The organism is Marinobacterium rhizophilum DSM 18822 (genome assembly GCF_000378045.1).
GTDB classification, from domain to species: domain Bacteria; phylum Pseudomonadota; class Gammaproteobacteria; order Pseudomonadales; family Balneatricaceae; genus Marinobacterium_A; species Marinobacterium_A rhizophilum.
This window is the reverse complement of record NZ_KB899092.1, coordinates 1-57493: the sequence shown is the minus strand read 5'-3', so window position 1 is coordinate 57493 and position 57493 is coordinate 1. Positions and strand designations below refer to the sequence as shown.

Sequence of the window (57493 nt, the reverse complement as noted above, 5' to 3'; positions counted from 1 at the left end):
GGTGCACATACTCCTCGCTATGGCGGGGCAAGTCGAAGTTGATGACCAGGGACACGTTAAGCAGATCGAGCCCGCGGGACGCCAGATCGGTCGTTACCAGCACCTGCTGCTGCCCTCGACTGAAAGCGTCCATGATGCGATTGCGCTCGCCCTGGGCCAGCTCGCCGCTGAGCGCCGCAGTTTTAAGGCCTTGTTCGCCAAGCCACTGCGCCAGTCTTTCTGTATCGCCGCGCGTGGCGGTGAAAATAATCACCTGCTGAAACTTTTCATGCTTGAGCAGGTGGGTCAGCAGTGCCTGCTTGTGATCCAGATGATCACACAGGAAAAAGCGCTGGCGGATATCTTCATGGGGCCGGGTCACGGCATCAATGGCGATACGCTTGGGGTTCTTCAGCAGGTCACTGGCCAGGGCCTCAACCTCGGCATGATCCAGCGTGGCGGAAAACAACAGCGTCTGGCGCAGGCGATGATTGGCGGCGGCATTGATCTGGCGCAACTGATCGGCAAAACCCAGATCCAGCATGCGGTCGGCTTCATCCAGCACCAGCATTTCAAGCCCGGCCAGCACCAGGGTGCGGGCGTCCAGGTGATTCGCCAAACGCCCCGGCGTTGCAACGACAAAGTCGGGGTCCCGGCGCAGCATCTTTTCCTGGTCGTTAAAGTTCTCGCCACCCTGAATGAGCACCCCCTTCAGATTGCTGCCGGCCAGCAAGGCACGCAGCTGGCCATACACCTGCCCGGCAAGTTCGCGCGTGGGCACCAGAATCAGTACGCGCGGGTCGCGTTTAGTCAGTGATTTGCGCTTGGTGACCCGCTGCAGGGCGGGCACCAGGTAGGCCAGCGTCTTGCCGGACCCCGTCTTGGAGGACGCAATCAGGTCACGATCGTGAAGCGCAAACGGAATCGCCTGTTGCTGAATTTCAGTCGCCTGACTGAAGTTCAGCTGCTCAAGCAGCTTGAGCAGGCGTTTATCCAGGGGCAGATCGGTGAATAGCAAAGTTTAACTCCAATCAGGGGTAAGAGCCGGCAACAGTGCCGGCCCAGGAGAGGTGCATGGGTGCTGCGCGATCATTCAACCACCGCGATACGCAGCGCATCGAGCTCAAGCTGCACCAGGTCAATCTGAGCCTGAACCTGCCCCAGCTGCTGCTCCAGCAGCTCGATTTCTTCAGCACGGATATTGGGATTGACCTGAGCCAGTGCCCGCATGCGGGTAATTTCGCCCCCCAACACCGCTTCGGCCCGGGCCCGGGCCTGTTCGCGTACCGGGTTGTCCTGGACGGCGGCCAGTTTTTCAGCCTTCTCCACCATCTCGGCGATCTGCGGCCTGGCATGACCCACCAGCGACTGAGCGGTGCGTCGCCCAACACGTGAGGCCAGTTTGTTAAGGTGGCTGTGCGTAATGATGCCGCTGAGGTCGTTGCCGTTGTTGTCGAGCACCAGACGCACCGAGTGCTGCCCCAGATAGCGCTGCATCTGCAACGCGCGCGGTGCCGTGCAGCGGAGGTTGAAGAAGGCCTCGAGCAACAGGGTACCCGGCGGCAACGGCGGCAGCTTGAGGCTGCACAGGGCAGTATTGCCGAATTCGCCATCGCTGATCAGCTCCATCGCACCGCTTACCAGCGGATGCTCCCAGGTCAGGAACTGCATGTCCTCACGGGACAACGCCAGCGCGCGCTGGAAGGTCGCGGTAATACCGTCCTCCGGCAGGCCCGGCAAGCTCGATACCGGCATGTGGTTACCCGGATGCAGCACCAGACTATCGGGACCATGGGTCTGCTGTTCAACACCGAAGAGATCGAAGACCCGCTCCATGTAACCGGCCAGCTCCAGTGAGCGCGATGCCTCGGCCACCTGTTCGATAATCTGTGCGGCGGGCTCAGGCTGGCAGGAATTCAGCTCCAGCAGACGATCGCGCCCGGCCTGCAACTGCTCCAGCAGTTCGTCGGCACGGTGACGGGTATCGTCCAGCAACTGTTCTAGCTCGGCTTCGTCATAGCACAGCAGCAACTCACGCAGTGCCGGCGCGAACTGCTGGAACAGGGCCTGCCCTGCCGGGTTGCAGCGCTTGAAGGCATTGATGCCCAGGTCAAACCAGTTCAGCAGTACCGCCTGCGGACTCTGTTCGAAATAAGGCACGTGAATCTGTACGTCATGGCGCTGGCCAATGCGGTCCAGACGGCCAATACGCTGCTCGAGCAGGTCAGGATTGAGCGGCAGATCAAACAGCACCAGGTGGTGAGCAAACTGGAAGTTACGCCCTTCACTGCCGATTTCCGAGCAGATCAGCACTTGGGCGCTGTCGTCTTCATCGGCAAAATAGGCCGCCGCGCGATCACGCTCCAGCAGACTCATGCCCTCGTGGAACACCGCCGCCTTGACACCCTCGAACAGGCGCAGCTGTTTTTCCAGCGCCCGGGCGGTGTTCTTGCGCGCGCAGATCACCAGGGTCTTGTCGTCACGGTGCTCACGCAGCCAGTCGGACAGCCACTCGACCCGAGGATCCCAGTCGAGCCAGTCTTCATCAAAGCCCGCTTCGGGATGCAGCACGGCATCAAGATTGGTATCCACCAGCACGTCGGCATAGGCTTCGGGCTGCGGCAGCGGATAGCGGTACAGTTCGCGCTTGGGGAACCCCTGCACACCGTCGCGGGTGTTGCGGAACAGCACCCGGCCGGTACCATGGCGATCCAGCAGGCTGGCAACGGCATCGGCCACCAGGTGCTCGATATCACCGTCGGCCAGTTCCGCACGCAGCGGTTCCAGTGCAGCTTCACCCAGGTAATGTTCCAGCGATTCTATCAGTTCCGGTGCATCGCGCAGCTGCTCGCGCACGTCTTCGGCCTGGAGACGCTGAACCAGGTTACTGATGGTGCGGTATTCGGATTCTTCATCGCGGAAGGCCTGCAGATCGTGGTAGCGGTCGGGATCCAGCAGACGCAGGCGCGCGAAGTGGCCATCCTGACCCAGCTGCTCAGGCGTGGCGGTGAGCAACAGCAGGCCCGGAATGCTCTTGGCCAGGGATTCGATGGCGTTATAGCTGTGACTGGCGGCTTCTTCGCTCCAGCCCAGGTGGTGGGCTTCATCGACCACCAGCAGGTCCCAGTCCGCTTCCAGCGCCGCACGATGGCGATCGTCATCACCGGTCAGGAATGACAGGCTGCAAAGCACCAGCTGGGCACTCTCAAACGGATTGCCCTCGCCAGCGGCTTCCAGCGCCACGCAGCGCAACGGATCCAGAATGCTGAAACGCAGATTGAAGCGGCGCAGCATTTCCACCAGCCACTGGTGCACCAGGCTGTCGGGCACCACCACCAGCACACGCTGAGCGCGACCGCTGCACAGCAGCTGATGCATGATCAGGCCCGCTTCAACAGTCTTGCCAAGCCCCACTTCATCCGCCAGCAAAACGCGCTGCACCGGACGACGCGCCACCTGACTGGCGATAAAGTACTGGTGCGGCAGCAGCTGGACCCGGCCGCCGAGCAAGCCATAGGCCTCGGACTGCCGATGGCGGTGCAGGTGTTCCTGGGTTTCGACACGCAGCAGGTAGGCACTGTTCTTGTCGACCTGACCGGCAAACAGACGGTCCTGCGGCTTGCTGAAACGCACGCGGCTGTCGAGTTCAAGCTCTGCCAGCGTCAGGCTTTCACCGTGCTGATCAATACCGTGGTAAAAAAGACAGCCATTCAGCTCCTGTCGTTCGGTGATCTGCAGCTCAATGCCGGAGGTGCTGCGAACCTTGTCGCCCACCGGGTATTCGACACGGCTGAGCGGTGCATTCGTCACCGCGTAGGTGCGCTGCTCTTCGACTGCCGGGAAATTGAGGGTGACGCTACGCCCCGCCTGCTCGACAACAACACCGAGCCCAAGCTCCGATTCGGTGTTGCTGATCCAGCGCTGACCGGGGGAAAACTGCGGCCTTGACAATGTACTTTACTCGCTTTCACTGCTGAATGTTTTAGGCTGCGCATGATAGGGGCTGGGGCCTCTATGAACAAGTCGCAACGCGCCTGTGGCACTGACTTGCCTGATTTCACGCCCTGCATGACTCACTGCGGGCTGCCGGCTACCTGGCAGTCGGCGCCAAACCGGCCTGCCCTGTGCGCAAACCTATCCAAGACTGCGAAATTAATGCACGCCTGTGATGGCGCTTTTGCTGTATTCTATGCAGCCATTCAAAACAGTTTAGCTGGCGAACCCACGAACGATGTCCTTTCTCGACCTCGATTTAGATCTCGAACTGCAACAGCACCTGATCGAGTCCGGCTTTTCAAGCCCGACACCGATCCAGCAGCAATCCATTCCGCTGACCCTCGATGGCCAGGACATCCTTGCCACCGCGCCCACCGGCAGTGGCAAAACGCTCGCCTTCCTGTTGCCTGCGCTGCAGCACTTGCTGGATCAGCCACCGCGCACAGGCCTGTCACCGCGCGTGCTGATTCTGAGCCCCACCCGGGAGCTGGCCAGCCAGATTCTGCGGGTGGTGGAATCCTTTGCCGCCGAGCTGTCCATGGACTGCGCCCTGATCGTCGGCGGCGTGCCCTATGGCAACCAGAAACAGATTCTGGAAGCCGGCATGGACCTGCTGATCGCCACGCCGGGCCGCCTGCTTGAGTTGGACGAAAAGGGCTGGGTCGATCTCAGCGACGTCAACCTGCTGGTCATCGACGAAGCCGACCGCATGCTGGACCTGGGCTTTCAGGAGCCGCTAAACGAAGTCGCCAGCCTGGTGCCGGTCGATCACCAGACGCTGATGTTCTCCGCCACGCTGGAATCCGCCGCCATCCAGCTGCTGGCCGGCAAACTGCTCAAGCCCGAAGCCAGCCAGGTTGCTGTCAGCAACGCGCGCTCCGTCGCCGGCAATATCGAGCATGCCATCCTGCGGGCCGATAACGACGAACACAAGCTGGCGCTGTTCAAGGCACTGATCAGCGACGAAACCATCGATCAGGCAATGGTATTCGTCAACACGCGCAAGCAGGTTGAACAATGGGTTTCGATCGTGCGCGCCATGGGCATCATGTGTGACGGCCTGCACGGCGAAATGGACCAGGGCGAACGCACCCTGCACATGAAGCAACTTCGCCGTGGCCGGCTTAAGGTACTGGTGGCCACCGATGTTGCCTCCCGCGGCCTCGATCTGGCGAACATCACCCATGTCATCAACCTGAACCTGCCGCTCAAGGCCGATTCCTATATTCACCGCGCCGGACGTGCCGGGCGTGACGGCTCGCAGGGTATCGCGCTGTCTATCGTCGATTCGCTGGACTGGCCAAGAGTCGGGCGCATCGAGCGCTACCTGCAACAGCCGCTCAAACGCCGCAAGATAGCGGGCCTGGAACCCACCAAGCCTGAACCCCGGGCCGACAAGCAAGCCAAAAAAAGCAAGGCCAAGTCCAAGGCGAAGAAAAAGACCGAGCTGAAGACCGGCAAGTCACACAAGAAAAGCAAGGGCCCGCGCCCGGCCACACCACGCCAGCCCGACGCCGCCGGCGAGCAGCGCAGCAGCACGGCCAAACCCCGCAGCGCAGGCAACACGTCAGGAAACAGCGCGGGCAGCCCGGCGGCCAGCAAGCCACGCAGCCGCACAAGCGACGCGCGCCGTAACACGCGTGACAACGGGCAGAGCAGCACCCGCTCAAACAGCGGTCGTGACAGCCACAAGGCCCGCAGCTGATTTAGGCTCAACTCGAGCTTTAACCAACAATCGGATGGATTAAAAGGCTGTTGAAAAGCCCCACAGCTTTTACTCCGTCCGTTGATCGTTTGGGCTAAGCTAACTCTAACCGCCGCACGATAATAAGCTAGGACACTTTCGCAGGGAGCGCCGAACGCGGCCATGACAACTACATCCAGCAGCACCGCGCTCAATCCAACACCCCATGCAAGGCCCGATGCCGGTCGCTATCAGCGCCGCCACTGCCGCGCGACCCGTGGTGCTCTGGTGCTGCTCGCCGGCCTTTGCCTGGCACTGCTGCACGGCTGCTCCGGGCCCGTCGTTACGCTCCCCCCCGCCGATGTAGTCGTGCCAGCCGAAACGCCGTCACCGGCACAGAACATCGTCAGTCGGCTGTACGAGCTGCACCGCGAGTGGCGTGGCACACCTTACCTCTATGGGGGCACCGGCCGTAATGGCATCGACTGCTCCGCACTAATTCAGCATGGCTTTCGCACGTACTTTAACCAGGAGCTGCCACGCACCACCGAAGGTCTGCTCGCCGTGGGCGATACCATCACCGCCAAGCAACTGCGCGCGGGTGATTTGGTGTTTTTCAAGACCGGCACCTTTGGCCGGCACGCCGGTATCTATATTGAAAATGGCCGTTTCCTGCATGCCTCCACCAGCCAGGGCGTGATCATCTCCGATATGCGCAACCCCTACTGGAAGCGCCACTACTGGACGGCCCGCCGGATTGAAACGCCCACCAGTACCGATTCCTGATTGCATCAGGGCATCCGGATCATAATATTTTTCCAGCCCTGCGCGGCTATGCAATAATGGCCGCCCCATTACAGCAATCTGATTTTCAAGGTCGGTTATCGTGAGCAACAAGATCATCGCATTCCAGGGTTACAAAGGTGCCTATTCGCACCTGTCCTGCGTCCGTGTTCATCCGGAAATGGACGCCTTTGCCTGCGAGACCTTTGCCGACGCCATGTTTATGGTGGAACGCGAGGAAGCCGACCTTGCCATGATTCCGCTGGAGAACTCCACCGCGGGCCGGGTGGAGGAAATCTACCGCCTGATGCCCAAAACCGAGCTGCATATTATCGGCGAACACTTTGAGCCGGTGAATCACTGCCTGCTTGGCATTCCGGGCAGCCGCATCGAAGACATCACCGAAGCTGCGTCCCACCCCCAGGCGCTGGCCCAGTGCGATACCCACCTCAAGTCTCTGGGAATTGAACCCATCGCCAGCCTGGACACGGCAGGTGCCGCCGCGGAACTTGCAGCCGCACCCAAAAAGCATCAGGCCGCCATCGCATCAAGCCTGGCCGCCGAGCTCTACGGCCTGGATATCCTGCGGGACAACTTCCAGGACAAAACCGGCAACACCACGCGCTTCCTGATTTTATCCAAGACCAGCCAGATGCCGGCGTTCGATCCGGCGGTCACCTTCATGACCTCCATCATGTTTGCCGTGCGCAACATGCCGGCCGCGCTGTACAAGGCACTGGGCGGATTTGCCACCAACGGCGTCAACGCCATCAAGCTGGAAAGCTACATGGCCTCAGATACGATGCAGGCCACCAGCTTCCACCTGGATGTCGAAGGTCACCCGGATCAGCGCTCCATGCAGTACGCATTGCAGGAACTGGATTTCTTCGCCAAGGACGTGCGCATCATGGGTACCTACCCGGCACACCCGTTCCGCTACCGCAAAGATACCCTGGTGGAATAAACTGGCACAGCGCCCGGGCCGGCAGCGCTTGGCCCGGGCAGTCACAGCGTAATATCCGTATCAGGAAAGGCTGCATCGAAGTGCCGGCCCGGAATCACAAACCTAGCAGCCTGTCGGAGTTGGCCGATCGTAGCGAGGGAAAGACCGATTTGCGGCAGTTTTTGAGCTCTTTTGAGGCGAATAGTGGTTCTATTTAACACTTGGAACGAAGTGGAAAGAACCGCTTTAGCGGGGCCGCAGGCCGAGGAGCCTGCGACGAGTAAAAAAGAGTACATAAAATGACCCCTCTTTGCATAAGAGAAGCGGCTTTCCCGCACGACTGCATGGATGCAGGAGGTAGGGCGAAGCAGGATGCCCGAGCCGAGTAGATCAGTGGTAAGTCCGACAGGCTGCTACCTGTCCGCGTCGCTCTTGCTCGACAGCTGCCCCAGCACATAGCCCGCGATACCGCTGAGAATTGCGCCGGTAATATTGCCTTCAAGCCGCCCGGCCAGACTCAGCACCACCGTGGCCGCAATCACGCCCATCACCGTAACAGTTTTGAAAAATGACGGGCTGCGCAGTATATCCATGATATTTTCCTTGGAATGGGCCACTGCGCGCCAAAACAGCCCCCACATCACCACCAGCCCCACCGTGGCCAGCACTGACAGCCCCGCAATGTACTCCGCGCTCAGCGTCACCGCCGAATCTGCTAACTCTGCGTCCATGGCATGTTCCTTCGTTCATTCGCCGCTGCGTTTTTGACACTCCACGCTTCCCAGTCTGCGCCGCCGATGCCGGCACCGATTGCGCAAAGTCTGGCGCAGATTGGCGCTATCGGCCAGCGCACCGCACGCAGCGCCCTGCTGCCGGAGCCGACCGGAAATCAATCACAACCCGGTTGCACCATCCCGGGTGCGTCTGCTAGTGCTTTAAAGAACAGTTGAAAAACTGCGAATCGATCAAGGCAAACGGCACAGGACGCATGAAAACCGATACCGCGGGCGCCGCGCTGAGGAAAATTCCGACCGGAATATGGATACTGGGCTTTGTCAGCATGCTGATGGACATGTCCTCCGAGATGATCCACAGTCTGTTGCCGATGTTCATGGTCACTACACTGGGTGCCAGCGCGTTAGCCGTAGGCTTCATTGAAGGACTGGCGGAGTCCACGGCGCTGATCGTCAAGGTATTTTCCGGATCAATCAGTGACTATCTGGGCAAGCGCAAAGGGCTCGCTGTACTCGGCTACGGCCTGGCCGCCATAGCAAAACCCCTGTTTGCCATCGCACCAACGATCGGCTTCCTGTTGTCGGCCCGAGTACTGGATCGGGTCGGAAAAGGCATTCGTGGCGCACCACGCGATGCGCTTGTCGCAGATATCACACCCTCGCACCTGCGTGGGGCTGCATTCGGCCTGCGCCAGTCACTCGATACCGTCGGCGCATTTCTCGGCCCGCTACTCGCGGTGGGGCTGATGCTCTTGTGGGCCAATGACTTTCGGGCCGTATTCTGGGTTGCCACGATTCCAGCCCTGGCGGCCGTCGGCCTGCTGATCTTCGGCCTGCACGAGCCCGCCCCGCCCCAGGGCGTACCGCGCACCAACCCGATCCGTCGCGACAACCTTCGTCGCCTCGGCATGCCGTACTGGTGGGTGGTGATGGTGGGTGCCGTGTTTACACTCGCGCGCTTCAGTGAGGCCTTTCTGGTATTGCGGGCACTGCAGGGCGGCATCCCCGTCGCCCTGGTGCCGCTGGTCATGGTCCTGATGAGCCTGATCTATTCTCTTTCGGCATACCCCTTTGGCCAGCTTTCGGACCGCATGAGCCACCATAAACTACTCACCTTCGGCTTACTGGTACTGATCGCTGCCGACCTGGTCCTGGCCATCGAGGCACACTGGTCTGTAATACTGGCGGGCGTTTCACTCTGGGGCCTGCATATGGGCATTACCCAGGGGCTGCTGGCGACAATGGTGGCGAAAACCGCACCCGCCGACCTGCGCGGCACCGCGTTTGGCTTCTTCAACCTTGTTTGCGGCCTTGCCATGCTGCTGGCCAGCGTCATTGCCGGATTATTGTGGGACCGCCTCGGCGCATCAGCCACCTTCTATACAGGGGCGGCCTTCTGCGTCATTGCGCTCATGGGCCTGCGCTGGAAACCCGGCCTGCAGCACGAAAAAGAGTAAGACATCGCCTAAACCGGCGCGGCAACTGAAGCAACGTCTACCTGTTAATCGTGCGGCCCGCCGTTAGCCTTTTCAGTGAAGGCATTCCGCATTCTTTCACGACCCGTTCCCGAAGCAGTGCTGCCGCTTATCCAGGAAAATGCCCCCACAGAGGCTGCCAGTTCAATGTGAGCGCACGCTCGTCCCTTTCGTTGATCTGTATCAGAACCTGAATCCAATTCCGGACTAGCATGGGTATGAAAGAGCGCATTGGCGCAGTACGCGCCTTCATGAATTCGAAACAGCAGAGGTTTGAGCGATGAAAGCACCACGGGCGAAGCACGCAGGGCTTGCGTTGGCACTGACGCTAGGTCTTCTTGGTAACGCATCCACGGTATTTGCGCACGGCTCCGGCATGATGTCCGGTTCCATGATGGGTACAGGCGGAAAAGATCATCCCGACTGGGCGGCACAGGGCCATGGCATGGGATACGGCATGGGATATGGCTCGATGATGGGGCCGGGCATGATGGGCGGCTGCGCACCGATGCACGGTTATGGCGGCATGTTCCAGATGCTCGAGCTGAATGACGATCAGCAGCAAAAGGTTTCTCAGATCCATCAGGAGTTACAGAAGAAACGTTGGGACCTCATGGGCAAGATGCATGAAGAGTCCGCCAAGCTACGTCAGCTCTTCTTCGCCGAAAAGCGCGATGCCGAGGCAATCGGTGAGCAGCAGCAGCGTGTATTCGATCTGAGCCAGCAAATGACCAAGGACTGGATAGAGACGCAGAGCCAGATTGAAGAGCTGCTGACGCCGGAACAGAAAGACAAGCTGCACGAGTTCGGCCGGCAAGGCATGATGGGCTGGTAACCGCAACGCCCGACGGCGGTCTTGTACCGTCGGGCAGCATCCCCGAATTATGAGGCATGCCCTGAATGGAGGCTGGTCGGGAAAAGTAAGGCTCAGCGCATTTTAGCGGGAAATGCGGGCTTGAACTTCGTAAAGAAGCAGTCGCTATCCCGTTACCCATACGCCAACACCTAAAACTGCATCGCCATCGCCGTATCGATGTCCTGTGGACACTTGTCATTTGGCGCCCTGATATGGAGTATCGGGTGGTTTCTCAGGCGCGATCTCAGATAATTAGCATCGAACTCATCCGGTCGTTTCCGATACCAGTACCGAATGACCTTAGACCCCTGGAAGTCAGGGCTCACGTAGTAACAGTGAAGCACAGGATCATCCCTGAACGGGGCCACATCTTTTTCATAGATGTCCTCTTCTATTCGTGTCAGGTCATCATAGCCAGGGAGCCTATGTCGGTTGTAATAATCAATCGCAGTTGTCCTCAGACGCCCGGGTATCTGTACATGTGCTGTATACAGCAGATCACCACGTGTCTGCTTCTTGGGCGGTGTTGGTAGCCGGAAGTTGTCCGGTACCAGCCCCCAATCTACTTTACGATTGACTGAGATACCTCTGTCGTTAGCCTCTACCGAGGGTTCAGGGATATCAGTAGGAGGCTCGCAGGGTGGTGGAGCCATTGCAATTAGCCTTTCCCTGTCCTGCTCCCGTGACGGGATCAGGTGCCCAAAATCAACATTTCCCTGCAATGTCCCCATCGCATTTTGGGTTACCTGGGTGCTCCAGAGGGCTTCCGCCTGCCATTTGATGAATTCATCGAGTATTTCATTCCTGTAGGAGCAGGAACAGCAGACCTCTAACGCCTTGTGTAGCTTGCGGGCATGCCGACGCAGTGCTTTGTTTCGTTCGTTAACTTGATGCAAGGTAGTCGCGGCCTGATTCAGCTCGTTACCCATACTTGTCCAGAAGAACTCAGTAGGACTGGTGGTTATAAGTGTCCTTCGGGTCGTCGAAGTTTTTAATTGAAGCTCTCGCTGATCGATTTGAGGGACCTCTGCCTGTTTACCCACCGAAACGTCTTTATCTTGCGCTGCGTTTAGGGTCTGTGCGGCAGCAATCGCTGTCGCTTTGACTTCCTCTATAGGGTCAGGATCTGGCAGCTTGTGGGCCTTTTGGTGAACCGACTCTGGCTTCGATGGAGTGAGCTTCTGGTGGGCGACAGCACTCTCTTTTCTCGGCTTCACCGGACGATATTCAGTGGGTTCGCCGACTAAACAGACTCTATATTGCTGCGCACACACTTGTGGAGAAGCAAGTGACTGCCTACGACACTGGGTGTAGGCGTTCATGCAGCGCGTCATCGCCTGTACCGTTGGATCCTTCGACATATCAGGCACTGAAGGAGAAAGCTCCGATCGACTCGACGCTGATTGCCCAATCGACTGTCCCGCCCGAGCCCCGGCACCTGCCTGATAGCTCCGGTTCGACTGTGCTACGGCGCTGTGAAGTGCGATTATCAGCGTCCGACCTGGCTTTCCCGTCACCGGCAACCCCTGGTCAATCTCAAACTGCGCAATCGCCTTGGCCGTCTTGTCGCCAAACAGGCCATCGGCCGGGCCGGGGTTGTAGCCCAGCATTTGGAGACGGGTTTGGATGTCTTGGATCTGGGCTCTGGAATACTGGCTTGAGCGTTGTACAGGCTGCTGAGCGGGTTGCTGGTATTGGTACTGCTGTTGGGGTTGCTGGTAGGGCTGATGGGGTTGCTGCTCGTACGGTTGTTGTTGTCGATTGTTTCGGTCGGAACGGTCGTTGCTTTCCCGGATAGCCCGCGTGCCCTCCTCGATCATGTCTCGGGCCATGCCTTTAAACATGTCATTCCAACTTTCGGCTTGGGTCTTTGGCGGGAAGAGAGAAACCATGAGGGCGGTGGCCAGCACCAACGCACCAGACTTACTGGCTCTGCGGATCCATTCTATTCGAAGGGATCGTATCCCGGCTGAAAAGGTCAATGGGTACCGCATGGTGGGCTCCTCCGTTTTCAGCGTCCGTTGCTTGGGGCATCCGCCTCGGTTGTCGTTGGCAGAGCATTGGGCCCCGGGGCCAGTGGTCCCCGGGGCAACGTAGCCTTAAATGATTGGGCAGCCTTTGCGATCAATGCCGTTTCCAAGGTCCCCTAGAGCTGGGCAATCATCACGGTGATTGGGCAGGCCATCGTCATCGATGTCATCGTCGCAGGCATCGCCCATACCGTCGCCATCGGTATCGGTCTGAGGATCATTTGCAACTAGGGGACAGTTATCTGCGGAATCAACGAATCCATCGCCGTCCGCATCGCTGACTGACGGTGGCGGAACATCGCAGGCATCGCCTACACCGTCGCCGTTCAAATCGCTTTGACTGGCGTTAGGAATGAATGGACAGTTGTCTTTGTTGTCAACAACACCATCGCCATCCATGTCGCCTTTACCCGTGAGTTTTTCACAGGCGTCACCCACACCGTTGCCATCTGTATCAGACTGATCAGGGTTCGGAGTTGCCGGGCAGTTATCTGTCGTGTCTGACTCACCATCTCTGTCGGTATCGGATTCATCTGGTGTAGCATCGCAAGCGTCGCCGACGCCGTCGCCATCTGCGTCGGCCTGGCTCGGGTTAGCGACAATCGGACAGTTATCCTTTCGGTCAGAAACGCCGTCGCCATCCACATCGGTGTTGCCATTTACATCGCACTGGTCGCCGATACCGTCTCCATCAGAGTCTAATTGGCCAGGATTAGGATCAAGCGGGCAGTTGTCTAGCCCATCTTCGATCCCGTCGCCATCCGAATCGATCAGGCCATCGCAGGCATCGCCGATACCGTCTCCGTCGGCATCTTCCTGGCCGGGGTTGGCCACCGCCGGACAGTTGTCGACGTCCGCACCGAATCCATCGCCATCGGCATCATCGTCCGGGTCGTTGGGGTAAGCGTCACAGGCATCGCCGAGGCCGTCAGCGTCAGCATCGGTCTGGCTGGGGTTGGCCACCGCCGGACAGTTATCGACGTCGGCACCGAATCCATCGCCATCGGCATCATTGTCCGGGTCGTTGGGGAAGGGGTCGCAAGCATCTCCCAGCCCATCACCATCGCTGTCTACCTGCACCGGGTTGGGTACAGCCGGACAATTGTCTGTACTATCATTAATGCCGTCCCCATCCGAATCAACACTACCTGTGTTCAACGCCCATAACTCAATCCCGTTATTAACTTCATAGGCTTTAAAAAATAGGGTTTCGCTTACACTGGCAAAAAAATCAGGGTCCGAACTGTTCTCACCAGGCCAAATATCTGACACCATTAAAGTACCTTCCGGCGACCCATCACTCACCCACAACTCTTTTCCATTTATGCCATCGTTAGCAGCAAAGTATAGATTTCCGTTTATAATATGGCTTTTAAATACCAAGCCCTCAGTGGAACTTTCGACTCCCTCACGTACATCTTTTAATTGATAGGTTCCCGCTTCAGTACCGTCGCTACGCCAAGGCTCATAACCAGAAGAAGCGGTTCTAGCAACAAAATACAATATTCCATTATCTGACTTAAATGTTGATGGATTACTCCCCCCCCACTCACCTGAAAAAATGTCTTTAACTAGGACCCACTCGAATGTGTTAGTGTTTAACTTCCATAACTCAGCATCAAATGAGGTCGGTCCACAACTACAATAAATGTATCCATCCATATAGTATCTGCTTGCCGAAGTGTAAAAAAACTCAAATGGAACTGGAACTAACACCGTCCCAGCTTCTGTACCATCACTGACCCAAAAACCAACCGCAGTATTAAAAATACAGTAGCCCATTTGCAGATATGAGTGAATGAGGGTCTCCACTATGTTGATAAGAAGTATTCAAATCCTTAACCAATACAGTCCCCGCATCAGTGCCATCACTTTTCCATAGCTCAGTGCCTACGGCATCATTATTAGCTGCGCTGAAAAACAAAACTCCATTAACATTGGTTAGCTCTTCCGGGAAACTGCCTGCATCAAAAAACTCAGTGTTAATATCACTTACCATTATAGTGCCAGCCTCAGTACCATCACTTTTCCACAGCTCCTTCCCGTGAACACCATCGTCAGCCGCGAAAAATAAAGTTCCATTTACGTCGGTAAGATACTCTATATTGCTGCTTCCAAAAGGATTGATATCTTTAACCATAAAGGTTCCAGATTCGGTTCCGTCACTTATCCATAATTCTTCATTACTAGTTTCATCACGTGCAACAAAAAACAACTTATTTCCTATAGGAGTTAGAGAGTCTGGGTTGCTACTACTGCCGGGAAAGATATCCTTGACCGAAACAGTCCCTTCATTGGTACCATCACTTTTCCACAACTCACGACCAAAATCACCAAAATCATTAGCAGAAAAGTAAACGAATCCTCCCATACTAACTGTGTCCATTGGACTGCTTCCGCCACCACCTGGATTAATATCACTTACGAGATAAGGTTCATTAGATGACGCGACCGGTGCATAGAGAATTATTAAAATAAGTACCGACAGTCCTATCGAAACATTTTTATTCATCGCGTTAACCCCCCGTAATAATCTGAGTTAGTCGTGTCAAAGTTTAAGTTTAATTCCCCACCTAAGCGAACACACAAAATCCAACCATGGCATTAACAACGCGTTAGTAAAACCATTATTAAAAAAACGATTTCCTTCTAATAAAATGATAGATACTGCTTCTCATTACCGAACCTACCAATGTTGGTAGGGCGCCCGCACGATCTCCGGCGTGACCAGCCCCAACCTGATGGATTTCGTGATCGCATAGCTCCTCCCCTTCACATCGAGCTTTCGGAATATTTGCCGCCAATGAAAGCGGACGGTGTGAAAGGTGATGCCGAGGATGATGGCGATCTCCTGGTCCGTTTTGCCTTCGGCAGCCCAGAGCAAGACATCGTGTTCGCGCTCAGTCAGCTGGGGTATCTCCCCGCGCTTTTGCTGCCGATACATGTTCCGGTACGTTTCGTGAAAGAAGGTGCCCAACAGGTAGAGTCGGGCCATGAGGTCGTAGTCATTTTTCGTAGGGGCCGGATCTGAGCGAGCAATTGCGAAACCAGCCACCTCCCCCGCCAGTCCGACCATCGGAAAAGAGATGCCGGACTGGAGACCAGCGTCAGCCCCTTCGTGCAAGAGGCGGTTGGCATCTTCGGAGAGGTCAGTATTGGTGATCACATCATTCCAAAAGCATGGCCGCCCGATCTTCAGCACTTCCTGCACTACCGGATCGATCTTGAGGTATTCGTGCTCGTTGTAGTGCTTCATCCAGTCTTCTGGATAGCTGGAAGCAAGTCCGTGCAATTTCGGTAGTCCGAGTGAAGGGTGATCGGTAAGTAGGCTGTACACCACCCGGTCATAACCGCTGGCCTCAACGATCTGGCAGAAGTAACTGAAGGCCTCTTCTGGAGTCTCAGCGGAGTGGATCAGCTCGATGCAGAGTTCGAGGTCCGTTAAGTCCGGCACGTCACTGTCCTCTCTGTCCTTGTTGCCCTTGTTTTCTTCGGGCCATCCTAGCGGATGAAACTAAACCAGGGGGCAGCTCGCTCCGCACTCGTGTAGCATGGATGGATTCCCCAATGCTGGGTCCATTCGCCTGCGTTACGACGTACCCCACTGGAGGAAACCCAGATGCCTGTTTGCTTCACGCTTCGCAGTAATGAAGCACCTATGACACGTCGTACGATGTCATCACGACTTCAACAGGGAGGAATATGCGGTGGTGGGTCTACAACCAACCAAGGTTATGACGTCCAACAGCGATATCCGTCCACTGTGAGTCATGTGCCTGGTAGCCCGGCGAGTCCTTACAGGATCCCGTGGCTTTGCGTGATCGACTGCTATCTGATCGTGCCCTTTCAAACACGCTGATCGAAAGCGTAGCCAATATGCGACGGATATCCCAAGGGTTTTTTCCTAAACCAATCGGTTTGTTGAACGACAAACACGATGTTATCGTCCAACTTCGTTTTTCGTGTGCACGTTAACCTTGTTTTCAAGCATTCGTTTTAATCGGCAATAAACGAAATACTGTAAAAGATATCGCCGATATATCAGGAAGTTATTGAGCCATACCTCAACATTAAAACTCTCTAATTTAAGTGCGTCGATGCATCATCCAGCTAGATAACTGGTGACTTATCAAATACGACGAACCTGAAAAATACGAAAGATGGCTAACCAAAAATTCTTCGTCACACCCCGCCCATTAAGCTCCAATACGTTCGCGGCAGCCCAAGTGCTACGAGCAACAGCGCGACATAGGGAGTGTCATGCACCAATACAGAGCATTAAGCTCATGCGTCTTATTCGCGTTTGTGTCGACACGTTGCACTAGGAATTAGTCCTAAAATTCTTGGTGTCGTTTTTCAGTAACAACATTTTATGCCACGAGAGAACTTCAGGTTGAGTTGCTGAGTTCATGGCTAGGGTATTTGGTGTGCCCTACCCACAAAAATTAGACACTGGGCTATGCGCATTTGCGCTCATACCCCGCCGGACTGATATACCCCAAAGCCGAGTGTCTATGTATGCGGTTATAAAACACTTCGATGTATTCGAATATCGTTGATTTCGCTTCTTCTAACGTCCGATACTGTTCAGCGTAGATCAGTTCTTCTCGCAGTACTCCTCCCGCACGGCATACGTGAACATAGCTGTCAGGTACTTGACGTAGTTGTTGAAGGTCGTCGGACTGATGGTCGTGGTGGCTTCGGCTATAGCCTTCTCCAGCAGAACCTTATCCTTCTAATTCACTCGCGTAGGTAGTTTAAGGGCGGTCTGCTTGAATGCTTGAGCCTGCTCGCGCTGGTAGCTATGGATGGGGAGGTCTCCGACGATCCGTATCAGCAACTCTACGACGGACTGTTTGTCTCCTATTGCCTTCTCGCTGACGCCTTCCATACGCTGGACCTTCAGGTACTCGTCAAGCACAGCAGACAGCCTTGGAGAAGTCCTCTCAGTGGCTTTTAGCGTCTGATCTATGCCGAGCGCTACATGGCTCAGAGCGGAGCTTAGAAAGGCTTTCAGGTCGCCTCTAGGAGAGTCTAGATAGGTCTGCTTTACGCCCTTCCTCAACAGACGAGAACAACGACTGCACCTGCTCCAGCATCGAGGCGCGGCGGATGACTGCTTCACGCCTGCACTTGGTCTCAAGCGAACGACGGATATCCGGTCTCGGAAAAGATGAACGCAGAGGCTTAGGTATTCGGATACAAAAGTAGAAAATAGAGTGCCGAGAGGACTCAATATACGCGGAAGGTCTGGCCATGTGTCGCACCTGTGTGTCGCACTGGCATGCAAAACAGGGCGTAACAACCGATAACTCTAGGCAAAACAGGGAGTTATGAAAATCTGGGGGCAGCTCCACCAGCCACATCCCGGCACACGAGTCGACCGCTGTGGCTGCTCCCTTCCGGGCCTGACCAGATTCACGGTTTATCGTTGCGGGAGGACCGGCAGAGCTACCATAACATGGTCGTCTGACCAGCCTCGAACGAGACAGGGGCGCAGTATACCAACCTCGAAGAAGAATGCAAAAGGTTTGATTGCAAAAGAAAAAATCCCTGCGCTAAGCCTGCAGTTGCACCACGCGCAGGGCAACCAATAACAGGATCACGCCGGTGGCGCGATCGATAATGCGGGCGCGCCTGGCTAGCCAGGCCAGCACCCTGGTGCGGGACAGGAACAGCGCGACCAGGCAATACCAGAGTCCGTCGATCACCCCGGCCGTCGCGATCATCAGCGCCTGACCCGCCAGCGACATGCCGGGGGTTACAAACTGGGAAAAGAGCGCCAGAAAGAACACCGCAAGCTTCGGGTTGAGCAGCGAAATCATGAAGCCATCACGGCTGGCCTGCAGCGCACTGGCGGGCACACTCGCCTGGGCCCGCAGTGCCCCGGTGCCCGAACTTCGCAGTGCCTTCACGCCCAGCCAGGCAAGGTAGGCGGCACCGGCCAGCGTCACCAGGCGGTACAGCCCCTCGGACCCCAGAATCAGCACCGACAGTCCTGCCACCGTCACCAGCGCCCAAAGCGCCACACCGAGCGCGTGAAAAACGCCGGTCAGCATGCCATGCCGACACCCGCCGCCCAGGGTATGCTGCAGCACAACGGCAAGGCTCGGACCAGGCGAGACAGCGCCCGCCACGCAGATCGCACAGAGTGACAACCAGCTCATCCATGTCATGGGGTAAAGCATCCTTATGTTGATGTGAACAAATATCGAAGCGGTGTCTGATGCCGCTCACCGCCCAGCCGGGCGTACCTGGCTGCGGAACCTATACTGTACGCAATGGACTAACCAACCGATTGCAACAGGCCCCCAACAGGTCTTCGGCTCAGGAACAGCAAAGGTACACCATGGCGGTAAAGTTGAAACTCAAAAACGATGACGACTGTTATGGCTGGCCGATCATAAGCCTGCACTGGCTCATGGCTGTCGCGGTGTTCGGGCTGTACTTCCTCGGCCTCTATATAATCGACATGAGTTACTACGACCCCAATTACAAAACGCTGCCCCACTGGCACCGCAGCCTGGGCATGATCATGCTGTTCGCGCTGGGCCTGCGCCTGCTTTGCCGTTGCGTGGATCGAGCCCCCCGCGCCCTGCCTGGCCACGGCCACGCCACCCGCCTGCTGACCAAAACCGCCCATGCCCTGCTCTATCTGCTGATGCTGACCGCACTGCTCTCGGGATACGTCATGTCTAGCGCCGATGGTCACGCTGTAGCCGTGTTCAACTGGTTCTCGGTGCCGGCGTTGCCCATCGAAATGCATCACCAGGCCGACCGGGCGGGCATGCTGCACTACTGGAGTTCCACTGCATTGATCGCACTGTCCTGCCTCCATGCACTGGCAGCGCTGAAACATCATTTCATTGACAAAGATTCAACCCTGACTCGCATTCTTGGTATCAAACGGGAGACGCCATGAACACGCACCTGATCAAAAGCCTGGCACTGGGCGCACTGCTGGCCGCAAGCCCAGTGTATGCCGCCGAATATGTAATCGACACAGAGGGCGCCCACGCGTCCATCCTGTTCCGGGTCAATCACCTGGGCTTCAGCTGGGTCACCGGGCGGCTGGAAAAATTCAGTGGCAGCTTTAATTACGATGCCGCAGATCCTAACAGTTCCAGCGTCACCATCACCATCGATGCCGCCAGCGTCAACACCAACCAGGCTGAACGCGACAAGCACCTGCGCAGTTCAGAATTTCTGGACGTATCCACCTACCCTGAAATCACCTTCGTCAGCACATCCTACAAAACCAATGGTGACGGCAGCGGCGTACTCAAGGGCGACCTGAGCCTGCACGGAGTCACCAAGCCGGTAACCATCGATGTGACCCGCGTGGGTGAAGGCGATGACCCCTGGGGCGGCTATCGGGCCGGCTTTGAGGGCACCGCCGAACTTAAGCTGAAGGAATTCGGCATCGACTACAACCTGGGTCCCATGGCCGAAACCATCTATATGGACTTCAATATCGAGGGCGTGCGCCAGTAAGCACGCTGCGCCTCCATAGTAGCGATAGCCCCCCAGGCTCCAGGGCAACCCGTCGCGAGATGCTTGCGCTGCTCACTTGGCGCGCCTTATCTGCATACCTCTGACTCGACAGGCAGCCGCGGCGGCGCGGATGCCTGTCAGCCCCACTTGTCCGCAGGCGGACGGTACGAATCAAAAGCACTGAGCAAGGGGCCGGCCTCGCTTTCGACCAGCAGCATGTCTACATACTCTGGGCGTACAAAGCCCTGATCGCTGCTTTGGCGAATAAACTCCACCAGCTTGTCGTAGTAACCGTCGATGCTCAGCAGGCCAAACGGCTTGTGGTGAATGCCCAGCTGGGCCCAGCACCAGATTTCAAAAATTTCCTCAAAGGTCCCCACGCCGCCTGGCAGCGCAATAAACGCATCGGCAAGATCCGACATCAGCGCCTTGCGCTGATGCATGGTCTCCACCAGCCGCAGCTCGGTAAGCTCAGGATGCGCCAGCTCACGCTCCGCCAGCCCCTTGGGCAGCACGCCAATCACCTTGCCGCCGACGCTCAGGGCACCACTGGCCACCGCCCCCATAAGTCCAACCCGGGCACCGCCGTATACGACGTCAACGCCTCGACCCGCCAGAACCTGGCCCAGCTCAAAAGCCGCCTCCTTGTATCGACTGCCGGGACGGCCATCCGCCGATCCGCAAAATACCGCTATTCGCATCCTTCACCTCAGTGATCAATTTCTCGATTGCCGCCGCCCGGTACGCAACAGCCTGTTCAGAGTTTTGCCAGCGCCAGGCGCACCCCCAGCACCACCATCACCAGACCGGTAACCCCATGACAGAGTACCCGCAGCGCCGGCATTCGGACCCAGCCCTGTACCCGGCAGGTCAACACGGCCAGCAATGACTGCCAGCTCATGGCAATCACAAAATGCAGCGTAGCCAGCAGCAGTGCCTGAGCCAGAACAGCGCCTGCGGGGTCAATAAACTGCGGCAAAAACGCCATGTAAAAAATGATGGTTTTGGGATTAAGCACGTTGGACAGCAAGCCCTCACGCGCACAGCGCGCATAGGAAACCTGCCGTTTCGCCACCGCCTGCACCGCATCAGCCGAGGCCTGTTGCGCACGGCCGCGCAGCGCCTGGCGAAGACTGCCCCAGCCCAGCCAGACCAGGTAGCCGGCGCCGGCAAATTTGAGCGCACCGAACAGCACCGCCGACTGCATCAACAACACCGATATGCCCAGTGCGGACAACACCGCATGGACAAATAGCCCGCTACAGATGCCAAAGCTGGTCACCACACCCGCGGCCACGCCGCCGCGGGCTGAATTGCGCACCGTGAGCAGAGTATCCAGCCCCGGCGAGACCGATAACAGAGTAAGCGCCAGGATGGCAGGAAACAGTTCGATAAGGTCAGACACGCAACAGACTCCAGCACTGTGCTCGATGAGTTCTTGTCCTCGGGGCGGACATCGATGCCCCCGGCGCAAGCAGCCGACATAGTACACCAGCCCCCGGTAACCGACACTGCTCTGCGGCTCCTAATCAGGAGGGTGATTATGCTATAGTGCGGCTGTTTTTCAGTCACGGGTAGTTACGAAGATGGCGCGCACACTGCAGGATCAACTCCTGAACATGGGCCTGGCGAACAAGGGGCAGGCAAAAAAGGCCAAAGACACCAAGCGCAAGCAGACCAAGCTGCGCAAGTCCGGCATCAAGGCAGAGGATCCGGACACCAATGTCCAGTCGGATATTGAACGCCAGCGTCAGGAAAAGCAGGAGCGGGACCGCGCGCTAAATCAGCAGCGCGAGGAAGATAAAGCCCGCAAGGCCGGCCTGGCCGAAGCCCTGCAACTGATCCAGCAACACACCAGCGCGCCGCCCAAAGAGGGCAGCATGCCCTACAACTTTGTACATAACCGTGTCATTAAAACGCTGCACCTGGATCGCTCGCTGCACAACCAGCTCAGCCGTGGCCAGCTCGCCATCGTTGTACTGGAGCCAGGCTATGGACTTATGCCCGATGATATCGCCGCCCGGGTCGAAGAAAAGGCACCCGATCGCGTGATTCGCATCAAGCCCGAAGCCAAGCCCGATGAAGACGACCCCTATGCCGACTACCAGATACCGGACGATCTGATGTGGTAAGCGCCTAGGAGGCTGTCCGGGTTAGTTTAGGCTACCTAGCTGCCTGTCGGGCTTAGCCGGTCGTAGCGAGGGAAAGACCGATTTGATCCGATTTTTAACGCCGCAATAGCAACGCAGGTAGTTTTTCAACAGTCTGCTAGGAGTCTGGCCGGGTTAGGCTGCTAGCGTAGCCCGGCCAGGTATCGCACCTTTGCCGCCCTACCCGTATCCGCTGTCGCGACATCTGCCGTTTCGAGGTCCACCTCGTCAACATCGGCAGCGACCGCTTTACGGCCCTGTGCATTCATCGCCGAGTAATGCTGCTCCACAAGCAGGTTGTCCACGGCGCGAATGCCTCGGGCCATATCCCTCGACAGGTTCATCAGCAGCAGGGCAAATTCCTGCGTATTGGTTTCATACAGATCATTGAACAGTCGAGTGGAAATTTTCACCACGATCACCTCGCCCACCGCACGCGCGCGCCCGATACGCCGATGTAGCGCGATCATGCCGACGAAGCCGATGTTCTCGCCAAAATGGTAGTTGCGGATAAAGCCGTAATGGCCTTGGTGGTATTTATGGAAGGCCAGCTGGCCTTTGAGAATGATATAGAACCCTTCGGACGGATCACCCGCCTCGAACAGTATTTCGCCGGGCTCCAGTGCCTGTACTTCACCGCACCTGATCAGGTGCACAACAGTGGTGTCGCTTAGCGCACCAAATGTCGAGATCGTCCTGAAATAGGGCAATCCAAGGTCTTCCATTAACCTTTGCCCAGATAAAGTGTTCATATTTCAGCCCACACTCCGGTGGCGACAAGGCCAAAGCCTCTGGCCCAAACCGCTAAAGCGTAACAGCAGCTATACAGCTGAACCTGATAAAAGTATAGGCGTTACTATTCGGGACGAACGCCCCCGGCGAATAAAAATTTTTAATTTTAATTTACGTTTTAATTTAGATGGATGGGGCCCAACGCGCATTAAAGAGTACGCGCGTACGCAGCAGCGCATGACCCGCTAGCAAAGGCCAAAACAAATAAACCGCGCAAGCTGCGTTGCGCGGTTTATGTTGGGATTTTCAGTGGGTACTGAAGGCCTGAGAGGCTGACCCGGTGAACAGGCAACACCCGATTAACGGTGCGGATCCTGCTTCACCAGATGACAGACCCGTACACACCCCCACGTCATGACCGATGCGATCGCCAGTACTCCAACAACACTTGGCAGTAACACTTCTAAGCTGTAGACATCCAGACCGAACATTTGCGTCACCTCTGTATTGCATTGCAGTTACAACAGAGATTATCCGCATCTGCCGGTGCGAATATTGACGCAGCTCAAATTTCCCATGGCCCGATAGCGATGCAACCCGGCCGATACAGCGGGAATTGACCTGCATCAAATCCCACCGCAGTAGCGCGCTTCCCCCTGGGTCTTACAGCAGCGCCAGCATCGTATCGGCGTCGCTGACTTCGAATTTTTTCGGCTCTTCGACGTTGAGGGCAGTGACTACACCGTCCTCGATAAGCATGGCATAACGACGCGAGCGCATGCCGCCAAAGTCCCCCGTATCGACGCCCAGCCCCAGCGCTTGCGTCAGGGCACCACCGCCGTCGGCCAGCATCGTAATGGCCTCGGCATTCTGACTTTCGCCCCAGGCACGCATGACAAAAGCATCGTTGACGGACAGGCAGGCGATCATATCAACGCCCTTGGCAAAGAAGTCATCCGCCTTGACCACGTAGCCCGGCAAATGGGTATTTGAGCAGGTGGGCGTAAAAGCCCCTGGCAATGCAAACAGCACAACCTTCTTTGCGGCAAACAGCTCGCTCGCCGGCAGGGTTTCCTGCCCCTCAGCCGTCAGCACGGTTATGTTAACGGCCGGAATCCTGTCACCTGTCTGTATCATCTGAATACTCCTGATAGTGGAACCGAGATCGGCTCTGGGTTGAGCCTGCATTACACCCATGCCGCAGTGTAGCCATTCATCGCCGCGACGAACACGTTTGTGCACCATTACTGACCTGGGTATCGTGCTACAAGGCGCCTGCAACTTGGTCTAATCTTAAAGCAATCACAGGTTGCCAGGCAGGCAACGTCGCCTGGAGCTTGAGCTTGTTTAAACTTTTCTCTTCGGCGGGGCCTGTATTCGAAGGGACATCGGACCAGCTCAGAATTTACCTGGGCCAGCCCCGTACCATAGCAAGACCCCGGTCGCCCGCGCAGAAGTCGCGTGGCGCCGCTCGGCTCGACCCTACACGGCTTTACCGTGACCCGGCCTTGAGCGAACCGTCACGGCCGCAATCAGACGACCAGACAACAGGCACTGTCGCCAGCCTGATGTCATACCCGCCCATCACCATTACCACCTTGCAAAATCTGGGTGATGCCTGGCACCTCATGCAACAGCACGATATCGCGCAGCTTGTGGTCATAGACCCGCCGGCGCAGCTGGTAGGCATGCTGACCCGCACCGAAGTACTCAAGTGCCTGATGATTCGCGATGGCAAGATCAGCTTTGTCAGCGGCGGCCCGATCAGCACACTCATGCAGCAACCGGTTATCGCGGTCAGCGAGAACGAAAATATTCGCCAGGTCGCATTACTGATGCTGGAGCGGGATCTTAATGCCCTGCCCGTGATCAATCGTCATAACCAGCTCAATGGCGTGATCAGCCGGCGCGACATTCTCAGCTTCCTCGCTCGCGCACGCCCACTGACGCTGCGGGCGTGAAGCCTGGCGCAGCCCGATTGCGGGCCAGCCAAAATCGCATTATTGCAGTTGGGCAACAATGTTGTGCAGCCAGAACACTTAACCTTGTCCGTGCCACTCGATAAACTGGCGGCTTCGTATTACTGTCACCGCCGCCCAGGGCTCACCCGGCATCACCCGCCACCAGGGTGAACAACACCCAGACAAACGCGCTTGTCCGGGCTAAGGTACAGAACGCCATATTCTTTAATCAAACATCAAGGATACTCCTATGAAGTCCCGCGCAGCGGTTGCCTGGGGGGCTGGTAAGCCTCTCCAAATCGAAGAAGTCGATGTCGCTGGCCCGAAACAGGGTGAAGTCCTGTTACGCATGGTTGCCACCGGCGTATGCCACACGGATGCTTTCACCCTGTCCGGTGACGACCCCGAAGGCATCTTCCCGTCCATTCTTGGGCACGAAGGTGGTGCCGTGGTCGAAGAAATCGGCCCTGGCGTAACCACGCTCAAGCCCGGCGATCACGTAATTCCGCTCTACACTCCCGAGTGCGGACAGTGCAAGTTCTGCAAATCCGGCAAGACCAACCTGTGTCAGGCGATTCGCGCCACTCAGGGCAAGGGCCTGATGCCGGACGGCACCAGCCGCTTCTCGCTCAACGGCAAGCCAATCTTCCACTACATGGGTACGTCCACTTTCTCGGAATATACCGTGGTACCGGAAATTGCCCTGGCCAAGATCAACAAGGCGGCACCGCTGGATAAAGTGTGTCTGCTCGGATGCGGCGTGACCACCGGTATCGGCGCGGTTCTCAACACCGCCAAGGTTGAACCGGGCTCCACCGTTGCGATCTTTGGCCTCGGCGGCATTGGCCTGAGCGCCATTCAAGGTGCTGTCATGGCCAAGGCCGGACGCATCATTGCCATCGATATCAACGAAGACAAGTTCGAGATGGCCCGCCTTCTGGGTGCCACCGACTTCATCAACCCGAAGAAATTCGATGCGCCGATCCAGGACGTTATCGTCGATCTGACCGACGGCGGGGTCGACTACTCCTTTGAGTGCATCGGCAACGTCAACCTGATGCGCGCGGCACTGGAATGCTGCCACAAGGGCTGGGGTGAGTCGGTTATCGTCGGTGTTGCCGGCGCCGGCCAGGAAATCTGCACTCGACCGTTCCAGCTGGTCACCGGTCGCGTATGGCGCGGTACCGCCTTTGGTGGCGTCAAGGGCCGCAGCCAGCTGCCTGGCTATGTCGATCAGTACATGAACGGCGAGATTATTCTGGATGACTTCGTAACCCATACCATGGGCCTGGAAGACATCAACAAGGCATTTGACCTGATGCACGAAGGCAAAAGCATCCGCTCTGTTGTGCTGTTCTGATCCCGCCTGAACATCGCAAGTACACACAAAGGGCCTGATGGCCCTTTGTGTTATCTGCGCGCTACAGAAGCGATGTGCGGTTTTTTCTATCACCCTACCCGGATACATCACCATGAGCCTGGAACGTATTTCCCGTAACCGCGCCTTCAATGGTTGGCTCGAGCGCTATCGCCACCGCTCCAGCAGCCTTGATTGCGACATGATTTTTGCCATCTACCTGCCTGAACAGACCCTCAGTGCCCCCTGCCACAGCCTTTACTGGCTCTCGGGCCTGACCTGCACAGATGAAAACTTCACTCAGAAGGCGGGCGCCCTGCGCGTGGCCTCGGAGCTCGGCCTGGTACTTGTCTGCCCCGACACCAGCCCGCGCGGCTTTGATATGCCGGGCGAGCACGACAGCTATGATTTTGGCAGCGGCGCAGGCTTTTACGTCAATGCCACCCAGGCGCCCTGGAGCAGCCACTATCGCATGTACGACTACGTCAATATCGAACTGCCGGCACTGATTGAAGCCAGCTTTCCGGTGAGCGACAGGCGCAGCATCAGCGGCCACTCCATGGGTGGCCATGGCGCCCTCATCAGCGCGCTGAAAAACCCGGGCCGCTATGCGTCTGTGTCGGCCTTCGCGCCCATCAGCAACCCCAGCCAGTGCCCCTGGGGCGAGAAAGCCTTCAGCGGCTACCTGGGTGAGGACCGCAGCACCTGGGCACAGTACGATGCCTGCGAGCTGATTCGCAGCGAGCTGACAGAACGCCTGCCACTGCTGGTGGATCAGGGCGAGGCGGACGACTTTATGGCCGTGCAGCTCAAGCCCGAAACCCTGCAGGCCGCCTGCGAAGCAGCCGGACACCCGCTGCAGCTGCGCATGCAGCCGGACTTTGACCACAGCTACTTCTTTATTTCGAGCTTTATCGAAGACCATCTGCGCTTCCATGCCAAGGCACTGCTCGTCGACTAAGCCGGCGGACTTGGCCTGAGGCCAGGATTCGGCAGATATTCGAATCAGCAGATGTTCACATCAACGATGTCAAAAAGCCCGCCAGGAAACTGGCGGGCTTTTTGGCAAAGGCGCTTTTGCGCAACAGGCCGGCGCTCAGGCCGGCCGGCTCAGTCACCTGATCAGCGCCTACAGCACGCGACTGGGCTGCGCCGCGACAGGCAGGTCCTGCACGCGCAGGTGCCGACGCAGCAGCCAGACGGCGGGTCCCAGCAGCGCCAGGGCACCGGCCTGAACATAGAGCGATGGCCAGGCTGCACATACCGCAACAACCAACCAGGTCAGCAGCGCCGGCACATTACGCGCCACCAGCCCACTGAGCAGCACGCTGACGGCAACGCAGATCACGCCTCCAAAGATCACCGCATTGATGATTGCCATGGCCCCGCCCTGTCCCAGATACCCCGGGGAAAACAGAAACAGAAAGGGTATGAGGTAGGTAACGGCCGACAACGTCAGCGCCCACCGGGCGACCCTGATCCAGCGCTCACCGGCAATACCGGCCGCCACAAAGACTGCTATACAGACCGGCGGCGTAATGACGGACAAGGTCGCGTAGAAAAACACAAACATGTGGGCCGCATAGGGCTCGAACCCCATGTTCGTCAGCGCCGGCGCCATGACCGAGGCCACCAGCACATAGGCCGCCGTTGTCGGCACACCCATGCCCATGATCATGCAAACCAGCGCCACGATGATCGCCACACTCAGGGCACTGTCACCCGCCAGCGCCAGGATGCCCGAAGCCATGGCCACACCGACACCCGTCAGGTTGATCATGGCCACCAGGATCTGGGCACAGGCCAGCAGGACACCGACCACCACCAGTCCCTTGGCAACATCGGTTGCAATGGCGGCCAGTATCACCGCAACGGATTCGGTCTCGGGCTTCGCCCTGGAACCGATGGGCAAACGGACACCGACAAAGCCGATGACCACACCGCAAATCGCATAGAACGCGGTGGTCTGGATGCTGTTGCCGCTGACAATGCCGAACAGCAGCCCGGCAAAGGCCGCCACGACCGGCAGCAGATAGGTCGGATTCAGCGCCTGACGCCAGCTCGGCAGCTCGCTTTCGGGAACCGGATCCAGCCGCAGTCGAATGGCCAGAAAATGAATGGTCAGAAAGATCGCCCCATAGAACAGCAATGCCGGCAGCACGGCCCCCAGGGCAATTTCCGTATACGGCTTGTCGATCAGCTCCGCCATGATAAAGGCAGCCGCGCCCATGATGGGCGGCGCCAGCTGACTTCCGGTTGACGCCACCGCCTCGACACCGCCCGCCAGCGCAGGCGGGTAGCCGAGCCTGCGCATCATCGGGATGGTGAAATTGCCGGTGGTCGCCACATTGGCCACGGAGCTGCCAGACACCATGCCAAACAGCCCTGAGGCGATGGTCGCAATCTTGGCCGCACCACCCCTGGAGCGACCACCCACACGCAGAGACAGGTTCAGCAACGCCTGCCCCCCACCCGACTGCAGCAGCAGACTGCCGAAGACCGTAAAGGCGGCAATCACCGTCGCCGCTACCCCCAGCAACATGCCCCATAACCCCAGGTCACCGAGAAACAGCGTTTCGGTCACGAAGTAGATATCAAATCCGCGATGGCGCAGGGGTTCAGGCAAATCAGCCCCCAGCAGCGTATAGGCCAGCATCAGGACGACCATCAGCGGGAATATCCAGCCCACAGTACGGCGCGCAAGTTCCAGCAGCAGCACCACCAGCCCCCAGCACAGCACCAGATCAAGCGTTTGCGCCATCGGCAGCCCGGTCATGATGTCATCCGACTTGGCAATGATGTAGCCGCAGGCGACCAGCGCCATAGCCGCCATGGCCAGATCGATCAGCCGGCCCAGCGGCCGCAGGCGGCTTTTGCGCCACAGCGGGAAGTGCAGCGTGCCCAGCAAAATGACCAGCAACAGAAAGACCGGGCGCTGTATCAGACTGGTCAGTTCGCCAAACGCCGAGGTGAAGAGCACAAAGCACACCAGCGCAAAGGCGATCAGCTGTCCCAGTCGCTCACGAATGTGATCAAAAGGTATCATCGTGTCGGTATCCAGCAATTAGCTTATTGGATCAGGCGCGCCGGTACTTCGTAACCCTTTTCCTGCAGATAGCGCACGGTGGCAGGATGCAGCGGCGATGTGGCGTAAGCCAGGGTCATCTCAGCCAGGTTCAGGCCCTTGAGGCTGGCCATGGCCGCGACCTGCTGCGAATCATCCTCCATCACGGCCCTGATGATCGCGTAGGCCACCTCGTCGTCCAGTTTTTCGCTGGCCGAAGCACCCACCGCAAAGCCCCAGGTGCTGTAGGCCGGAACCTGCATTTCGTCGATAGCCGGCACATTGAATATCGACAGCTGAGGCAAGGCCGTTTCCACCTTTGCAATCTGCTCGGGCGCTAATCCCAGAATGTGCAGCGGTGTCTGGGCGGCGATATCACGCGTAGAGGCATCGAGCTTGAACCCGGCGCCTGACTTGACGTAGCCCACCACCCGATTGTCCTTGATCGCATTCACGACGTCGCTGGTGGAGCCGCGAACGTAGTCCGGACTGATATCCAGCAGCTGCAGCACCCGCTCACTGGTGGCTTCGGTCGAGGAACCCCGAATGCCCGGATTGAAAGCCATGCCCGCCAGCTGTGACAGACGGGTCACGTCGGCGTCGGCACGCACGGCCACATTCTGTGGTGCCAGCGAATAAATCCACAGCAATTTCGACGGCACAGCCTTCCCCTCGAAGCTGTCGACCCCGTTATAGGCCTCATACAGGGTATTGGTCGTGATCAGGCCGATATCCACCTGATTGCGACTCAAGCGGCGCAGGTTATCCAGGGTGGCGCCAGTTTCGGCGACCGAACTCTTGACGTCCGGCACGGCACTGTTAATGAGCTTTGATACCGCGACAAAGTACCCGTAGTGACTGGAGGAGGCCGATGTCGTACCGATCAGCAGATCCGTTTCACCAAGCGCAACGGTACTGGACAGTGCCGTGACTGTAGCGGTGACAGCGAGCAGTTTCTTGAACATGTCTGTTAGCCTTATTTTTATTGCAGTATGGAACCCGCCGTCGGCATTGATCACTCAATGCCCGCGGATTTTCGGTTTGGATTAACGCGTCAGCAACTGTGCGGGTACCCGTACGGTCAGCGACAGCAACAGATACGACAGTGTCTTGCCATGACGATCCAGCGCCAGCGAGCGGTTGACACCGCCTTCCAGCACATCATCGATGACGAAATTCATGGCCCTGAGCTGGGGCAGCACATAGCGCTTTACCCCACTGGGACTGCGACCGGCAAATCCGGCCAGCACGACGGCCTCGGTTACCTGCTCCATCAGCCAGGGCCAGAGTTCCGGGTTGTAGGCGACCAGCGATATGTTCAGGCGGTTGCCCTTGTCACCGGCACGGGCGTGCGCAACCTGATGCAGCGGTACTTCAACCAGAGATACGGACATCGCGGTCTCCCTCTAACGGCTTGGAAAAAACCAGCGCGGTGGAAACGAGATCACGCGGTACAGCCGCCGCGGCCGTGGTGATGCGCCGATGGATACTGGTGCGCACACCGCCTCCGCCGGCGGGCCCTGTGGTGTACAGCGCCTCTACCTCGGCCAGCAATTCAGCCACCCGCTCACGCTGGGGTGCCAGGGTCGCAACCCGCACACGCACATCCTCGGGCCAGCCTGGCAGCGCACCAAGCGACGTCTGCAATTGAGTAATTGAATCCGACAGGCCTGCCTTGCAGCCAAAGGCGCTGACCACACCCACAAGGTCACACCGCAACGGCAAACCGGCATCCAGCCTGGCCGCCCGGGCACGAATGATGTCTATCGCCAGTCGCGCACGGCTGATGGCGTTGGGCCCGGCATAGGAAATCTCGGCTTCACCTATCCAGCCGGCATTGAAGCACAGCGTCGCCTTGAGCCGGTCAGGCCGGGGCTTGCCGCGGGCATGGCTGACCCGCACCCGGTCAGCCCCCAGCTCCGTGACGCTGACGCCACTGATATCCAGCACCACGTCGGGGGTCAGGTAGGCCGCCGGATCGTGAATTTCATACAACAGCTGTTCAATCACCGTGCGTTCAGTGACGCAGCCACCGGTGCCGGCGGCCTTGCGGATCAGGCAGTCAAAGGTGTCGGATATTTCCACGATCGGGAAACCAACCGACGCCAGATCCGGCACATCCTTGAAACCCGGGTCGGCAAAGTAGCCACCGCAAATCTGCGCGCCGCACTCAATCAGGTGTCCCGCCAGGGTGCCGCATGCCAGCGCGTCCCAGTCCGTCTCGGCCAGGCCAAAGGTGCTGATCATGGGCCCGAGCACCAGCGCAGGATCGGCAACCCGACCGGTGATGACCAGATCAGCGCCCTGATCCAGCGCCTGAGCAATCGGAAAGGCGCCCAGATAGACGTTGGCCGATGTCAGCTGTTCATCGGTTTCGGGCTGGGCATCCAGATCGAGACCGAGAATTTGCTCGACCGAACAGTGCTCGAGCAGGTCGTCGCCGGTCACAATGGCAACCCGGGGAATCCGGCATCCCAGCTCTGCGCACAGGCTGACAATTTTTTCAGCCGTTTGCTCTGGATTCCAGGAACCGAAATTTCCGATCAGCGGAATGCCCGCCTCAAGGCAGACCGGGAGCACAACGCGCAGTCGGCGCAGCATCATCTGTTCGCGTTCGCCCCGTGCAATCGGGTCCTGGCTCAGTGCCAGCGTGCGCTCGGCCAGGGTTTCAAAAACAAGGTAGCGGGGACCCGTATGGGTCGCGAGATCCTGAGCGACCGCGAGTGCAGCATCAACACGATCACCTGCAAACCCTGCACCGCCACCGACCATCAGACGCGTTGTCATTATCTGTTCCCGGTTTGATTGGATACCGCGATTGAATCACTCCCTGTTATATTGTTTAAACGAATTATTTGTATGTATAAATAGAGATTTTCTATGAATGTAGACATACGCCACCTGCGCGCATTTTTGACGGTCGCGGCGGAACAAAACTTCACGCGCGCCGCCGAGCGCCTGCACATAACCCAGCCCACGCTGAGCGTCATTATTCGTGATCTGGAAACCGCGCTGAACGTCAAACTGTTTGACCGCACCACCCGGTCCGTCAATCTGACCGTCGCCGGCCGCTACCTGCTGCCCGATGCGCGGCGCATGGTCCGGGACATGGAACGCACCCTTGCCGACATTCGCTCCATCACCGACCTGGAACAGGGCAGCGTCAAACTGGCGGTGCTGCCATCCATTGCAACGTCGCTCGTGCCCGCCGCACTCGCGAGCTTCTGCCGGCAATACCCCGCCATCGACATACAGATTATCGACTGTCCGGCCGATGGCATCATCGCGGCTGTCGAGGCATCGGATGCCGACCTTGGCATCACCGTATTGACGCCCGAACTCGCCGCGGGTTACTCCACGACGCTGCTGGCCCAGGATGCGCTGGTGGCGGTACTGCCGGCAGCGCATCCCCTGGCACAGAATTCGGCTGTTACATGGAAGGCACTGGGCGCTGAATCACTGATTGCCATGCGAACCGGAACCAGTGTGCGCCACCTGATGGACAAGAACGCCATCCTTGCCACCTGGAATCTGCAGGTGGCATTTGAAGTCAGTTATATGTCCTCCGCCATTGCCCTCACCCAGGCGGGCCTGGGCATAGCCGTGCTGCCCTCGCTGGGCGTCGGCTCACTGGACGAGACGGAGCTGAGCGTACGGCCCCTGCTGGAACCGCGCATCACGCGGCAAATAGCCCTGATTCAACGCAAGGACCGCTGGATTCCGCCGGCGGCCGAGGCGTTCAAGGCCACGCTGCAGTCGCTGAGCCTGTACGCTGATGAACCTGGCGAGCGGTAACAGGATACCCCCGCTGAACGTCATTCCTCGTCCTTGTCATACGCCTTAAGCAGCCGCCGAACATACCAGAACAGCACCAGTGCGATGATCGGCACCGAGGCACTGAGGATGAAGCTGGCACGGGTTTCAAGCGATTCATCCACCACTACGTTGCGCAGCGAGCGGTCGATCAGGTCGAAGGCGTAGTAGGTCACCACGATCACCGTGAAGCTTTCAAGCTTGGCCTGCAGACGCAGCTGACTGCGGGCACGGTGATTGATACCGCGCAGCAGATCGCGGCTCTGGTTCTCTATCGACAGGTCGACCTGGGAGCGGATCAGGTCGGTCGACCGGCCGATACGTTGCGACAGCCGCTCGATACGCTCACCGGTCGAGCGACAGGTACGGTGGGCCGGATCCAGCCGCCGCTCCATGAACTGCTCAACCGTCTGCAGGCCTTCGATACGCGACTCGCGCAGCTCGGCTATGCGCCGGTCCACCAGGGCAAAATACGCCTCGGTGGCCGAAAAGCGATTCGCGGTATGGGCCGACAGATCCTCAACCTGGGCCGCCAGCGCCATCAGTTCCTGCAACAGCAACGCAGCATCGCTGTCGGGCTCGGCAATACGCTCCACCACGCCGGCCAGCTGCTGATCCAGCTGTGACACCATGGGCATGGTTTCCAGCGCCAGCGGGAGCGCCAGCAGCGCCATGTGACGATAGGTTTCGATCTCGCAGATACGCTGCAACAGCCGGCCGGCCTGGAACAGCGTCATACCGCCCTGATCCTGCACCAATACGCGGTTGAAGCCGCTGTCACTGCGGGCACGAAAATCGGTACGCAGCGCCGCCGCGTGCCCCATTACATCGGACCCGTTGATCTGGGAGGCACCCGGCCGATCCGGGTTGAAGTGCTCTTCCGCCCAGCCGTCGAAATCAGGCGCTTCACTTCGAAACAGCACCTCAACGCCGCACAGGAAAGCGCCCGGTAACTGCTCGTTCCAGCCAGAAGGTATTTCAGGGACAACGGTGTCGCCAAACCGGTAAAATGTGAGGCTGTAAAATTCGCTGTGCGGCTCGTATCGCAGAGCGCGCTCACCCTGACGGGTGAAAAAGAAGCCACAACCCGCCGCGTCCAGCTCAAAACCTTGCTTAACCGCGAGCTCCCGTACCCTGCGCTCTATCGCATCCTGAGCCTGGTCATCATGCAAAATGGCAATCTGAAGCAACGCCAGAGGCGCGCTGATCTGTTGAAACGGCCGAGCATGCACTTCGCCAATAATCTGGTCACGCAAGGGGTGTGTATACATAGATTTGCTCTCAAGCGGCAAGTGTCGTCCTGCCGTATTATTAATCTGGCGGGCAAGCAGGCGCCCCCTGTTTCCTTGTCGTCACCCCTAAAAACACATGCACGTGCTGACGGTGCCGGGGTACAGACTGGGCCACCGGTTATCGGAAACGCCCAATGAAGCCCAAGAGGCAACGTTCCCGCCACAGATGTGGCACGATATTCTGCTGCAATGACCGTACCACGACAACACCCCCTGGGAGATAGATCCTGCTGCATTCACCCGCCCTGCCATGGAAGGGTCGAGTGACCGGCCAGCGGGTCTGCGCACAGCTCGAGACGCAGCCTTGCAGCACACCTGTACCACACCGTTCTGCCCCTGTGCCGGGCACAATACAATCCAGGCTGGCCGCGACCAGAAGCCGTGAGCATGGTAATTCCCGCCTGCATTGCACCGCAACAAGAACCAAAGCCCAGCCAACTTTACAGCACCTGAAAATATCCATACGTGTCCGTCATTTGGAGTTGACTTCCCCCTAGAATTCGCTATCCTCCTAACAAGCTTGAAATACAGCTCCAGTTTGATGACAACGCACGATGCTCCTCTTAGTAGTTAGTATGGTTCTGATCTTCATAACGGAATTCCTGCATTTCTCAGCTAGACCCGCCTTGGTGGCTGTCGTTTACGATACTGCCGGGCTTTACGTAAAACAAAATCCTTATGGAGTTCAACAATGTCTACTACTGGCACTGTTAAGTGGTTCAACGAAGAAAAAGGTTACGGTTTCATTGCTCAGGATAACGGTCCGGACGTATTCGTTCACTTCCGCGCTATCACTGGCGACGGCTTCCGTACCCTGGCTGAAGGCCAGAAAGTACAGTTCGACGTGACTCAGGGCCAGAAAGGTCCTCAGGCTGAGAACGTCAGCGTCATCTAAGACGTTCTGACAACTAAAAAACCGGCGTACCTTTTGTCAGGCGCCGGTTTTTTTGTGCCTTTTTTTCGAGCGCCGCGACACCCTTGCACCCTAAAAACGGGCACCGCCCCTTTGCCTGCCTGGCAGCGATACAGCACCCGCGGGTCATAACCTGGCCCAGACTAACGGCGATTCAACTCCATGCGGCGCAGAAATTCGGCCATGATTTCGTGATAGAGCGCCACGCCAAGAAAACGGTCTTCCACCCCCTCATCGATACTCGGGTTGTCGTTCACCTCAATCACCACCACCCGGTCGCCACTCTGTTTCAGGTCCACGCCATAGAGACCATCACCGATCAGGCGAGTCGCCTTAAGCGCCGCTTCCAGTACGGCGGGCGGTACTTCGTAGGTGGGCAGCGTATCGAAGCCACCGGAATCCACATCACCGCTACTGCCATGCCGGTAGATCTGCCAGTGATCCTTGACCATGTAGTATCGGCACGCAAACAACGGCTTGTTGTTCAACACACCTATACGCCAGTCGTAATCTGTGTACAGAAACTCCTGCGCCAGCACCAGGGACGAGCTATGCAGCAATTCCTTCAAACCGGCAAGCAGCTCCTGACGGTTATGCGCCTTGATCATACCGCGGGAAAAGGCGCCATCGGGGATCTTCAGCACAATGGGGAAACCCAGCGCCTGGATCATCTCATCCAGCGCGGCCTTATCGGTGTTGCTGACTATGCGGGTCGCGGGTGTGGCGATCTTGTTGATGCGCAGCAGTTCAGCCAGGTACACCTTGTTGGTACAGCGCAGAATCGAGGTCGGATCATCCAGCACCACCAGCCCCTCCGCCTCGGCCTTTTTGGCAAAGCGGTAGGTGTGATGGTCGATGGCCGTGGTTTCACGAATAAACAGGCCATCGTATTCCGGCAGGCGCATCAGATCGCGCTTGCCGATCAGCTCCACATTGATGCCCAGCTGACGCCCACTGTCGATGAACTGCTTGATGGCATCCTTGTCGCTTGGAGGCAGTGCCTCATCCGGGTCCACCAGCATGGCCAGATCAAAGCGGTAACGCGTGCGGGCACGGGGCTTGCGCCACATGCGGTTGCTGAACCGCTCCAGCGCCGCCGCAAACAGCTCCTGCTCGCTCTCAAGCTTGATATCGCGTAGCGACAGCTGACGAATGCTATCCACCTGCCATACCTTGCCCCGCTTCAGACGCACCTCCAGCACCGGGCACGCAAAGCGCTCAAACAGCTGCTTTGCGATAGGCGACAGCTCGCTCATCAGCACTTCACCGAAGAAAATGCGCAGCTCGATCCTGGACTGATCCCCCGAAATACGACCGGCCAGACTGTCCAGGGTACTGCCCAACCCATCCAGTTGCAGGGTATAGAGCGACTTGCGGCGCAGATCATTGATCACCCGCACCGACGGAATCACGTGATGATCCCGCGCCTCGGCCAGCAGCGAGCAATAATAGCCCCGGCCCAGCGCCCGGCTGTTGCGACAGCAGTTGATGATGCGCACGCGGCCGGAGCGCTTGGTGTTGTCCGCCAGGGCCAGATACTGATCAAAGGAAATGACGTCTTTACTGGGGTAATAGGGCGCCCAGTCAGCCAGGTCATCGACCACAACGTAAAAAGAAGAAGACATCGTTTTGGCTATTCCAGCAGGGGTGAATTTTCGCGATTATGCGCGCCCGGCGCCTGCCGATACAAGACCTTGGCAGGCCCTCGAATAAATTTAATTCAGCCCGCATACCGGGGCCGGATTGCAGTGATATTATTGGCCTGACAACCACGCAGGCATCCCTGCCCGTTTGATTTTGATCCTTGAAAGCCGGGTGGTATTTAGTCACTTTACCGGGCTTTGAAAGCGATCGCATTGGCCAGGGCCAATGGTGCTACGTTCATGCAGCATGGCTTACTTGCCGGTAATTTCCTGCCGTCCCGAGCCTGCTCTTTTTCCAACGGTTTCTTTGGACAAACAAGCTTGAAAACCCTGAGCACCCGCCCGGCCACCCGCGCCGACATAGATACCCTGCTCGATATCGAACAGCAGTGTTTCAGCAGTGATCAGCTGTCACGGCGCAGCTTTCAGCGCCTGATCAAACACGGTCATGCGAGCCTGCTGCTGGCCTTCAGTGACGAGGAAATTGCCGGCTACACCCTGGTGCTGTACCGCAAGGGCACCCACCTGGCCCGCCTCTACTCGCTGGCCGTACTGCCGCAGATGCGCGGACGCGGCATTGCTCGCCAGTTGCTGCTGGATGCCGAGACAAGCGCTCGGGAGCAGCTCTGCGTTTTCATGCGCCTGGAAGTCAACGTGGGCAACCGCAGTGCCATCGCGCTCTATGAACAGAGCGGCTACCGTCCCATCGGCACGATCGAGAACTATTACGAAGACGGCGCCAGCGCACTGAAGATGGAGAAGCCCATCCGCCGCCAGGCACTGGCTGGCAGCAAGACCCGCACCGCCTTCTATGAACAGACCACACCCTTTACCTGTGGCCCGGCCAGCCTGATGATGGGCATGCATGCCCTGGTACCCGAATACCGCATGACCCGACGCGAAGAGCTGCAGATCTGGCGCGAATCCACCACCATCTTCATGACCGCAGGGCATGGCGGCTGCTCTCCCCAGGGGCTGGCGCTCAGTGCATGGCGCCGCGGCTTCGCTGTGCGTCTGTACTGCAACAGCACTCAGGTGCCCTTTATCGACAGTGTTCGCAATCCTGAAAAAAAGCAGGTCATCACCCTGGCCCACGAAGACTTTACCGAGCAACTGCTGGAAACCGGCGTCGACATCCGTGAGCGCGAAATGACCCTGGCCCAGCTGCAGGAGCATATTCAAAACGGTGATGTCCTGATCAGCCTGATCAGCACCTGGCGCCTGAACCGCAACAAGGCGCCCCACTGGGTCATTATTACCGCCGCGGATAAGCGCTTTGTCTACCTGACCGATCCGGATCACGATCGCGACGAATGGCAAAGCCAGACCGACTACATCGACGTGCCGGTGGAGGTGAACGAATTCCTGGCCATGGCCGCCTTTGGCCGTTCGCGCCTCAAGAGCACCGTGGCACTGAGCCGGCGCAGCCCCTGAGCTCGCACTGGGACTGCCAGTCTGACGGGGGCCATACACGCAAGGGATGGTCCACGCACCCACACTTTTGGGCGACAGAACCAGTGCGGCTGAGGGAAAGACAGGCAGGGTGGATATTCAGGTGACGGCGTCGCACGGCATTCCCATCTCAATAATGCCGTTTCGGCTGTTGGCCGAGCACGTCATCGCGGCGCAAGATGCCAGCCGGGACAGGGGCGCACAACCTTGCCGCCCCTGTCCTTCCTCGCCCGAATGATCGGTGATCAGCCCTTGCCGCGGGTGCGGGTCTTGTGGATGGCGGAGGTCTTCTCGATGAACTCGATGATGCGGCCGGCGACGTCGAGACCGGTCGCGGCTTCGATGCCCGCGAGGCCGGGCGAGGAGTTAACCTCCATCACCACCGGGCCATGACTCGAACGCAGGATGTCGACACCGGCCACGTTCAGGCCCATGGTACGGGCGGCCCGCACCGCGGTGCTGCGCTCTTCCGGCGTCAGGCGCACCAGGGTGGCGGTGCCGCCGCGGTGCAGGTTGGAGCGGAACTCGCCGGGTTTGGCCTGGCGCTTCATGGCCGCAATGACCTTGTCGCCGATCACGAAGCAGCGGATGTCTGCCCCGCCAGCTTCCTTGATGTATTCCTGCACCATGACCGACGCCTTCAAGCCCATGAAGGCCTCCAGTACGCTTTCGGCCGCCTGGCGGGTTTCGGCCAGCACCACGCCAATACCTTGGGTGCCTTCCAGCAGCTTGATGACCAGCGGGGCACCGCCGACCATGTCCACCAAGTCGGGAATATCGGCCGGCTTGTTGGCAAACCCGGTTATCGGCAGGCCAATGCCCTTGCGCGACAGCAGCTGCATGGAGCGCAGCTTGTCCCGCGAACGGGAGATGGCCACCGACTCGTTCAGCGGATAGGTGCCCATCATTTCAAACTGGCGCAGCACCGCGGTGCCGTAAAAGGTCACCGAGGCGCCGATGCGCGGTATGACGGCGTCGAACCCCTGCAGCACGTCCCCCTTCACGTGGATTTCCGGCTGCTGCATATTGATGTTCATATAGCAGCTGAGCACGTCGACCACCTTGACCTCGTGCCCCCGCTCCTGAGCGGCCTCGACCAGCCGGCGCGTCGAATAGAGTTTGGAATTTCGTGACAGTATTGCCAGTCTCATTATTATTCTCCTTGAAGGAACGAGGCGGCCGGATCGACGGTAAAGCGACCGTGCATCGCGGTGCGTCCCAGCAGCATGCGAAATTTCATGCTGTCGCGGTTGGTCAGCGTCATCTCGATGCGCCATTCGTGCTCACCCATTCGCGCCAGCGTGTCGATCACAAAACGCTGTTCCCGATGACCACCGGAGTCCGACACCAGGCGCTCGTCCAGTACCGGTGCCACGAAGCTCAGCACCGTCTCCTGGTCGCCCTGTATCGGATGCATGTCGGCCGCGACCCAGAGCGCGCCCTTGTCACGGAAGGGCTCTACCCGAAAGGCATGCAGGCAGGAAGTACGGGCCCCCGTATCGACCTTGGCCTTGATCCGGTTTATCCCCAGTTCCGGTAACGACATCCACTCGCGCCACCCTATGGCTTCCAGCATCGCTAGTTTCCGTTCCTACGTCGATAAAGTTAGAAAAATCCAATTAAAGCCATCACTTACGGCGGAATATCCATAACTGCAGCGCGACCAGCAGCAACGGTAACATAGAAAATTCCAAGAACGCACGGTGGTTGTCGGTACCGGTTATGGCGCCGACGTAACCAGGAGATGACGCCGGCGCAGCTGCAGGAGCATATTCAAAACGGTGATGTCCTGATCAGCCTGATCAGCACCTGGCGCCTGAACCGCAACAAGGCCCCCCACTGGGTCATTATTACCGCCGCTGACCAGCGCTTTGTCTATCTCACTGACCCGGATCATGATCGTGACGAATGGCAAAGCGAAACGGACTACATAGACGTACCGGTGGAAGTGAACGAGTTTCTGGCCATCGCCGCCTTTGGCCGCTCTCGCCTGAAAAGCACCCTGGCCCTGAGCCGGCGGGGTGCCTGAGGGCGGCTTCAGGGTACAGAGCCGCATGGCACATCCGCGCACTCAGCATCTTCCGCCCTGCCCCTGACAAAAAGCCCCGGTCACCGTGAAAGGTAAACCGGGGCTTTGAAGTGAGCCAAGACGCTAAATCACCCTTTCGGGGTCAAGTCAGATCAGCCCTTGCCGCGGGTGCGGGTCTTGAGGCTACTGTGGTTCTTTTCGATGAACTGGATGATCCGGTCGGCAACATCCAGCCCGGTGGCCGTTTCGATACCTTCCAGACCCGGTGACGAGTTGACTTCCATCACCAGCGGGCCGTGGTTGGAGCGCAGTATATCTACACCTGCCACGTTAAGGCCCATGGTACGCGCCGCGCGCACGGCAGTGCTGCGCTCTTCAGGCGTCAGGCGCACCAGGCTGGCCGCACCACCACGGTGCAGGTTGGAGCGGAATTCACCGGCCTTGGCCTGGCGTTTCATCGCAGCAATCACCTTGTCACCGATGACGAAGCAACGGATATCCGCACCGCCGGCTTCCTTGATGTACTCCTGCACCATGACGGAGGCCTTGAGTCCCATGAAGGCTTCAAGCACGCTCTCGGCTGCCTGACGGGTTTCAGCCAGTACCACGCCGATGCCCTGGGTGCCTTCGAGCAACTTGATCACCAGCGGCGCGCCGCCCACCATTTCCACCAGATCGGGGATATCGGCGGGCTTGTTGGCAAAACCGGTGATCGGCAGACCGATGCCCTTGCGCGACAGCAGCTGCATGGAGCGCAGCTTGTCGCGGGAGCGGGAAATGGCCACCGACTCGTTCAGCGGATAAGTGCCCATCATTTCAAATTGACGCAGTACCGCCGTGCCGTAGAAGGTGACCGATGCCCCAATACGCGGAATCACCGCATCGAAATCAGACAGCACCTCGCCTTTTACATGAATTTCAGGGTGCTGCATGTTGATGTTCATGTAGCACTTGAGGACATCGACGACCTGTACGTCATGACCGCGCGCCTTGGCAGCTTCCACCATGCGACGGGTGGAGTACAGCTGCGCATTGCGGGAAAGAATCGCCAGCTTCATGGCTTAGCTCCTAACAAAAATGAGGCCGCCGGATCGACGGCAAAACGGTTGAGCATGGCGGTGCGCCCGAGCAGCATGCGAAATTTCATGCTGTCGCGATTGGTCAGCGTCATCTCGATAGGCCATTCATGCTCGCCCAGGCGGGCGAGCGTCTGAATGACGACACGCTTTTCACGATGGCCACCCGAATCGGTGACCGATCGTTCATCCAGCACCGGCGCAACAAAATGCAGCACCTGCTCCTGGTTATTCTGTACAGGGTGAACATCGGCAGCCACCCAGAGCGCTCCGCGCTCGTGAAAGTGCTCCAGCTTGAACGCATGCAAGCAGGAAGTACGGGCGCCGGTATCGACCTTGGCCTTGATGTGCTCGATACCCAGTTCCGGCAGCGACATCCACTCGCGCCAACCAATCATTTCCAACATGGCGTTACTCTCTGTCATAAATCGCCGTCAGAGCCAGCGCTTGCGGCGGAAGATCCATATCTGTACCGCGACCAGCACGACCAAAAAGAGCGAAAACTCCATAAAGGCCGAGGGGTTTTCAGCCCCCGGCACTCCACCTACATTGATTCCCAGCAGCCCGGTCAAAAAGCCCAGGGGCAGGAAAATGGCCGCCACCAGCGACAGTACATAGAGCCGGCTGTTGAGCTGATCCGACAAGCGACTCATGAGCTCTTCCTGCGTGACGGCCGCGCGCTCGCGCACTGCATCCAGGTCTTCTATATGGCGTACCAGGCGGTCGGACACCTCACGCATGCGCATGCGTGCATGGTCACTCATCCAGCCCAGCGGCTCGTTGACCACCCGTGCCAGCGCCTCGCGCTGTGGTGCCAGGTAGCGGCGCAGACCAATGGTCTGGCGCCGCAACTGGGCCAACGGCTGGCGCAATTCACCGTTACCACTGTACAAGACCTGCTCTTCAAGATCTGCGACGCGGTCTTCAAACTCGTCCACCGTATCGCTCATCCGCGTGACCAGCCTGTCGGCCAGACTCACCAGGAAATCACCACTGTCGACAGGGCCGATGCCGCTGTACATCTCGGCGACCATGTCTGACACCGATAACAGTCTGCGTTTGCGCGTACTGACGATCAGATCGGCGGTGACATAAAGCCGGATCGACACCATGTCCTCGGGGTCGGCTTCAGGGTTCAGATTCACCCCGCGTAGCGCCAATAGGAGACCTGCGCCCAACGGGGCGGCACGGGGTCGCGTGTCTTCCATCAGCAGCGACTCCACGGCCAGCGGCGGCAATCCACTGCCATCCGAAAGCCAGCCACGTGTGGCTTCATGGGAATAGTCAAGATGCAGCCAAAGCAGACCCTGCGAGGCATCCCACTGGCCGACCTCATCCCAGCCCAGCGCGCGGGCACCGCCCTTTCGGTCCATCAAAAATGCGTAAATCAAACCATCAGGTCCATGCAATGGTGTCATGCCTGCATCCTTTACCTTTGCCAATATTTGTCACGCTACCGTAGGTTCGGCACACGCCGATCACTATAGCAGCCGCAGGGGAGGTTCCTGCAAGGCGGCAAACTGCTCACGCAACTCGAGGATGTGCTCGCTCCAGTAACGCTCGGTGTTAAACCAGGGAAACGCCCGAGGAAATGCAGGATCATTCCAGCGCCGTGCCAGCCAGGCCGAATAGTGCATGATGCGAAGGGTTCGCAGTGCTTCAATCTGGCGCAGCTCGCGTGGATGAAAGTCGTAAAACTCGTTATAACCGTCCACCACCTCGCACAGCTGACGCTGCTGGCTGTTGCGATCACCCGACAGCAACATCCAGATATCCTGCACCGCTGGCGCCATTCGAGCATCGTCGAAATCGACAAAGTTTGGCGTGTTGTCGCGCCACAGCACGTTGCCGGCGTGACAATCACCATGCACTCGAATCAGTGTTGTGGGCTCTGCCATGGCTTCATCCACCAGTTTGAGCACATCACGGCTCAGGGTCTCGTACGCCAGGCGCAGATCCCGCGGAATAAAGTCCTCGTGCAGTAACGCCACGCTGTCATGGCCGTACGTCTGGCTGTTGAGTACCGGACGGTGCAAAAACGGCTTCTTCGCCCCGATGGCGTGCATGCGCCCCAGAAAACGCCCCAGGATGAGCAGGTTGTCCAGGTTGTCAAACTCCGGTGCCCGACCGCCGCGGCGTGGATAGAGCGCAAAGAAGAACCCTTCGCGCTCGAACAGGCTACGTCCATCGGCATCACGCCAGGGCGCTACCACCGGCAGTTCATGCTCCTCCATTTCGTAACACAGGGCATGTTCTTCCAGTATCTGGGCTTCGCTCCAGCGGGCCGGCCGGTAAAACTTGGCAATCAACGGTGCCTGATCTTCAACGCCGACCTGATAAACACGGTTTTCATAGCTGTTCAGCGCAAAGATGACGCCATCGCACAGATACCCCAGCGCCTCCACCGCATCCATGATGAATTCAGGCGTCAGGGTTTCAAACGGATGCGCAGTCGTGTCCGCGCTTGAACCGGAGTGAGCGTCAGAGTTGTGCTCAGTCACCACCAGCTCCCAACAGCGTTTCGATCGACTCGGTCAGTTCGCCGGCCGACAACAGTACACCTTCTTCATCCAGACGCGGGAACACCGCCACCAGAATGCCGTCTTCATCCAGGCCGCTGGACCAGCGGTCAAACCACGCCTGCAGATCGATTTTCAGCGCCTCGCAGCCCTCCCAGCCTTCGGTGGCCCAGTCCAGCGCGTAGTCCGGATGCGGCCATACCGGCAGACAGCCTTCACCATCCTCGGTGGTCAGCATGACGCAGCCTTCGGCGTCACTCAGGCTCCAAATTTCTTCCCAGTCCGCCACTTTTTGCAGAAAGTGGTCAAATCGTTCCTGCGCGTCGCGGGCGGTAACCTTGATCCGCTGCTGCTCTGTCAGTTTGTACGTCATGGTTCGGCCCTGCCTTTAAAAATGGGCTCGCCGGTGCATCGGCGAATGCCGTGCAGCATGGACGAATGCCGCCTGCGGATCAAGTGAGGCCGGGACCTAAACATCCCGATTCAAGCACCTTTTGCGCCGCTTTTTGGCTGCTACACTGACTTCACCCCACGCTCGGCGCCTTTGGTCCTGTCAAGGCGGCGCAAGCACGTCAACATGGCCGCTCAAAAGGTGATCAGCACATGGACAGAACGCGACACTGCAGGCCCACGACGCAGACCTCCAGCCTCAAGGGTCACAGCAGAAAATGGCAACGTCAACCTGCCCCCTGCCGGTGACTGATGCGCATTTCATGCTCAGCGTCCCGTACTGTACCTGCACTGGTATCTGCACTGTTGCTGAGCGCCTGCGCCAGCACCCTCCCCCTGCCCGACCCACCCACGGCGGATGCGATCACGACCGAAACGGAACACCAGCGTAGCGAAGCCCTGGTTCGCCAGCACGCGCGCGAGTACCGTCTGGCCCGCGTGGCACGACCGCTGCTTATCGCCGCTGCCCGTGACCTGTGCCCGGTACAACAGCGCAGTGATTACGGGCTGCGCCTGCACAGCATTGCCAGCTATGCGCCGTCGCGCCGCGACGCCGCCCGAACGCTCTACACGCTGGATCGACAACCGATGCTACGCACACCTGTTCCCGGCAGCCCGGCAGCCCGTGCCGGACTGCGGGCAGGTGACCGCCTGCTGCGCCTGCAGGGTCGCAGCATTGAGGATATGGATACTGTCGATGAAACGTTGCACGCGGTATCAGGGCCACTGAACCTGGAGCTTGCGCGCGGCGATGCGTTTATAGTCGTCAAGCTGTGGCCTGATACGCTGTGTGACTGGCCCATTCGCCTCAGCCGCAGCAGCGTCATCAACGCCTACGCCGATGGTCAGCAGGTTCGAGTGACCCAGGCCATGCTCGCCTATGCCCAGGAGGATAATGAGCTGGCACTCGTTATCGCCCACGAGCTGGCCCATAACGGCCTGCAGCATATCGACAAGCAGCTGCAAAATCTGCTGCTCGGCGCACTGCTCGATCTGCTGGCCCTGACCCAGGGGTATCCGAGCCCTGGCATCGGCGCCACCCTTGGCGTGCACCACCGGGCGCTGCGCTGGGAGCTGGAAGCCGATCTGCAGGCACTGGTGCTGCTGCACCGGGCAGGCTATGCGCTCGCGCCGGGCGTGGAATTCTGGCGTCGCCTGGGAACCGACTTCCCGGCATCCATTCGTCACACGCGCGGACTGAGCCACCCCGGCACGGCGGAACGCTACCTGCGCATGAAAGCCGCAGCTCAAGCCCTGCCGAATGTGCCGCCGTGAACGAGCAAAACCGCCATGGACGGACCGGCTCTCAGGGCGCCGTGTCAGTGATCAGCAGTGACTGCGGAACCGGCATTATTGAGCTCGGCGCGAATAAAATCACGAAACACACTGACCCGTGCCGGCGCCTGATCACCACTGAGGCTGATGGCATACAGCTTGCCGCCCCCCAGGTGCCACTGCGCCAGCACCGGTTCAATGAGGCCGGCCGCGAGGCTCGCCCCGGCGATAAGGTCCGGCAGTATGCCAATTCCGCCGCCCGCCTGAACAATCCGGTGTACGCTGGCGTAGTCCGTGGTACGGGCCACAGGTCGTGCTGTCACCTCGACCTTGCGGCCCTTCTCGTTAAACAGCGACAGGCTGGCAGCACCGACCAGTTCCCGGGAGGTTACCAGGTCCTGGGTCTCCAGATCCTGTGGGCTTTCGAGCGTACCCCGCGCAGCCAGGTAAGCCGGTGCGCCATAGAGCCGCATGCGAAAGTCCACCAGCGCCGATGCCCGGTATCCCATATCCGGCAGGTTGCCCGACGTCGCCCGCAGCGCCAGGTCAACCCGATTGGCCGCCAGATCCAGCGCGGCGTCAGTCAGCAGCAGTTCTACTGTAATCTGGGGATGCAGCGCCCGAAACCGCACCAGCAGAGGGGGCAGCACATCGAGACCGATATCCATCGGCGCGGTAACCCGCAGGTTACCGTGGGGCACGGTACGCGACTGGCGGGCGCCCTGGGTGGCATCGGCGAGCAATGAAAGTGCATCCCGCGCCTTCGCATAAAAGGCACTCCCTTCCTCCGTTGCGCTCACCGCCCTGGGTGTGCGCGCTAACAGGGCTGTACCGAGTCTCGACTCAAGCCGTGATACTCGCCGGCTGATACTGCCCTTGGTTTCACCCATTTCCGTCGCGGCGCGCGAAACCGAGCCAAACTCAATCACTGCGCAGAATGCCTTTATATCTTCCAGCGACCCGCCGAGCATGCCGCCAAAACTGAAAGACCCACTGCCGATATGTGATGTCATGCTTCGCGCCCTCTGCGGATCGAATCGCTTTGTGGTTACTGACTGCGCCGTTTAGGTTTCCATATTGGAAACCATAAGTTCCAATTTTGCATTCTATTTTAATTTTAGAAACCAACATACCATGGTCTTTCTTTTCAACGTACCGACAACACCCTTCTTGCACGCACCGGAGACCCGCCATGACCAGCTACACGACCACCGAGACTGCCCCTTCCCTGTTCGATCGCCTGTCACCGCTGGGCTATCCTTTAATACGCATCACCGCCGGCCTGTTGCTGATGCCTCACGGTGCGCAGAAACTGTTCGGCTGGTTTGGCGGTTACGGCCTGGATGCCACCGGCCAGTTCTTCGCCACGAGCCTGGGAATGGAACCCGGTTACCTGTTCGCCCTGCTGGCCGGCCTGGTCGAGTTCTTCGGGGGTCTGGCACTGGTGCTGGGCCTGCTGACCCGCCCGGCGGCGCTGGGCATCGCCATCCTGATGGGCGTTGCGCTCACAGTGCACACCGGCAACGGCTTTTTCTGGACCAACGGCGGGGTGGAATATCCACTGATGTGGGGCCTGGTTGCCATCGCTGTTTTCCTGCGCGGCGGCGAACGCTTCTCGCTGGATAGCCGCCTGGGGCTGCGTTTCTGATAGCCTGCGGCCCTGCGAAGACCGTTTAAATACACGGATAAACGGTCTTTTTCTTATTAACTTGGCGTACAAATAGGTTCCCTACCTATTTGTACATCACGCCAGAAAAACGGGCGCAGGTGCGTGGACATGCTGGTTTCTGTGGCGTTCGCATTGGCCTGCGGCCAATGGTGAAACATCACTGTTTCGCCTATTAATCCTCCGGATTAATAATGCCAGGCGTCCGTCGCCCGGTATGCATTTAGTTCAATCTCCTGTTTCAGAGGACATCCCATGAGTCATCAGCGTTTGCCCAGTGTGTACCTTCCCCACGGGGCCGGCCCCTGCTTTTTCATGGACTGGCCGCCGGCCGGCACCTGGGATCACATGGAAAGCTGGCTGCGCAATCTGATTCACCAGGTCGGTCGCCGTCCGCGGGCTCTGCTGGTGATCTCCGCGCACTGGGAAACGCCAGAGTTCAGCGTCAATGCCCAGGCAGCACCTGGCCTGCTGTACGACTACTACGGGTTCCCCGCTCACACCTATCAGCTCGAGTGGCCGGCGCCCGGTAATCCGCAGCTGGCGAACCGCATCCAGGACCTTCTCGGCGCCGCCGGCATACCTTGCGTACAGGACCACAAGCGCGGACTCGACCACGGCGTATTCATTCCGCTCAAACTCGCCGTCCCCGAGGCTGATATTCCAGTGGTTCAGCTGTCGCTGCGTGCAGGCCTCGACCCGGCAGAACACCTGGCGCTGGGCAAGGCGCTGGCGCCGTTGCGCGATGAAGATGTGCTGATCGTTGGCAGCGGCATGAGTTTTCATAACATGCAGCGCCTGCGCCAGGGCGGCAGCCAGCCCGATCCTGACTCCGTCCTCTTTGACGGCTGGCTCGCCGAGACCGTGGCTCTGCCACAGGACGAGCGTGAAAAGCGCCTGGCCCACTGGGACCGTGCACCCGGCGGGCGGGCCTCCCATCCGGTCGAAGAACACCTGCTGCCACTGCATGTCGTCGCGGGCGCCGGCGGTGCGGACCCGGGCCTCAAGGTGTTTGAAGACAAGGTCATGGGCAGCCTGCAATCGGCGTTCATGTTTGGTGCTGTGCCAGCGTCGAGCTAACACGCAACGGCCAAATGGCATTAAATTCCGAAAAAACCGCCGGTTTCAGCGCCCGGCGGTCGAAGCATGCGGCACAGCAATGCTAAACTCAGACTCCCTGCTCCGGGGTCGTCCCGGAGTTTGGCCCCAGCCTGTCAAGGAGTCCTCTGGATGCCGCTGTTCCACCACTGCACACCTGCCTGTTCTACCAGCGCTGTTCCAGCCGGCCACCGGTTCAGGTAACAGAGCCCCATGAAAACTCCAAAACGCATACTCCCCCTGGTTGAAGACGGCCTTGTCGACGAAGTACTCAGCCGACTCATGAGTGGCAAGGAAGCCGATGTCTTTGTGGTGCGCTGCGGCACCGAGATTCGCTGTGCCAAGGTCTACAAGGAAGCCAGCAAGCGCAGCTTCAAGCAGGCGGTCAACTACCAGGAAGGCCGCAAGGTCAAAAACAGTCGCCGCGCCCGGGCCATGGAAAAGGGGTCCAAATTCGGCCGCAAGCAACAGGAAGAAACCTGGCAAAACGCCGAGGTCGACGCGCTATACCGTCTGGCAGCGGCCGGCGTGCGCGTACCGCAGCCCTATGGCTGCATGGACGGCGTCCTGCTGATGGAACTGATCACCGATGAAGCCGGCGATGTCGCACCGCGCCTGAGCGACGTGTCCATGTCCGCTGAGCAGGCGCTGGAGGATCATACCCTGCTGATGCATTACGTGATGCGCATGCTGTGCGCCGGCGTGGTGCACGGCGACCTGTCGGAATTCAACGTACTAGTGGATGAATACGGTCCGGTCATTATCGACCTGCCCCAGGCCGTGGATGCAGCAGCCAACAATCACGCCCAGTCCATGCTGGCGCGGGATGTCAACAACATGACCCTCTACTATGGCCAGTTCGCACCTGAACTGCTGGGCAGCCGCTATGCCAAGGAAATCTGGGCCCTGTATGAAGATGGCAAGCTGCACGAAGACATCGAGCTGACCGGGGAGTTTGCCGAAAGCACCGATAGCGCCGATGTCGACGCGGTACTGGATGAGATCAAGTCGGTATTTGCCGAGGAAATGGCCCGCCAGGAGCGACTGCGCGAAGCCGAGGAGGAAAGCTAAGCTCTCTTGTTGATTCGGGATTAGCCGATGCAGGAAAGCTGCATCATTCGGCCTTCCAGATAACCGGGTAACAGGGTGGACACACAGACACCCTGCCTCTGTGTGTCCACCGGTTGAAAAGCACGCCCGGCGGTGCTACCTGGGGCCTATCAGACCTGCTGCAGCACCGTCCAGGAAACTTCGCATTCGCCACCGGCCGCCGCGATATAGGCAGAATCCCCGGTAAGGGTCACGGACAGATCCATGGTGCGCTCCACCAGCGCGGCCAGCGCCTCGATTTCCGGCCATTCAAAACGATACACGGATGCCTTCAGTCCCTTGAATTTGCTTTTGCCCTGTTCCCACCAGACATCCGACTTGGAATTGAAGCTGTAGACCCGTACTTCCCGCGCCTGGTGCGTGGCCTTTTTGACACGCTCCAGCGCAGGCTCGCCCACATCGATCCAGAGCGCAATCTGGTCATCCAGGGTACGGGCCCAGATATCGGGTTCTTCCACCGCGCTCAGGCCCTTGGTAAAGGCCAGGTATTCGCGGGCATTTAAACAATACGCCAGCACGCGCACCATCATCCGTTCGAGTGTCTCGGACGGATGCTGTGCGATGGTGAGGTTCAGGGTGTCATAATAATCACGGTTCAAATCGGACAGCGAAATCCGTGCTTTATAGATCGTTGGTTTTACTGCCACAGATAAAGACCTTGAAAAATTAAATTCGGCGTATCGACCGTCACAGTGGTAAATACAGGCCGAGATAGTGCCTTATCTGCAGGTTGCTTGCCAGCAGCTTTTGGCATCCACTGGATACTTGGGCAGCGATGCCAACCGCCAGACTGACGACAGTGGTCACGCCGTCCTCGTCAACTGGGAAACGCTGCTTGCAGCAGCGCGGATTCGGTATCCTGATCCAGCTCTCCACTTTGGGCAAGGCCGGCGTTCTCCTGAAACTGAATGAGCCCCGAGCGCGTTCTGCGCCCGCGCACACCATCGACAGGGCCCGGATCAAACCCCAAAAACAGCAGTGCCGCCTGGGCGGTACGCAGCCCGAGATTCGGCAGTGCTACCTTGAAACGGGCATGGGCGGCAGCGAGCCGCGTATCGTAATCATTTTTACGGAAAGCAGGACCGTTGTAGCCACGGGCAAAGGCCTCCCAGTTTCGGCTTTGCATCGCGGCGGCCAGATCGTTGCCCTTTATAAAATTGGCCATGGCCAGCATCTGGGTGTTTTCGTCTGCCAACATGCCATCGATCATTGCATCGATATTGGGGTAACCTGCCACTGCGTAATTAAAACCCATCACCTGGCCAATACCCCAGGAGGCACTTTTTAGCGCCGCCTCCCGATCAAGTGACAGGGCCGCTTCCAGTCTGTCGTATTCGGCAGGACCGCCGACATAAGCACCCGGCTTGGAGTTGCTGATATTGCTATTCACCTGATCATAGGCGCCATCCGTCAGGCGGTGGAATATATGACGCTCAAACAGGATACGCGGTTTACGATTCTCCAGAAAACCGAATCCCCGGGTTTCAACGCTGAGCACCGCCCAGACCTGGGCAGCAGCAACACCCAGGGTATCGCAGACTTCTTCCATGCCGCTCTCGCTTAACGGGCGGCCCGTGCTTTGAAAATTCATGTCAAACTCCCTTTAGGGTTCAACTCCTGTCGGCGCTGCCGCAGCGGTGCCATTTATGCTCAGTACAGATCACTGGCAGCGAGGCGTTCGCGCTGAGGCGAGAAGCCAATGCATGAAGTACAGACAAAACTTAGGCCGCTTTACCGGCCTCGGCCAGTTCTCAAACAAATGTTTGGCTATAAGACTTTTAGTTTTAAGAATAAACGGCAGGAAACGGCGCGCGAATCACAGGCAACCTCAGCATTATTGGTGCTGATGGATTTACTGTTATGAACCCGGTGCGTTCATACATGGGACAAGGGGGTGCTTCATCACTGGGCCTTACTTTGAAAAAGATGGCCCAGTGCGCACCCCAGCGCTTCCCCTTTGAAGAACCCGGCACGTTCGCGCACTTGCGCCCACTCTTTTGGGTTAAAGAGCATGTGGGGTGACGACCAGAAAAAATCGAGCGCCTGACCCTGTGATGGCGTTCACGGTTAATCAGGTCATGGCGACTCACAGCAGTATCCAGGCAATCAGCCAGAGTCCGCCCAGCATATGGATCATCAGTGTCAACTGGATACTGCGCTTGAGCCGTGCCGTCACAGCCCCGACGCCAAAGGCAGCAACGATGGCCGCCAACAGCAGGAATATCCCGGGAATCAACCACGTCGCGCTCTGCAACATGCCCAGTGATACGGCCACCGCGAGAATCGCCAATGCCAGTACCTGGAGCAGCAAATACAGCCAGCGGGTTCGGTTCAGGCCCAGGCGCACCACCAGCGTGTGTTTTCCTGCCGCCTGATCGGCCTTCAGGTCCGGAACCTCATTCATCAGCAGAATGGCCATGATCCAGCAGGCAATGGGCAGAGACAGCACCAGCGCCCCCACGACGGAAATGCCGCTCTGCAGCCATGCGGCACCCGTCACCGGCAAAATTCCAAAGCCCGCGCCAACGGCCAACTCACCGAGCCCGCGGGCATTGAGCTGCATCGGCGGAATTGAATACAGCAGACCCAGCGCAACTCCTGCCACTCCGAACAGCAGCACCAGCATTCCACTGTGAACCACCAGCCCCAGACCGAACACGATACCCAGTATCAATAGAAAAGCGCCCCAGAGCGCCATCTGCCGAACGCTCATCACGCCATTCTGGATAAACCGGGAGCCTCCGGTGAACGGAAATATGCGTTCGTCGTTATGCCTGTCCGTACCGCCCAGGTCATCGAAAACGTCATTCAGCACATTGGCCGCCGCATGGATCAGCACGATGGCAGCCAGCGCCAGCGCCAGTGCGGTCCAGTCCAGCGTGCCGCCCACCCGGTAGCCCCAGCTTGTGCCCACCAGCACCGGCAGTATCGAGGCTGTGAGAAACATCGGACGGGTCGCCAGCAGCAGGCGCCGAAGAAGGCTCGAAAGGCCTGAACCGCCCAGCGATTCGACGGAGGGTTCGGCAGGTGATCTATTCGTGTCAGCAGTCATATTTTGCTCTCGTGCTCCATGCACTGTATCGGCCTATCAACACTATAGGCCCGAATGTGACGCCTCCCATTAACCAAAGCCGCAAACAGGCTATTAACCCGGCAGGTTAATACATGAAGCAGGGATACTTCATCATTGCCCGCAGGGCAATGCAAACGCCTCAGACACCAGCATGTCCACGCACTCGCGCCCACTCTCTTGAGTTAAAGGGCTGTGGGGTGACGGACAACTAGGAGGCTGTCCGAGAATGCTGGCCGTAGCGAGAGTCGGCTGATTTGAGTTGGTTTTTGCGGTGTTTTAAGGCGAATAGTGGTTCTATTTAACACTTGGAACGAAGTGGAAAGAACCGCTTTAGCGGGGTCGCAGACCGAGGAGCCTGCGACGAGTAATAAACAGCACAAAAAAACAGCCAAACTCAGATGGTTCGCAGTAGGTTGCGTGTGCTCGGACAGCCTCCTAGGTAGGGAACCTATTTGTCCACCCGGTTAATAGATAAAAAATCCGGCGATGATGAGACTACTGAGCAGGACACTGATACCGATGCTTGTGGCCAGTGCAGTGCCACCCATCCTGGCCCCCCATCCCGCCTGGGCAAAGACAAACCCGAGCACCAGAAACAACACCACATCAATAACACCGTGCGTGACCCAGTGATGGCCCGTGGCTGCTTTCATCCAGGCCAGCACCGTTGCTTCGTTGCTTTCCTTTGCAACGACCAGCAGTGCACTCAGCAGACTGGTCACAGCCAGTGCCAGACCGAAAGAGACGGTGTACTTGCCCAATCTGATTTCTTTCATCGTTACATTCCCGCTGCGGCCTTGCCAAGCAAGGCAACCTTGGCGCCCATGCTGACAAAGGCCCCCGCACCTTCCATGGCCAGCCCGAGCAACACGATCAACCCGGCAACCGACAGGACAACCGCGCGCGCTGCCCGATTGGCGGACAGACTGAACGCCGCGACCGGAAGATAAGAAGCCATCAGCAACAAGGCAAAAAACACATGCTCTTTTGTTTCCATGAAGAAGCTATGTGCAAACGGCCAGGGTCCGCTGTTGATGAGCGCCTTGTCGGCGCCGTAAAACAGCACGTACCAGTAGCCGCCAACCAGATAACTGAGCCACATCAGCACCGCGCAGCCCAGACTGGCAACACGAACCCGCCCAGCATTCAGTCGATCGATATGCAGCGTTTCGACAAACACCCAGAGCGCAGCAAGGATCGCCAGAACGCCAAAGCTGGGGTGCAGCATTAAAATCAGTTCGTTGGCCATCCGGCACCCCCCGGTTTATGTCAGTTTCGCCAAAATCCGGCGACCCGCACAACTCCATATTTACATTAACTTTAGATGACTTGAAGGGTTATAGCCGGGAACGGAGGCGCCAGCCGAGCGAGGGTTGATCTGGATCAAGCTGTTCGCAGCTCAACCCTGAGTGTGGCACTTATTATCTGACTTCCCGGGTTCGCAATCGGCCATCTTTTTTAAAAGAGACCTGGCTACTACAGACTTCCGGCACTGCTCCGGCTGACGATGTATTTGTCAGCCGGGCTAATAATATCGGAGTGCCCGGGGAATCTATGGGACCGTAAACATCAACGGCCGCTAACGATGTATTCCAATTTCTCTCGCATGCCTGATGTAATCAACATCCTGAACACTCTCCACAGCATCGATTATTGCAATATAGTCATCTGGCAGTTCAGACTCACTGGCGCCAACCAGCACGTGGTTCAGGTACCAGGAGTACGGTTTGAGCGACCCATCAATTATCAGTGCGCAGTACGTGAACGCTTCGATTTCGTGCTCTTCATGACTCTGCAGCAGGACCAACTTTTCGGAATATCCAAAACCGAGCCCTTCGGCAATATCCAGCACTCTCTTCTCGCCAGGATCGATATCAAACAGCGCACCCATAACAAAGTCATCCTCGCTGCCGGTGAAATAGGCATCACACTTTCCAGATCCGTCTTTGCTTAGCTTGTGAAAGCGTAACTGATGCCCTTTCAACCAATAGCAGCCCAGGCGCCTGGCACTGGGTACTCTTTCTCTTAGCCGGGAAAGCGACATGTTTGAACCATACGCAAAATATCTCACGCCCCCTCCTCTGCAGTTAGCACCTCAGCCGGAAAAGCTGATTATCCATCAGGATAACACCCCGGCGGATTGATTCAGCTTTCGGGTGGCCTGACGTCGGTGGCCGCCAGCCGCTACCCACTCTGCACCGCACAGGGACTCGAGGTGATGCGTTAAGTGCGCGGTGAAAAACATGAAACTGACGGGGGTAATATGAATAAATCCCGACAGGCCTGCTGGGACCCACACTTAGGCTCCTTAGACAGCCACACCGAGCAGAGCCCCCGCACCGGCGGTTAATGCCATTGCCAGTGCGCCCCAAAAGGTAACGCGCATGATAGCCGGGAATACAGGTGCACCTCCCGAGCGCGCCGACAGGTACCCCAGCAGCGCCAGAAACACCATCGAGCCGCCTGAGACAAACCACAAAAGCGTGCTGGCCGGAAGCAGAATAACAACCAGCAGCGGCAGCGCCGCACCGGCGGCAAACGCAACAGCGGATGCCAGTGCCGCCTGAACAGGCCGTGCCGCGAGCGTACTGGAGATTCCCAGCTCGTCACGCGCATGAGCGCCCAGCGCATCATGCTGCATCAGCTGGGTCGCCACATCAAAGGCTAGCGCCGGGTCGAGCCCCCGCTTTACGTAAATCGCCGTCAGCTCTGCATGTTCATGCTCGGGCGCCGCCGCAAGTTCTTTTTTCTCCCTGGCGAGGTCGGCCTGCTCGGTATCGGCCTGCGAACTGACCGAGACATACTCGCCGGCCGCCATCGACATCGCTCCCGCAACAAGGCCGGCAACGCCCGCGACCAGTATGCTGTGCGATCCAGCCCCCGCCGCCGCTACACCAAGGATAAGACTTGCGGTGGATACAATACCGTCATTAGCGCCCAGTACGGCCGCCCGCAGCCAACCCGTACGGTGAGTCTTATGCTTCTCAACATGTTTCATGCCATCTCCCTGTTACTGACGGTTGCCCGCGGCGCCCCACATTCCTGGCTGCCTCGACGTCTTGTGTGACTCCACCCATGTCCCCTCGCGAACCGGTTGTAGAGCACGAGTCACCCTATATGTTTTAAAGGGTTACCTGCCAATTGCAAGGATGGAGTGCCCGCGGACGCGCGTCACCTCTGCGGACTATTTACGCGTATTTATTGCGATGCACAAACTTCCGACTAAGCTCAAGAATGCTTAACAATCCGTTCAATGGAGGCATCAGCGTGGAAATCAAAAATAAAGTCGCCATCATCACCGGAGCCGGAAGCGGCATCGGTAACGCAGTTGCAATAGAGCTCGCCAACCGGGGCATCAAGGCGGTGTTGATGGTCGATCTGACGCCACAGGTCCAGGTCAATGCCGAGCAGGTGAACACCGAGGTTGGTCGCGAGGTCGCCTTCCCCTACCAGGGCGATGTGACCGACGCCGTCTTCCGTGCCAAGGTATTCGACGATGCCCAGGCAAAGTTCGGCATCATCAGCATCTGTATTCCCGCCGCGGGCATCACCCGCGACTCTCTGGCCGTGCGTCTGGACAAGGATACCGGCAAGGCCCGCATCTACGAACAGGAAAAATTTCAGCTGGTCATCGACGTCAACCTGATTGCGCCGGTCTACTGGGCACTGGAAATGGTGGCCCGTATCGCCGAGGTACGCTTCGCCGAAGGCTTGTCAAAATGGAAGGCTGATGAGGGCGTGCAGGGCGCGATCATCTTTATCGGTTCAGTCTCGTCCCAGGGCAACAAGGGACAGATTTCCTACGCTGCGACCAAGGCCGGGCTCGAAGGCGCCGCCGCCACCCTGATGAAGGAAGCGATCTTCTACGGCGTGCGCTGCGGGGTCATCCATCCCGGCTTCACGGATACGCCGATGGTGCGAGCCCTCGGGGAAGAGTACATCGAAAAACACGTACTGCCGGATACTCAGCTGGGCCGCCTGATCCGCCCTGCCGAAATCGCCGACGCCATCTGCTTCATGGTTTCCAACTCCGCCATCAGCGGTGAACTTTGGGCCGACGCCGGCTGGCATCCAAACCCCTGAAATACCCGCAAGGTCTTGCCACGGTTCTGCAGTATCGAACCGTGGCGAGGAACTCCTACCCTCTTGCTGGTCAGGCAAACCCAATTTCAGTGCAGCAACGCCCGAACCGCAATCGCCATAGTGTCGCTACTGCCGTGCCCGGGTTCCTCTGCCTTTTGTTCCTCCTGGCCACCCGCCTTGGTGTAGAGCGAGAAGCACTGGTACTGCGCCTCCCAATCGAGGCCGACGCCGAAGGTAATGCCGAGTTTGTCTTCAAGCCAGTCATAATCAGATTCCGGATGTGTCATCTTAGCCTCCTGACCGTTTCCTGCTCGCAGCCGGGCCTCAATGGCGCCGACAACCGCCAACAAGGATAGTCAAGACTGCAAAAAAACACCGCATCTGCGGTGGTGAATGTACCAGCTAAATCGGTGTCCGAAATCATTGAACCGCTACATTCGCAGGTTCCCGGGCTCACACCTTGATCGTCAATCCTGTTATTAACCTGATGTGCAAATAGGTTCCCTACCTATTTGCACATCACGCCACGGAAACGGGCGCAGGTGCGCGGACATGCTGGTTTCCGCGGCGTTCGCATTGGCCTGCGGCCAATGATGAAGCATCCCTGCTTCATGTATTAACCCGTCGGGTTAATAAAACCGAACCACTAAAAAAGGCGAAGGGGTTTGAGCCCTTCGCCTTTTTTCTAACAGCCATGCCGTGTTACTTGGCTTTTTTCAGCATTTTTTTGAGTTTGGCCAGCTTTCCTTCGTGCTTGGCGATT

At 58.3% G+C, this 57493-nt stretch carries 55 protein-coding genes, 1 other RNA gene and 1 pseudogene (1 of these 57 cut by a window edge); 20 read left to right on the top strand and 37 right to left on the bottom strand.

All coding sequences use genetic code 11. The features are described 5' to 3' along the window. A protein-coding gene (locus F451_RS0105110; protein ID WP_020680275.1) for a DEAD/DEAH box helicase crosses the window boundary here: on the bottom strand, positions 1–997 show its 5' portion. Its footprint begins 356 nt before the window's first position; only the first 997 of its 1353 coding nucleotides appear in the window; the start codon lies at positions 995–997; the stop codon falls past the left edge of the window. Between the two features lie 71 nt (positions 998–1068). Beyond that, complete coding sequence (rapA, locus tag F451_RS0105105) at positions 1069–3930, bottom strand: RNA polymerase-associated protein RapA (protein ID WP_020680274.1); 2862 nt, start codon at positions 3928–3930, stop codon at positions 1069–1071. A gap of 280 nt (positions 3931–4210) precedes the next feature. Here rapA and F451_RS0105100 point away from each other — a divergent pair, with 280 nt between their 5' ends. From F451_RS0105100 to F451_RS0105090, 3 genes are all read left to right on the top strand, one after another. Next, the gene (locus F451_RS0105100; RefSeq protein ID WP_020680273.1) at positions 4211–5680 is read left to right on the top strand and encodes a DEAD/DEAH box helicase; all 1470 of its coding nucleotides are present in this window, start codon (positions 4211–4213) and stop codon (positions 5678–5680) included. Between the two features lie 162 nt (positions 5681–5842). Beyond that, a complete protein-coding gene (locus F451_RS24875) occupies positions 5843–6445 on the top strand; it encodes a C40 family peptidase (protein ID WP_020680272.1) in 603 nt (200 codons plus the stop codon). Positions 6446–6545: 100 nt separating this feature from the next. After that, a complete protein-coding gene (locus F451_RS0105090) occupies positions 6546–7406 on the top strand; it encodes a prephenate dehydratase (protein WP_020680271.1) in 861 nt (286 codons plus the stop codon). 392 nt (positions 7407–7798) lie between these two features. On the opposite strand, the gene F451_RS0105080 is transcribed toward F451_RS0105090, so the two are convergent. Next, complete coding sequence (locus tag F451_RS0105080; protein ID WP_020680270.1) at positions 7799–8116, bottom strand: hypothetical protein; 318 nt, start codon at positions 8114–8116, stop codon at positions 7799–7801. Between the two features lie 257 nt (positions 8117–8373). Here F451_RS0105080 and F451_RS0105075 point away from each other — a divergent pair, with 257 nt between their 5' ends. Together F451_RS0105075 and F451_RS24870 are read left to right on the top strand one after the other, a co-directional pair. After that, positions 8374–9576: an MFS transporter gene (locus F451_RS0105075; protein ID WP_020680269.1), complete on the top strand. Its 1203-nt coding sequence runs from the start codon at positions 8374–8376 to the stop codon at positions 9574–9576. Between the two features lie 298 nt (positions 9577–9874). Then, positions 9875–10429, top strand: coding sequence for a Spy/CpxP family protein refolding chaperone (locus F451_RS24870; protein WP_083928348.1), 555 nt, complete (start codon positions 9875–9877; stop codon positions 10427–10429). Positions 10430–10599: 170 nt separating this feature from the next. Here F451_RS24870 and F451_RS27095 read toward each other — a convergent pair whose 3' ends face one another. The 8 genes and pseudogenes from F451_RS27095 to F451_RS0105040 all read right to left on the bottom strand — a co-directional run bounded on the left by F451_RS27095 (position 10600) and on the right by F451_RS0105040 (position 18647). After that, positions 10600–12444 carry a peptidoglycan-binding domain-containing protein gene (locus F451_RS27095; RefSeq protein ID WP_020680267.1) on the bottom strand — a complete coding sequence of 615 codons (1845 nt, stop codon included), beginning with the start codon at positions 12442–12444 and terminating at the stop codon, positions 10600–10602. Between the two features lie 105 nt (positions 12445–12549). Further along, a complete protein-coding gene (locus F451_RS24860; RefSeq protein WP_156826376.1) occupies positions 12550–14292 on the bottom strand; it encodes a thrombospondin type 3 repeat-containing protein in 1743 nt (580 codons plus the stop codon). After that, positions 14243–14992 carry an ELWxxDGT repeat protein gene (locus F451_RS27090; RefSeq protein ID WP_083928346.1) on the bottom strand — a complete coding sequence of 250 codons (750 nt, stop codon included), beginning with the start codon at positions 14990–14992 and terminating at the stop codon, positions 14243–14245. The genes F451_RS24860 and F451_RS27090 overlap by 50 nt, the downstream gene beginning before the upstream one ends. A 174-nt stretch (positions 14993–15166) precedes the next feature. Further along, positions 15167–15934: an autoinducer binding domain-containing protein gene (locus tag F451_RS0105050; RefSeq protein ID WP_020680264.1), complete on the bottom strand. Its 768-nt coding sequence runs from the start codon at positions 15932–15934 to the stop codon at positions 15167–15169. Between the two features lie 1003 nt (positions 15935–16937). Continuing rightward, positions 16938–17096 (bottom strand): annotated as a pseudogene (locus F451_RS27085) (IS3 family transposase); the annotation flags it as partial. Positions 17097–17504: 408 nt separating this feature from the next. Beyond that, complete coding sequence (locus tag F451_RS28755; protein WP_420835271.1) at positions 17505–17738, bottom strand: DUF6538 domain-containing protein; 234 nt, start codon at positions 17736–17738, stop codon at positions 17505–17507. Between the two features lie 93 nt (positions 17739–17831). After that, positions 17832–17928, bottom strand: an RNA gene (gene ffs / locus F451_RS27080) — signal recognition particle sRNA small type. 110 nt (positions 17929–18038) lie between these two features. Beyond that, positions 18039–18647: a LysE family translocator gene (locus tag F451_RS0105040; RefSeq protein WP_020680262.1), complete on the bottom strand. Its 609-nt coding sequence runs from the start codon at positions 18645–18647 to the stop codon at positions 18039–18041. Positions 18648–18829: 182 nt separating this feature from the next. On the opposite strand from F451_RS0105040, the gene F451_RS0105035 reads away from it, so the two are divergent. Next, positions 18830–19402 carry a cytochrome b gene (locus tag F451_RS0105035; protein WP_020680261.1) on the top strand — a complete coding sequence of 191 codons (573 nt, stop codon included), beginning with the start codon at positions 18830–18832 and terminating at the stop codon, positions 19400–19402. After that, complete coding sequence (locus F451_RS0105030; RefSeq protein WP_020680260.1) at positions 19399–19974, top strand: YceI family protein; 576 nt, start codon at positions 19399–19401, stop codon at positions 19972–19974. The genes F451_RS0105035 and F451_RS0105030 overlap by 4 nt, the downstream gene beginning before the upstream one ends. 137 nt (positions 19975–20111) lie before the next feature. Here the strand turns inward: F451_RS0105030 and F451_RS0105025 are convergent, their stop codons facing one another. After that, the gene (locus tag F451_RS0105025) at positions 20112–20675 is read right to left on the bottom strand and encodes an LOG family protein (protein ID WP_020680259.1); all 564 of its coding nucleotides are present in this window, start codon (positions 20673–20675) and stop codon (positions 20112–20114) included. 56 nt (positions 20676–20731) lie between these two features. After that, on the bottom strand, positions 20732–21379 hold the full coding sequence (locus F451_RS0105020) for a LysE family translocator (protein WP_020680258.1): 648 nt from the start codon (positions 21377–21379) through the stop codon (positions 20732–20734). A 181-nt stretch (positions 21380–21560) separates the two neighbouring features. Between F451_RS0105020 and F451_RS0105015 the strand changes: the two genes are divergently transcribed. After that, complete coding sequence (locus F451_RS0105015; protein ID WP_020680257.1) at positions 21561–22106, top strand: DUF2058 domain-containing protein; 546 nt, start codon at positions 21561–21563, stop codon at positions 22104–22106. A gap of 161 nt (positions 22107–22267) precedes the next feature. Here F451_RS0105015 and F451_RS24845 read toward each other — a convergent pair whose 3' ends face one another. Further along, the gene (locus F451_RS24845; RefSeq protein ID WP_020680256.1) at positions 22268–22849 is read right to left on the bottom strand and encodes a cyclic nucleotide-binding domain-containing protein; all 582 of its coding nucleotides are present in this window, start codon (positions 22847–22849) and stop codon (positions 22268–22270) included. Positions 22850–23519: 670 nt separating this feature from the next. Continuing rightward, positions 23520–23993: a peroxiredoxin gene (locus F451_RS0105005; RefSeq protein ID WP_020680255.1), complete on the bottom strand. Its 474-nt coding sequence runs from the start codon at positions 23991–23993 to the stop codon at positions 23520–23522. A gap of 431 nt (positions 23994–24424) precedes the next feature. On the opposite strand from F451_RS0105005, the gene F451_RS0105000 reads away from it, so the two are divergent. The 3 genes from F451_RS0105000 (at position 24425) to fghA (ending at position 27135) form a co-directional block, all read left to right on the top strand. Next, entirely contained in the window at positions 24425–24817 is a 393-nt protein-coding gene (locus F451_RS0105000; RefSeq protein ID WP_020680254.1) for a CBS domain-containing protein, read from the top strand. Positions 24818–25067: 250 nt separating this feature from the next. Beyond that, a complete protein-coding gene (locus tag F451_RS0104995; protein WP_020680253.1) occupies positions 25068–26177 on the top strand; it encodes an S-(hydroxymethyl)glutathione dehydrogenase/class III alcohol dehydrogenase in 1110 nt (369 codons plus the stop codon). 112 nt (positions 26178–26289) lie between these two features. Beyond that, positions 26290–27135 (top strand): S-formylglutathione hydrolase, encoded by an 846-nt coding sequence (fghA, locus tag F451_RS0104990; RefSeq protein ID WP_020680252.1) that lies wholly within the window; start codon positions 26290–26292, stop codon positions 27133–27135. 168 nt (positions 27136–27303) lie between these two features. On the opposite strand, the gene F451_RS0104980 is transcribed toward fghA, so the two are convergent. The 4 genes from F451_RS0104980 to F451_RS0104965 all read right to left on the bottom strand — a co-directional run bounded on the left by F451_RS0104980 (position 27304) and on the right by F451_RS0104965 (position 32025). Beyond that, positions 27304–29220, bottom strand: a complete 1917-nt coding sequence (locus F451_RS0104980) for a TRAP transporter permease (protein ID WP_020680250.1) — start codon at positions 29218–29220, stop codon at positions 27304–27306. A gap of 23 nt (positions 29221–29243) precedes the next feature. Beyond that, positions 29244–30203 (bottom strand): TAXI family TRAP transporter solute-binding subunit, encoded by a 960-nt coding sequence (locus F451_RS0104975; protein ID WP_020680249.1) that lies wholly within the window; start codon positions 30201–30203, stop codon positions 29244–29246. A gap of 81 nt (positions 30204–30284) precedes the next feature. Next, entirely contained in the window at positions 30285–30632 is a 348-nt protein-coding gene (locus F451_RS0104970) for an AtuA-related protein (protein ID WP_020680248.1), read from the bottom strand. Further along, positions 30613–32025, bottom strand: coding sequence for an acyclic terpene utilization AtuA family protein (locus tag F451_RS0104965; protein WP_020680247.1), 1413 nt, complete (start codon positions 32023–32025; stop codon positions 30613–30615). Before F451_RS0104965 ends, F451_RS0104970 begins: the two co-directional genes overlap by 20 nt. A gap of 93 nt (positions 32026–32118) precedes the next feature. Between F451_RS0104965 and F451_RS0104960 the strand changes: the two genes are divergently transcribed. Next, positions 32119–33033 carry a LysR family transcriptional regulator gene (locus F451_RS0104960; RefSeq protein ID WP_020680246.1) on the top strand — a complete coding sequence of 305 codons (915 nt, stop codon included), beginning with the start codon at positions 32119–32121 and terminating at the stop codon, positions 33031–33033. A gap of 20 nt (positions 33034–33053) precedes the next feature. Here the strand turns inward: F451_RS0104960 and F451_RS0104955 are convergent, their stop codons facing one another. Continuing rightward, positions 33054–34322: a DUF3422 domain-containing protein gene (locus F451_RS0104955; protein WP_020680245.1), complete on the bottom strand. Its 1269-nt coding sequence runs from the start codon at positions 34320–34322 to the stop codon at positions 33054–33056. Positions 34323–35034: 712 nt separating this feature from the next. Here F451_RS0104955 and F451_RS0104950 point away from each other — a divergent pair. Further along, positions 35035–35238 (top strand): cold-shock protein, encoded by a 204-nt coding sequence (locus tag F451_RS0104950; RefSeq protein ID WP_020680244.1) that lies wholly within the window; start codon positions 35035–35037, stop codon positions 35236–35238. 161 nt (positions 35239–35399) lie between these two features. Here the strand turns inward: F451_RS0104950 and F451_RS0104945 are convergent, their stop codons facing one another. Then, positions 35400–36881, bottom strand: coding sequence for a RimK family alpha-L-glutamate ligase (locus F451_RS0104945; RefSeq protein WP_020680243.1), 1482 nt, complete (start codon positions 36879–36881; stop codon positions 35400–35402). A gap of 339 nt (positions 36882–37220) precedes the next feature. Between F451_RS0104945 and F451_RS0104940 the strand changes: the two genes are divergently transcribed. Continuing rightward, positions 37221–38333, top strand: a complete 1113-nt coding sequence (locus F451_RS0104940; protein ID WP_205623968.1) for a GNAT family N-acetyltransferase/peptidase C39 family protein — start codon at positions 37221–37223, stop codon at positions 38331–38333. Positions 38334–38596: 263 nt separating this feature from the next. Here the strand turns inward: F451_RS0104940 and rimK (F451_RS0104935) are convergent, their stop codons facing one another. Both rimK (F451_RS0104935) and F451_RS0104930 read right to left on the bottom strand, forming a co-directional pair. Then, a complete protein-coding gene (rimK, locus tag F451_RS0104935) occupies positions 38597–39502 on the bottom strand; it encodes a 30S ribosomal protein S6--L-glutamate ligase (protein ID WP_020680241.1) in 906 nt (301 codons plus the stop codon). A 2-nt stretch (positions 39503–39504) separates the two neighbouring features. Then, positions 39505–39927, bottom strand: a complete 423-nt coding sequence (locus F451_RS0104930; RefSeq protein WP_020680240.1) for an ATP-dependent zinc protease family protein — start codon at positions 39925–39927, stop codon at positions 39505–39507. A gap of 168 nt (positions 39928–40095) precedes the next feature. Here F451_RS0104930 and F451_RS0104925 point away from each other — a divergent pair, with 168 nt between their 5' ends. Beyond that, positions 40096–40380: a peptidase C39 family protein gene (locus F451_RS0104925; RefSeq protein WP_020680239.1), complete on the top strand. Its 285-nt coding sequence runs from the start codon at positions 40096–40098 to the stop codon at positions 40378–40380. A 152-nt stretch (positions 40381–40532) separates the two neighbouring features. Here the strand turns inward: F451_RS0104925 and rimK (F451_RS0104920) are convergent, their stop codons facing one another. The 5 genes from rimK (F451_RS0104920) to F451_RS0104900 form a co-directional block, all read right to left on the bottom strand. Then, a complete protein-coding gene (gene rimK / locus F451_RS0104920) occupies positions 40533–41438 on the bottom strand; it encodes a 30S ribosomal protein S6--L-glutamate ligase (RefSeq protein WP_020680238.1) in 906 nt (301 codons plus the stop codon). Next, complete coding sequence (locus tag F451_RS0104915; RefSeq protein WP_020680237.1) at positions 41435–41863, bottom strand: ATP-dependent zinc protease family protein; 429 nt, start codon at positions 41861–41863, stop codon at positions 41435–41437. The genes rimK (F451_RS0104920) and F451_RS0104915 overlap by 4 nt, the downstream gene beginning before the upstream one ends. 27 nt (positions 41864–41890) lie before the next feature. After that, the gene (gene zntB / locus F451_RS0104910; protein WP_020680236.1) at positions 41891–42874 is read right to left on the bottom strand and encodes a zinc transporter ZntB; all 984 of its coding nucleotides are present in this window, start codon (positions 42872–42874) and stop codon (positions 41891–41893) included. 63 nt (positions 42875–42937) lie between these two features. Then, positions 42938–43957 carry a serine/threonine protein kinase gene (locus tag F451_RS0104905; RefSeq protein ID WP_276202586.1) on the bottom strand — a complete coding sequence of 340 codons (1020 nt, stop codon included), beginning with the start codon at positions 43955–43957 and terminating at the stop codon, positions 42938–42940. Continuing rightward, positions 43950–44348 (bottom strand): DUF2750 domain-containing protein, encoded by a 399-nt coding sequence (locus F451_RS0104900; RefSeq protein WP_020680234.1) that lies wholly within the window; start codon positions 44346–44348, stop codon positions 43950–43952. The genes F451_RS0104905 and F451_RS0104900 overlap by 8 nt, the downstream gene beginning before the upstream one ends. A 329-nt stretch (positions 44349–44677) precedes the next feature. Here F451_RS0104900 and F451_RS0104895 point away from each other — a divergent pair, with 329 nt between their 5' ends. Beyond that, on the top strand, positions 44678–45700 hold the full coding sequence (locus tag F451_RS0104895) for a M48 family metallopeptidase (protein ID WP_020680233.1): 1023 nt from the start codon (positions 44678–44680) through the stop codon (positions 45698–45700). A gap of 44 nt (positions 45701–45744) precedes the next feature. Here F451_RS0104895 and F451_RS0104890 read toward each other — a convergent pair whose 3' ends face one another. Beyond that, positions 45745–46713, bottom strand: coding sequence for a LysR family transcriptional regulator (locus F451_RS0104890; RefSeq protein WP_020680232.1), 969 nt, complete (start codon positions 46711–46713; stop codon positions 45745–45747). Positions 46714–46892: 179 nt separating this feature from the next. On the opposite strand from F451_RS0104890, the gene F451_RS0104885 reads away from it, so the two are divergent. From F451_RS0104885 to F451_RS0104875, 3 genes are all read left to right on the top strand, one after another. Further along, positions 46893–47348 (top strand): DoxX family protein, encoded by a 456-nt coding sequence (locus F451_RS0104885; protein WP_020680231.1) that lies wholly within the window; start codon positions 46893–46895, stop codon positions 47346–47348. 273 nt (positions 47349–47621) lie between these two features. Then, a complete protein-coding gene (locus F451_RS0104880; RefSeq protein ID WP_020680230.1) occupies positions 47622–48446 on the top strand; it encodes a DODA-type extradiol aromatic ring-opening family dioxygenase in 825 nt (274 codons plus the stop codon). A gap of 231 nt (positions 48447–48677) precedes the next feature. Beyond that, complete coding sequence (locus F451_RS0104875) at positions 48678–49535, top strand: PA4780 family RIO1-like protein kinase (protein ID WP_020680229.1); 858 nt, start codon at positions 48678–48680, stop codon at positions 49533–49535. Between the two features lie 149 nt (positions 49536–49684). Here F451_RS0104875 and F451_RS0104870 read toward each other — a convergent pair whose 3' ends face one another. From F451_RS0104870 to F451_RS0104840, 7 genes are all read right to left on the bottom strand, one after another. After that, on the bottom strand, positions 49685–50221 hold the full coding sequence (locus tag F451_RS0104870) for a YaeQ family protein (RefSeq protein WP_026291512.1): 537 nt from the start codon (positions 50219–50221) through the stop codon (positions 49685–49687). Positions 50222–50391: 170 nt separating this feature from the next. Continuing rightward, positions 50392–51165 (bottom strand): N-acetylmuramidase domain-containing protein, encoded by a 774-nt coding sequence (locus F451_RS0104865; protein WP_020680227.1) that lies wholly within the window; start codon positions 51163–51165, stop codon positions 50392–50394. 495 nt (positions 51166–51660) lie between these two features. Continuing rightward, positions 51661–52626: a prenyltransferase gene (locus F451_RS0104860; protein WP_020680225.1), complete on the bottom strand. Its 966-nt coding sequence runs from the start codon at positions 52624–52626 to the stop codon at positions 51661–51663. A 485-nt stretch (positions 52627–53111) separates the two neighbouring features. Continuing rightward, entirely contained in the window at positions 53112–53423 is a 312-nt protein-coding gene (locus F451_RS0104855; RefSeq protein WP_020680224.1) for a hypothetical protein, read from the bottom strand. A 2-nt stretch (positions 53424–53425) separates the two neighbouring features. Further along, positions 53426–53896: a hypothetical protein gene (locus tag F451_RS0104850; protein WP_020680223.1), complete on the bottom strand. Its 471-nt coding sequence runs from the start codon at positions 53894–53896 to the stop codon at positions 53426–53428. A gap of 330 nt (positions 53897–54226) precedes the next feature. Beyond that, positions 54227–54718: a gamma-glutamylcyclotransferase family protein gene (locus F451_RS0104845; protein ID WP_026291510.1), complete on the bottom strand. Its 492-nt coding sequence runs from the start codon at positions 54716–54718 to the stop codon at positions 54227–54229. Between the two features lie 237 nt (positions 54719–54955). Then, complete coding sequence (locus F451_RS0104840) at positions 54956–55645, bottom strand: VIT1/CCC1 transporter family protein (protein ID WP_020680221.1); 690 nt, start codon at positions 55643–55645, stop codon at positions 54956–54958. Between the two features lie 269 nt (positions 55646–55914). On the opposite strand from F451_RS0104840, the gene F451_RS0104835 reads away from it, so the two are divergent. Further along, the gene (locus F451_RS0104835; protein WP_040879432.1) at positions 55915–56730 is read left to right on the top strand and encodes an SDR family NAD(P)-dependent oxidoreductase; all 816 of its coding nucleotides are present in this window, start codon (positions 55915–55917) and stop codon (positions 56728–56730) included. 86 nt (positions 56731–56816) lie between these two features. Here the strand turns inward: F451_RS0104835 and F451_RS0104830 are convergent, their stop codons facing one another. Next, the gene (locus F451_RS0104830; protein WP_020680219.1) at positions 56817–57017 is read right to left on the bottom strand and encodes a hypothetical protein; all 201 of its coding nucleotides are present in this window, start codon (positions 57015–57017) and stop codon (positions 56817–56819) included. Positions 57018–57493 lie beyond the last annotated feature (476 nt).

Bases quoted from the DNA above. Each gene is read 5' to 3' on its own strand.
- F451_RS0105030 (WP_020680260.1), top strand. From the start codon at position 19,399: ATGAACACGCACCTGATCAAAAGCCTGGCACTGGGCGCACTGCTGGCC.
- F451_RS0104865 (WP_020680227.1), bottom strand. From the start codon at position 51,165: ATGAATTTTCAAAGCACGGGCCGCCCGTTAAGCGAGAGCGGCATGGAA.
- F451_RS28755 (WP_420835271.1), bottom strand. From the start codon at position 17,738: ATGGCCAGACCTTCCGCGTATATTGAGTCCTCTCGGCACTCTATTTTC.
- F451_RS27095 (WP_020680267.1), bottom strand. From the start codon at position 12,444: ATGCGGTACCCATTGACCTTTTCAGCCGGGATACGATCCCTTCGAATA.
- F451_RS0104930 (WP_020680240.1), bottom strand. From the start codon at position 39,927: ATGCTGGAAGCCATAGGGTGGCGCGAGTGGATGTCGTTACCGGAACTG.
- F451_RS0105015 (WP_020680257.1), top strand. From the start codon at position 21,561: ATGGCGCGCACACTGCAGGATCAACTCCTGAACATGGGCCTGGCGAAC.
- F451_RS0105100 (WP_020680273.1), top strand. From the start codon at position 4,211: ATGTCCTTTCTCGACCTCGATTTAGATCTCGAACTGCAACAGCACCTG.
- F451_RS0104880 (WP_020680230.1), top strand. From the start codon at position 47,622: ATGAGTCATCAGCGTTTGCCCAGTGTGTACCTTCCCCACGGGGCCGGC.
- rimK (WP_020680241.1), bottom strand. From the start codon at position 39,502: ATGAGACTGGCAATACTGTCACGAAATTCCAAACTCTATTCGACGCGC.
- F451_RS0104850 (WP_020680223.1), bottom strand. From the start codon at position 53,896: ATGGCCAACGAACTGATTTTAATGCTGCACCCCAGCTTTGGCGTTCTG.
- rimK (WP_020680238.1), bottom strand. From the start codon at position 41,438: ATGAAGCTGGCGATTCTTTCCCGCAATGCGCAGCTGTACTCCACCCGT.
- F451_RS24845 (WP_020680256.1), bottom strand. From the start codon at position 22,849: ATGGAAGACCTTGGATTGCCCTATTTCAGGACGATCTCGACATTTGGT.
- F451_RS0104980 (WP_020680250.1), bottom strand. From the start codon at position 29,220: ATGATACCTTTTGATCACATTCGTGAGCGACTGGGACAGCTGATCGCC.
- F451_RS0104970 (WP_020680248.1), bottom strand. From the start codon at position 30,632: ATGTCCGTATCTCTGGTTGAAGTACCGCTGCATCAGGTTGCGCACGCC.
- F451_RS0104860 (WP_020680225.1), bottom strand. From the start codon at position 52,626: ATGACTGCTGACACGAATAGATCACCTGCCGAACCCTCCGTCGAATCG.
- F451_RS0104955 (WP_020680245.1), bottom strand. From the start codon at position 34,322: ATGTATACACACCCCTTGCGTGACCAGATTATTGGCGAAGTGCATGCT.
- F451_RS0105000 (WP_020680254.1), top strand. From the start codon at position 24,425: ATGTCATACCCGCCCATCACCATTACCACCTTGCAAAATCTGGGTGAT.
- F451_RS0105005 (WP_020680255.1), bottom strand. From the start codon at position 23,993: ATGATACAGACAGGTGACAGGATTCCGGCCGTTAACATAACCGTGCTG.
- F451_RS24870 (WP_083928348.1), top strand. From the start codon at position 9,875: ATGAAAGCACCACGGGCGAAGCACGCAGGGCTTGCGTTGGCACTGACG.
- fghA (WP_020680252.1), top strand. From the start codon at position 26,290: ATGAGCCTGGAACGTATTTCCCGTAACCGCGCCTTCAATGGTTGGCTC.
- F451_RS0105025 (WP_020680259.1), bottom strand. From the start codon at position 20,675: ATGCGAATAGCGGTATTTTGCGGATCGGCGGATGGCCGTCCCGGCAGT.
- F451_RS0104830 (WP_020680219.1), bottom strand. From the start codon at position 57,017: ATGACACATCCGGAATCTGATTATGACTGGCTTGAAGACAAACTCGGC.
- F451_RS0104840 (WP_020680221.1), bottom strand. From the start codon at position 55,645: ATGAAACATGTTGAGAAGCATAAGACTCACCGTACGGGTTGGCTGCGG.
- F451_RS0105075 (WP_020680269.1), top strand. From the start codon at position 8,374: ATGAAAACCGATACCGCGGGCGCCGCGCTGAGGAAAATTCCGACCGGA.
- F451_RS0104895 (WP_020680233.1), top strand. From the start codon at position 44,678: ATGCGCATTTCATGCTCAGCGTCCCGTACTGTACCTGCACTGGTATCT.
- F451_RS0104995 (WP_020680253.1), top strand. From the start codon at position 25,068: ATGAAGTCCCGCGCAGCGGTTGCCTGGGGGGCTGGTAAGCCTCTCCAA.
- F451_RS0104885 (WP_020680231.1), top strand. From the start codon at position 46,893: ATGACCAGCTACACGACCACCGAGACTGCCCCTTCCCTGTTCGATCGC.
- F451_RS0104975 (WP_020680249.1), bottom strand. From the start codon at position 30,203: ATGTTCAAGAAACTGCTCGCTGTCACCGCTACAGTCACGGCACTGTCC.
- F451_RS0104915 (WP_020680237.1), bottom strand. From the start codon at position 41,863: ATGTTGGAAATGATTGGTTGGCGCGAGTGGATGTCGCTGCCGGAACTG.
- zntB (WP_020680236.1), bottom strand. From the start codon at position 42,874: ATGACACCATTGCATGGACCTGATGGTTTGATTTACGCATTTTTGATG.
- F451_RS0104855 (WP_020680224.1), bottom strand. From the start codon at position 53,423: ATGAAAGAAATCAGATTGGGCAAGTACACCGTCTCTTTCGGTCTGGCA.
- F451_RS0104960 (WP_020680246.1), top strand. From the start codon at position 32,119: ATGAATGTAGACATACGCCACCTGCGCGCATTTTTGACGGTCGCGGCG.
- F451_RS0104890 (WP_020680232.1), bottom strand. From the start codon at position 46,713: ATGACATCACATATCGGCAGTGGGTCTTTCAGTTTTGGCGGCATGCTC.
- F451_RS0104945 (WP_020680243.1), bottom strand. From the start codon at position 36,881: ATGTCTTCTTCTTTTTACGTTGTGGTCGATGACCTGGCTGACTGGGCG.
- F451_RS0104925 (WP_020680239.1), top strand. From the start codon at position 40,096: ATGACGCCGGCGCAGCTGCAGGAGCATATTCAAAACGGTGATGTCCTG.
- F451_RS27090 (WP_083928346.1), bottom strand. From the start codon at position 14,992: ATGAATAAAAATGTTTCGATAGGACTGTCGGTACTTATTTTAATAATT.
- F451_RS0104875 (WP_020680229.1), top strand. From the start codon at position 48,678: ATGAAAACTCCAAAACGCATACTCCCCCTGGTTGAAGACGGCCTTGTC.
- F451_RS0104965 (WP_020680247.1), bottom strand. From the start codon at position 32,025: ATGACAACGCGTCTGATGGTCGGTGGCGGTGCAGGGTTTGCAGGTGAT.
- F451_RS0105080 (WP_020680270.1), bottom strand. From the start codon at position 8,116: ATGGACGCAGAGTTAGCAGATTCGGCGGTGACGCTGAGCGCGGAGTAC.
- F451_RS24875 (WP_020680272.1), top strand. From the start codon at position 5,843: ATGACAACTACATCCAGCAGCACCGCGCTCAATCCAACACCCCATGCA.
- F451_RS0104950 (WP_020680244.1), top strand. From the start codon at position 35,035: ATGTCTACTACTGGCACTGTTAAGTGGTTCAACGAAGAAAAAGGTTAC.
- F451_RS0104900 (WP_020680234.1), bottom strand. From the start codon at position 44,348: ATGACGTACAAACTGACAGAGCAGCAGCGGATCAAGGTTACCGCCCGC.
- F451_RS0105040 (WP_020680262.1), bottom strand. From the start codon at position 18,647: ATGAGCTGGTTGTCACTCTGTGCGATCTGCGTGGCGGGCGCTGTCTCG.
- F451_RS0105035 (WP_020680261.1), top strand. From the start codon at position 18,830: ATGGCGGTAAAGTTGAAACTCAAAAACGATGACGACTGTTATGGCTGG.